This window comes from Vibrio tapetis subsp. tapetis (assembly GCF_900233005.1).
Taxonomy (GTDB): Bacteria; Pseudomonadota; Gammaproteobacteria; order Enterobacterales; family Vibrionaceae; genus Vibrio; species Vibrio tapetis.
Map to the genome: position 1 here is coordinate 1 of NZ_LT960613.1, position 57,671 is coordinate 57,671.

At 47.3% G+C, this 57,671-nt stretch carries 52 protein-coding genes and 2 pseudogenes; 46 read left to right on the top strand and 8 right to left on the bottom strand.

Translation table 11 applies throughout. The features are described 5' to 3' along the window. Positions 1-266 precede the first annotated feature (266 nt). A complete protein-coding gene (locus tag VTAP4600_RS25335; RefSeq protein WP_012396984.1) occupies positions 267-494 on the top strand; it encodes a hypothetical protein in 228 nt (75 codons plus the stop codon). 705 nt (positions 495-1,199) lie between these two features. On the opposite strand, the gene VTAP4600_RS25345 is transcribed toward VTAP4600_RS25335, so the two are convergent. Then, positions 1,200-1,595: a helix-turn-helix transcriptional regulator gene (locus VTAP4600_RS25345; RefSeq protein ID WP_102521425.1), complete on the bottom strand. Its 396-nt coding sequence runs from the start codon at positions 1,593-1,595 to the stop codon at positions 1,200-1,202. 120 nt (positions 1,596-1,715) lie between these two features. Between VTAP4600_RS25345 and VTAP4600_RS25350 the strand changes: the two genes are divergently transcribed. The 29 genes and pseudogenes from VTAP4600_RS25350 (at position 1,716) to VTAP4600_RS25495 (ending at position 27,371) form a co-directional block, all read left to right on the top strand. After that, a complete protein-coding gene (locus tag VTAP4600_RS25350) occupies positions 1,716-2,858 on the top strand; it encodes a phage/plasmid replication protein, II/X family (RefSeq protein ID WP_102521426.1) in 1,143 nt (380 codons plus the stop codon). A gap of 12 nt (positions 2,859-2,870) precedes the next feature. After that, a complete protein-coding gene (locus tag VTAP4600_RS25355) occupies positions 2,871-3,152 on the top strand; it encodes a single-stranded DNA-binding protein (RefSeq protein WP_012396988.1) in 282 nt (93 codons plus the stop codon). Next, on the top strand, positions 3,149-3,502 hold the full coding sequence (locus tag VTAP4600_RS25360; RefSeq protein ID WP_012396989.1) for a hypothetical protein: 354 nt from the start codon (positions 3,149-3,151) through the stop codon (positions 3,500-3,502). The genes VTAP4600_RS25355 and VTAP4600_RS25360 overlap by 4 nt, the downstream gene beginning before the upstream one ends. A gap of 69 nt (positions 3,503-3,571) precedes the next feature. Further along, a complete protein-coding gene (locus VTAP4600_RS25365; RefSeq protein ID WP_012396990.1) occupies positions 3,572-3,793 on the top strand; it encodes a hypothetical protein in 222 nt (73 codons plus the stop codon). A gap of 268 nt (positions 3,794-4,061) precedes the next feature. Then, on the top strand, positions 4,062-4,241 hold the full coding sequence (locus VTAP4600_RS25370; protein ID WP_012396991.1) for a TraY domain-containing protein: 180 nt from the start codon (positions 4,062-4,064) through the stop codon (positions 4,239-4,241). Between the two features lie 563 nt (positions 4,242-4,804). Continuing rightward, entirely contained in the window at positions 4,805-5,092 is a 288-nt protein-coding gene (gene traA / locus VTAP4600_RS25375; RefSeq protein WP_012396992.1) for a type IV conjugative transfer system pilin TraA, read from the top strand. A gap of 9 nt (positions 5,093-5,101) precedes the next feature. Beyond that, complete coding sequence (gene traL / locus VTAP4600_RS25380) at positions 5,102-5,404, top strand: type IV conjugative transfer system protein TraL (protein WP_012396993.1); 303 nt, start codon at positions 5,102-5,104, stop codon at positions 5,402-5,404. Between the two features lie 9 nt (positions 5,405-5,413). Further along, a complete protein-coding gene (gene traE, locus VTAP4600_RS25385; RefSeq protein ID WP_012396994.1) occupies positions 5,414-5,989 on the top strand; it encodes a type IV conjugative transfer system protein TraE in 576 nt (191 codons plus the stop codon). 85 nt (positions 5,990-6,074) lie between these two features. After that, a complete protein-coding gene (traK, locus tag VTAP4600_RS25390; RefSeq protein ID WP_012396995.1) occupies positions 6,075-6,767 on the top strand; it encodes a type-F conjugative transfer system secretin TraK in 693 nt (230 codons plus the stop codon). Then, positions 6,757-8,265 carry a TraB/TrbI/VirB10 family type IV secretion system protein gene (locus VTAP4600_RS25395; RefSeq protein ID WP_012396996.1) on the top strand — a complete coding sequence of 503 codons (1,509 nt, stop codon included), beginning with the start codon at positions 6,757-6,759 and terminating at the stop codon, positions 8,263-8,265. The genes traK and VTAP4600_RS25395 overlap by 11 nt, the downstream gene beginning before the upstream one ends. 3 nt (positions 8,266-8,268) lie before the next feature. Next, on the top strand, positions 8,269-8,649 hold the full coding sequence (gene traV / locus VTAP4600_RS25400) for a type IV conjugative transfer system lipoprotein TraV (RefSeq protein WP_012396997.1): 381 nt from the start codon (positions 8,269-8,271) through the stop codon (positions 8,647-8,649). Between the two features lie 13 nt (positions 8,650-8,662). After that, on the top strand, positions 8,663-9,025 hold the full coding sequence (locus VTAP4600_RS25405) for a hypothetical protein (RefSeq protein ID WP_012396998.1): 363 nt from the start codon (positions 8,663-8,665) through the stop codon (positions 9,023-9,025). A gap of 15 nt (positions 9,026-9,040) precedes the next feature. Continuing rightward, positions 9,041-11,589: pseudogene (gene traC, locus VTAP4600_RS25410) on the top strand (type IV secretion system protein TraC). Continuing rightward, positions 11,546-12,286, top strand: coding sequence for a type-F conjugative transfer system protein TraW (gene traW, locus VTAP4600_RS25415; RefSeq protein WP_102525547.1), 741 nt, complete (start codon positions 11,546-11,548; stop codon positions 12,284-12,286). Before traC ends, traW begins: the two are co-directional and overlap by 44 nt. 125 nt (positions 12,287-12,411) lie before the next feature. Continuing rightward, positions 12,412-13,422 (top strand): conjugal transfer pilus assembly protein TraU, encoded by a 1,011-nt coding sequence (traU, locus tag VTAP4600_RS25420; RefSeq protein ID WP_012397000.1) that lies wholly within the window; start codon positions 12,412-12,414, stop codon positions 13,420-13,422. Between the two features lie 327 nt (positions 13,423-13,749). Further along, entirely contained in the window at positions 13,750-13,974 is a 225-nt protein-coding gene (locus VTAP4600_RS25430; RefSeq protein WP_012397002.1) for a hypothetical protein, read from the top strand. A gap of 18 nt (positions 13,975-13,992) precedes the next feature. Continuing rightward, positions 13,993-14,700: a type-F conjugative transfer system pilin assembly protein TrbC gene (trbC, locus tag VTAP4600_RS25435; protein ID WP_012397003.1), complete on the top strand. Its 708-nt coding sequence runs from the start codon at positions 13,993-13,995 to the stop codon at positions 14,698-14,700. A 13-nt stretch (positions 14,701-14,713) separates the two neighbouring features. Beyond that, the gene (traN, locus tag VTAP4600_RS25440; protein ID WP_012397004.1) at positions 14,714-16,444 is read left to right on the top strand and encodes a type-F conjugative transfer system mating-pair stabilization protein TraN; all 1,731 of its coding nucleotides are present in this window, start codon (positions 14,714-14,716) and stop codon (positions 16,442-16,444) included. A gap of 47 nt (positions 16,445-16,491) precedes the next feature. Next, positions 16,492-17,277 carry a type-F conjugative transfer system pilin assembly protein TraF gene (gene traF / locus VTAP4600_RS25445; protein WP_102525548.1) on the top strand — a complete coding sequence of 262 codons (786 nt, stop codon included), beginning with the start codon at positions 16,492-16,494 and terminating at the stop codon, positions 17,275-17,277. Positions 17,278-17,366: 89 nt separating this feature from the next. Beyond that, positions 17,367-17,780: a conjugal transfer protein TraF gene (gene traF / locus VTAP4600_RS25450; RefSeq protein ID WP_012397006.1), complete on the top strand. Its 414-nt coding sequence runs from the start codon at positions 17,367-17,369 to the stop codon at positions 17,778-17,780. After that, a pseudogene (locus VTAP4600_RS25455) lies at positions 17,777-19,183 on the top strand (conjugal transfer protein TraH). The gene traF (VTAP4600_RS25450) and the pseudogene VTAP4600_RS25455 overlap by 4 nt, the downstream one beginning before the upstream one ends. Before the next feature lie 2 nt (positions 19,184-19,185). Next, positions 19,186-22,017: a conjugal transfer mating-pair stabilization protein TraG gene (gene traG, locus VTAP4600_RS25460; RefSeq protein ID WP_012397008.1), complete on the top strand. Its 2,832-nt coding sequence runs from the start codon at positions 19,186-19,188 to the stop codon at positions 22,015-22,017. 92 nt (positions 22,018-22,109) lie between these two features. Then, the gene (locus VTAP4600_RS25465) at positions 22,110-22,640 is read left to right on the top strand and encodes a hypothetical protein (RefSeq protein WP_012397009.1); all 531 of its coding nucleotides are present in this window, start codon (positions 22,110-22,112) and stop codon (positions 22,638-22,640) included. Positions 22,641-22,664: 24 nt separating this feature from the next. After that, complete coding sequence (locus VTAP4600_RS25470; RefSeq protein WP_012397010.1) at positions 22,665-22,892, top strand: hypothetical protein; 228 nt, start codon at positions 22,665-22,667, stop codon at positions 22,890-22,892. A gap of 556 nt (positions 22,893-23,448) precedes the next feature. Further along, on the top strand, positions 23,449-24,036 hold the full coding sequence (locus VTAP4600_RS25475; protein ID WP_012397011.1) for a hypothetical protein: 588 nt from the start codon (positions 23,449-23,451) through the stop codon (positions 24,034-24,036). Positions 24,037-24,059: 23 nt separating this feature from the next. Then, positions 24,060-24,452: a hypothetical protein gene (locus tag VTAP4600_RS25480; RefSeq protein WP_012397012.1), complete on the top strand. Its 393-nt coding sequence runs from the start codon at positions 24,060-24,062 to the stop codon at positions 24,450-24,452. A 110-nt stretch (positions 24,453-24,562) separates the two neighbouring features. Further along, on the top strand, positions 24,563-26,668 hold the full coding sequence (traD, locus tag VTAP4600_RS25485; RefSeq protein WP_012397013.1) for a type IV conjugative transfer system coupling protein TraD: 2,106 nt from the start codon (positions 24,563-24,565) through the stop codon (positions 26,666-26,668). A gap of 67 nt (positions 26,669-26,735) precedes the next feature. Beyond that, on the top strand, positions 26,736-26,915 hold the full coding sequence (locus VTAP4600_RS25490; RefSeq protein WP_012397014.1) for a hypothetical protein: 180 nt from the start codon (positions 26,736-26,738) through the stop codon (positions 26,913-26,915). Positions 26,916-27,143: 228 nt separating this feature from the next. Next, the gene (locus VTAP4600_RS25495) at positions 27,144-27,371 is read left to right on the top strand and encodes a hypothetical protein (RefSeq protein WP_102525549.1); all 228 of its coding nucleotides are present in this window, start codon (positions 27,144-27,146) and stop codon (positions 27,369-27,371) included. Here the strand turns inward: VTAP4600_RS25495 and VTAP4600_RS26060 are convergent, their stop codons facing one another. Beyond that, the gene (locus tag VTAP4600_RS26060) at positions 27,372-27,515 is read right to left on the bottom strand and encodes a hypothetical protein (RefSeq protein WP_172443237.1); all 144 of its coding nucleotides are present in this window, start codon (positions 27,513-27,515) and stop codon (positions 27,372-27,374) included. 44 nt (positions 27,516-27,559) lie between these two features. Here VTAP4600_RS26060 and VTAP4600_RS25500 point away from each other — a divergent pair, with 44 nt between their 5' ends. The 3 genes from VTAP4600_RS25500 (at position 27,560) to VTAP4600_RS25510 (ending at position 36,374) form a co-directional block, all read left to right on the top strand. Then, positions 27,560-29,083 carry a hypothetical protein gene (locus tag VTAP4600_RS25500; protein ID WP_012397017.1) on the top strand — a complete coding sequence of 508 codons (1,524 nt, stop codon included), beginning with the start codon at positions 27,560-27,562 and terminating at the stop codon, positions 29,081-29,083. Between the two features lie 90 nt (positions 29,084-29,173). Next, the gene (gene traI / locus VTAP4600_RS25505) at positions 29,174-34,951 is read left to right on the top strand and encodes a conjugative transfer relaxase/helicase TraI (RefSeq protein WP_012397018.1); all 5,778 of its coding nucleotides are present in this window, start codon (positions 29,174-29,176) and stop codon (positions 34,949-34,951) included. 100 nt (positions 34,952-35,051) lie between these two features. Beyond that, complete coding sequence (locus VTAP4600_RS25510) at positions 35,052-36,374, top strand: IS4 family transposase (protein ID WP_012397019.1); 1,323 nt, start codon at positions 35,052-35,054, stop codon at positions 36,372-36,374. A gap of 23 nt (positions 36,375-36,397) precedes the next feature. On the opposite strand, the gene VTAP4600_RS25515 is transcribed toward VTAP4600_RS25510, so the two are convergent. From VTAP4600_RS25515 to VTAP4600_RS25540, 6 genes are all read right to left on the bottom strand, one after another. Next, entirely contained in the window at positions 36,398-36,757 is a 360-nt protein-coding gene (locus tag VTAP4600_RS25515) for a hypothetical protein (protein WP_012397020.1), read from the bottom strand. A gap of 591 nt (positions 36,758-37,348) precedes the next feature. Next, a complete protein-coding gene (locus VTAP4600_RS25520; RefSeq protein ID WP_012397021.1) occupies positions 37,349-37,792 on the bottom strand; it encodes a lytic transglycosylase domain-containing protein in 444 nt (147 codons plus the stop codon). A 61-nt stretch (positions 37,793-37,853) separates the two neighbouring features. Beyond that, entirely contained in the window at positions 37,854-38,189 is a 336-nt protein-coding gene (locus VTAP4600_RS25525) for a hypothetical protein (protein ID WP_012397022.1), read from the bottom strand. Positions 38,190-38,273: 84 nt separating this feature from the next. After that, positions 38,274-38,660 (bottom strand): DUF7659 family protein, encoded by a 387-nt coding sequence (locus VTAP4600_RS25530; RefSeq protein WP_012397023.1) that lies wholly within the window; start codon positions 38,658-38,660, stop codon positions 38,274-38,276. Between the two features lie 23 nt (positions 38,661-38,683). After that, on the bottom strand, positions 38,684-39,028 hold the full coding sequence (locus VTAP4600_RS25535) for a hypothetical protein (RefSeq protein ID WP_012397024.1): 345 nt from the start codon (positions 39,026-39,028) through the stop codon (positions 38,684-38,686). Positions 39,029-39,711: 683 nt separating this feature from the next. Continuing rightward, positions 39,712-41,535 (bottom strand): ParB/RepB/Spo0J family partition protein, encoded by a 1,824-nt coding sequence (locus tag VTAP4600_RS25540; protein WP_102525550.1) that lies wholly within the window; start codon positions 41,533-41,535, stop codon positions 39,712-39,714. A gap of 880 nt (positions 41,536-42,415) precedes the next feature. On the opposite strand from VTAP4600_RS25540, the gene VTAP4600_RS25545 reads away from it, so the two are divergent. The 13 genes from VTAP4600_RS25545 to VTAP4600_RS25605 all read left to right on the top strand — a co-directional run bounded on the left by VTAP4600_RS25545 (position 42,416) and on the right by VTAP4600_RS25605 (position 57,591). Continuing rightward, positions 42,416-42,748 (top strand): type II toxin-antitoxin system RelE/ParE family toxin, encoded by a 333-nt coding sequence (locus VTAP4600_RS25545; protein ID WP_012397026.1) that lies wholly within the window; start codon positions 42,416-42,418, stop codon positions 42,746-42,748. Continuing rightward, positions 42,735-43,049 (top strand): helix-turn-helix domain-containing protein, encoded by a 315-nt coding sequence (locus VTAP4600_RS25550; protein WP_012397027.1) that lies wholly within the window; start codon positions 42,735-42,737, stop codon positions 43,047-43,049. Before VTAP4600_RS25545 ends, VTAP4600_RS25550 begins: the two co-directional genes overlap by 14 nt. Positions 43,050-43,464: 415 nt before the next feature. Beyond that, positions 43,465-43,956 (top strand): RDD family protein, encoded by a 492-nt coding sequence (locus VTAP4600_RS25555; protein WP_012397028.1) that lies wholly within the window; start codon positions 43,465-43,467, stop codon positions 43,954-43,956. 595 nt (positions 43,957-44,551) lie between these two features. After that, positions 44,552-46,084 carry an IS21 family transposase gene (gene istA / locus VTAP4600_RS25560; protein ID WP_102521770.1) on the top strand — a complete coding sequence of 511 codons (1,533 nt, stop codon included), beginning with the start codon at positions 44,552-44,554 and terminating at the stop codon, positions 46,082-46,084. Positions 46,085-46,093: 9 nt separating this feature from the next. Then, a complete protein-coding gene (gene istB / locus VTAP4600_RS25565; protein WP_012397030.1) occupies positions 46,094-46,834 on the top strand; it encodes an IS21-like element helper ATPase IstB in 741 nt (246 codons plus the stop codon). Between the two features lie 144 nt (positions 46,835-46,978). Beyond that, positions 46,979-47,446 carry a hypothetical protein gene (locus VTAP4600_RS25570; RefSeq protein WP_012397031.1) on the top strand — a complete coding sequence of 156 codons (468 nt, stop codon included), beginning with the start codon at positions 46,979-46,981 and terminating at the stop codon, positions 47,444-47,446. Between the two features lie 131 nt (positions 47,447-47,577). Then, on the top strand, positions 47,578-48,066 hold the full coding sequence (locus tag VTAP4600_RS25575) for a hypothetical protein (protein ID WP_131825470.1): 489 nt from the start codon (positions 47,578-47,580) through the stop codon (positions 48,064-48,066). A gap of 263 nt (positions 48,067-48,329) precedes the next feature. After that, positions 48,330-48,923 carry a tyrosine-type recombinase/integrase gene (locus tag VTAP4600_RS25580; RefSeq protein ID WP_012397033.1) on the top strand — a complete coding sequence of 198 codons (594 nt, stop codon included), beginning with the start codon at positions 48,330-48,332 and terminating at the stop codon, positions 48,921-48,923. Between the two features lie 187 nt (positions 48,924-49,110). Further along, positions 49,111-49,515: a DUF6088 family protein gene (locus VTAP4600_RS25585; protein ID WP_012397034.1), complete on the top strand. Its 405-nt coding sequence runs from the start codon at positions 49,111-49,113 to the stop codon at positions 49,513-49,515. 2 nt (positions 49,516-49,517) lie between these two features. Continuing rightward, positions 49,518-50,459 (top strand): nucleotidyl transferase AbiEii/AbiGii toxin family protein, encoded by a 942-nt coding sequence (locus tag VTAP4600_RS25590; RefSeq protein WP_012397035.1) that lies wholly within the window; start codon positions 49,518-49,520, stop codon positions 50,457-50,459. A 7-nt stretch (positions 50,460-50,466) separates the two neighbouring features. Continuing rightward, complete coding sequence (locus VTAP4600_RS25595; RefSeq protein ID WP_012397036.1) at positions 50,467-53,061, top strand: type I restriction-modification system subunit M; 2,595 nt, start codon at positions 50,467-50,469, stop codon at positions 53,059-53,061. Continuing rightward, positions 53,054-54,313: a restriction endonuclease subunit S gene (locus VTAP4600_RS25600; RefSeq protein WP_012397037.1), complete on the top strand. Its 1,260-nt coding sequence runs from the start codon at positions 53,054-53,056 to the stop codon at positions 54,311-54,313. Before VTAP4600_RS25595 ends, VTAP4600_RS25600 begins: the two co-directional genes overlap by 8 nt. A gap of 161 nt (positions 54,314-54,474) precedes the next feature. Then, the gene (locus VTAP4600_RS25605; protein WP_012397038.1) at positions 54,475-57,591 is read left to right on the top strand and encodes a type I restriction endonuclease subunit R, EcoR124 family; all 3,117 of its coding nucleotides are present in this window, start codon (positions 54,475-54,477) and stop codon (positions 57,589-57,591) included. Positions 57,592-57,671: the final 80 nt, after the last annotated feature.

A 57,671-nucleotide genomic window follows, 5' to 3' on the forward strand; every position in this document is an offset into this window, starting at 1 on the left:
TACGCCCTTGATTATCAAAAGCATAGAAATTAATCATTTTTAATCAACCACTTACATCGGTGCGCATTATGTGGTCAGATTTATGTTGAAAGCGTGGCGGGCAGTACCATTGCGCCAGCACTGGCCGCAGCCGCTAGGCTCTTTTAATATAAATCCTGTAATGCGCATTAATAAGCAACCATTTCTTTATTCCAATTTAGTCTATCCAACTCATTGATTTGTTGAAGTTTAACCTCTATATATGTGTTTTTATAGAGGTCTATTATATGTATACATTTATTGTTTTATCAGGTGAAGGCAGCGAAGATTGGTCACATGTTTTTTTGTCTGTAATTCCAGAACCTAATAGCATTCTGCTTTTTGAAGGCAACGAACGACATATTGAAAAAGTAGTTTTGACGAATATGCGAGAAAATATGGAGGCTAGGGGTATGAATAATACTGGGATATTACATTTAGAGCCACTTCCTGCGGATTTGGCTGATGTGTTATAAGGTTCTCTTGTCGTTATCCCAATAATGACATGTAACTAAGTCCGGTTTTTCCGGACTTTTTTGTTTTCGTGTGACATCGCGATAAACTTCCTTTCCTTCCGGTCAAGCGCTTTTGCCCCTATTTAACTCGACGCATGACGACGAGAAACGACGGCGAAGACTGAGCAAGGAGGTCGAGGAGGAGAAGGAGAGTACACTATCTTTAATAGTGTACTCTTGTGCGGATTTCGCATTTTCCCGCAGGGATAAGGGCACAACTCCACGTTGATATGGTCGCTCCGGCCAAACAGCCCGATACGCGCGAAGCGCTCCCAATCTATGACACCGCGATAAACTTCCTTTCTTTCTTGCTAGAACCACCCTTGCAGAGCATCACAGCACCAAAGGGCGTTTTGCAACTGCAACCCTTATATCTATCAGTTATCAAGACTCGACGACTGACGACTGACGACGAACAACGACGGCGAAAACTGAGCAAGGAGGGTGAGAAGGAAATAGGAGAGGCCATTTACATTTGGGAAGGGGCCCCGTTTCGACGGGGAAGGGCTCCAAATTAAATGGCGTTTACTTTTCTATCGATACTATTTTTTCCATTAAAAATGGCCTCAAAAGGCCATCTTCAAAATTGTCACTTGTAATCGAAATGTTATCAGAACAAGTTGGGGTTACTGTTACACCCCAACTAACTCCGGACATCCGGAATTATCACCGTTTTCCTAGCGCTCTCTCAATCTCTCCAACCTCACCAATTGCTTCATAGTATTGGCCTTCGCTTGTATGCTCTATTCTGTCAAAAAACACCTCGTGGTCTGGGATCATTTTCCACGTCATCATAGTCACTAATTCACTAGGCCATTTGTTGATTGCCGTTTCTACAATGAAGTCTTCTAAGCTCATTTTGGTTGTTCTTTTGCCAGAGCATATTTCGTTTGCTGTTAGTCCAAGGTTTTCTGCCAATAACTGGATTTGAGTTGCTTTGGGTTCAGTTTCGCCATTTTCCCATTTCAAGTAGGTTTGCTTTGCTACTTTCACCAATTTTGCTATTTGCTCTTGGGTATAACCACGTTCTACACGCGCAGACTTAATTACATCTTTCAACACCACAAACTCCTTATCGATACTCTTTTTTATAACTATAACACTGCTTTTTTGTACCTAGCGGTTGAAGTGTGCTTTTTTATTATGTATGTTATAAAAAAACGTACTTGACAGGGTTTTAACTTGTACTTCATTGATAAGCTTTTCATGCAACAACAGTATCCCCAAGGTGGTCTTCCACTTGTTGGGACGCATGTGATTGAAAGGCTAGAAATGGAGACAGGGGAAGCATTACCTCCATCGGTTAATCAAAAGCGTTTAGAAGGATCATTTAGTACAAAGCTGACTATTAGGTGTGATGGTTACAAAGTTCGTGTAGAAGGAAATCCCTCTCGTTGGCAGCGGATGGATAATCTATTTGGGCTAACAACATTTGAAGAATGTGTAGCAATTTACAATCATATATTGGCGAAATACAACTTACCGCCATTCACTAAAAATACTCGTTTATGTCCTCGTCAAACACCGGATGGTAAGCCAATAAGTTTTATAGGTAATGGCGCTGAAATTACAGCTGTTGATTGGACTCAAAACTTATCAGTAGGTCAGGGGATGGAGGCATCATTCATTCGTGGAATGTCTTCTATGCAAATAGGTAGAGGTAGGAAGCCAACACTTTACCCTAACGGTATGACTTGTAGCTGGGGCTATGGTTCCAATTGGCGAGCAGACATACTTTATGCCAAAGCATTTGAGCTTAGAGAGCACCTCAAAAAAGACAAAAGAAAGAAAATAGGCGTGACGGTTAAACAGCTAGAATATATAGAAAAATTAATCAGTTATTGTGAAGAGCAAGGTGTCGTCAGACAAGAGCATAAATTACAGCAAATATTATTGAAGAAGCATAATTTACATTACTACGGGCTAAAAACAGAAGCAGATTATTTACCACATTTGAATGAAATCGAGAATGCCATGAAGACAATACAAATTAATCATGATGAACATAAAAGCATTGCTGACCAATTATTAGATCTGGGGATTGTTAAGAGTCGCCAAGCCGCAAATTCTACTCAGAGTTATGCAACGATGTGGCAGCACGGTACTGATTTACGCCAGGTCTTAAAACAAAGTCAATTTTACGAACATAAATCTCGGCTCAAGAAAATAGGTATAGATATCGGTCAGGTTTTTGATGTTACTCGCCTGTGTCCAACCTTAAAACGCTCAGAGTTAATTGAAGTAAAACCGCTCGCTATTCCAAATTGGTATCACTTACCAGTAGTTGCTAAGTCTAATGTTATGCCGTTTAAGGCAATCGCTTAAAGAGAAACTAGTATGTTAAAAATTGAAGTTTTCAAAGAAGACGTTAAATCGACACCAAGAACCATGCAGGGTAAAGATGGGAAACCACCGCGCACAATTTACGAACAAGATGCGTATGTATTTTTAGAAGGTCGCTTCCCGACATTGACCAAGGTTCAATTGGAAGAAGGCCAGCCGCCATATCAAGCGGGGATTTATACGTTTCATTCCTCGTCATACATCGTCAATCACTTCAATACGGTTGAATTGAAAAAATACGGTAAAATGATTGTCCCAATGGAGCCTGAACTATGAGTATTCCAACCCCTGAACAAATCAAAAAAGACGCTAGATTGCCTGAAAATGCTAATTTTCATGGATGGTTAATTCATAACCCTGAGTGTGATGATTTTCTTCTTCAGTATAAAGAACGCGCAGGTGTAATCAGTAAAAAGTGGTGCGGATTACCAGACGCCGCGATGCGTTTCAATCGTTATACGAGAGCCCTTAAAGTCTTAAAAAATTTAGAATTAGATGACCGCGCTATTATTGTCGTGGCTTTTGACCTTGGTAGCCAGATTATCGTAATTGGCCCTGATGTATTTCAAGATCGAATGTCTTTACCATCCGACAATCCATTTAGAGCGGGTCACCTTAACCGCTAAATAGCAAAGCCCGTAGCTGCATGAACAGTTACGGGCTTTTTACCACAACCAACTTAACTGGAGTTGATTATGACCGTTAAAGAATACACGTTATCAGACGCAGAAGCTAAGCTTGATACAATAGCCAGCATCTCATTGTTTTTGAGTACAGGTAATTGTCCTAGAGAAATAGCCTTCAACTTACAAGATCATATGCAAGATGAAATCGAGAATCTTCAAGGTATTTTAGGTTTCATGCGGATATATCCCCAAATCAAAGCTCAAGAACTGGAGCACGCTAGCGATTCATAACCGGTGTACTGGCCACTTATGAAAGAGCCCATGATGGTATTCGTCAGGGGCTTTTTTATTGGCCGTCACTGGTGACAACACTCACGCCGTTCAAATCATACCGCTGAACGGTGATAACTTTGCTTCGCAAATGTTTCTCCGTGAAGTGGAATAACGCACGAACCATCCAAAATTCCTCAATCAATTCAGACAACTACCATACCTTAGTGCGCATTATGCACATACTGTTAAATAGACTCAAGAACATTCGAGGAAAGTGGCAAAAAATATGACCAAAAACCCCAATGGCACACACGTCAACGTCAAGCTCTCAGAAAAACACAATCGTGTTTTAGAGCAGTCGAAGACCCACAGCAAACGAACCAAACGCGCTGAAGCCCAAGCCCGACTTGAGCATCACCTCGATTTGTTTGGCGTGAATTGGGAAGTACCAAAAAACAACCGATGATTTTTTTTAGCCAAAAGGATCCCGAATAGGGATCGCTTTACTTTGTTTTTTAAAAACGATTTTTTGTTGAGATCGCTTTTAAAAAAGCAGAAATGCAACTGGAAGCGCTAAGAATGGCGCGGGCAGGTTACCCCAAGAAGGCCGAAACCCTTCCTTAATGAGACGTTGTCATAAGACGCCCCATCATTAAGAAATATGCGAAGCCGTGTGCTAGGCGATGACCGTTAGGGCCACCGACGGGAATGTAGCATCTGTTATTGCCAACACCACAGTAAGGGCAATCCGTGTCATTCGAGCGGTCATATCGAATAAGGTGCGGGGCGGTTAGACATCATGTTTTATCGCCCCCTTACCCTTCAAGCTCGCTTTTGACTGCGATAACGAGGCCACGCCTCTTGTCGAGACAAAAGGAGTACCGCGTCAGCGGAGCACTTCGCTCCATCGCAATAGAAAGGCCAGGTGAAAGGGGTCGCCTGCGCGGCGCTTTTCACATGGTATTCATACCCCTCTTTCACGCACACCCAAGCCTTAAGGCTTTTACTCATAAAAAAGGAAATCATCCCATGAAATGTAACTCACAACGCGCTCTGGCTGTTGGCGTGGCCGTCGGGCTTGGCGCCCTCTTGGTCACTCAACCCACGCTCGCCGCCGATTTGTTTGCCGGTGGCAAGCAAGCGGTCAAAGACACCGCCGGAAAAGGCTCTCTAGTCGAAACCGCCATGCTCGGCACTGGCCTACTTGGCGCCGTGGTCACCGGACTCATGACGCGTAACTGGTTCGCCGCCCTCGGCGGATTTGCCGGAGGCTCCATCTTATGGAACGTCGGCGCCCCAATGGTCGGACTCGGCTAAGGAGATCTCATGGAAGATCCTCATCAGTTTTTTGCGGTCCCCAAACACATGAACAAAGGACGCCGCCTCGTCGGCTTCCCCATGGATGAAGTGCTGCCAGCGTTTGTCACCTTTGGCCTCGCGTTTTGGCTTGGACACGAAATGATTGGCATGGTGATAGCCATGGCGTGGTTCGGGGGATTGCGCTACATCAAATCCCAATACGGGGATCACATCATCGCGCAAGCCAGCTATTGGTGGGGGGCTTCCTTTATGAAGCGCGTGTTATTCACGCGCACCCCCGCCGCCTCCAAACGCTACTGGATATATTAAAGGCCGTTTATGGACAGTTTCATCAAACAAGACAAACTGGCGATAAAAAGCCTGCTCAATCTTTTTTTGAGCCTCGGCTTTCTTGCCATGCTCCTCACCAATCTGGTGCTCGGTTTTTCGGTGTACCAAGCCCTCACCCATAAAAGCCGCACCCTTGTGCCCCCGGTGATATCAAAAGCCTTCTCTTTGTCGGACTCCCAAGTGGATGCGCCCTACTTAGAGCAAATGGCCGATTACTTTTTGTATCTCAAACTCAACGTCACCCCAGGCAACGTCGGTCGGCAATACGGCCAACTGCTGGAATACGTAGACGAAGGCAGTTGGGCCACCTTTCAACCCAATCTGCTACGAGAAGCGGGCGCCATCAAAAAGGGCAACATCAGCAGCCAGTTCGCTGCAAGCACGTTCACGATTAACCTTGATGAGTTGAAAGTGCACGTAAAAGGAACGCTAACCAAACACGTAGGCACGCGCACGCTGCCCGCGGAGAGTAAATGGTATCAAGTCAACCTGACCTACCACCATGGCGTACTCGCCCTTCAATCCATCCAAACTCTAGAGGCCACCGACCATGCATCGCCCTAATGTCTTTCCCCCAACGCGCACTCGGTTTTATCCCCCGTTTTACACACGGTTGTGCTTACTGCTCTTTCTCTTGAGCACTCCACTCATGGCGCAAGCCCAAAACGCAGAAAAAGTGACTTACCCCTTTAGTAATGGCGACACCATCCCTTTATCTCTGTCTTCCATTAACCTCAACCGGCTCGTGGTGGCCAATGACCGAATTTTATCCATCGTGTGCCCGCAAGGCTTTTGCACCTCATCGGGCAACCAAAAAGACGCCTCCGGCTCCATCACCTTAAAAATCAACATTGCTCTGCCCTTTACCGCGCATTTGACCACCGAAAAAGGGCGCTTGTTCGCGCTGTTCATCAGCCCCAAAGCCACCCCGGGCTTCGTGTCCGAATTTACGTGGGCGCAGTCTCATTTAGAGCAAGACAGTGTCATGCAAACCAGCGCCGATTACCCCAAGGGCCTGACACGACTCACCAAGGCCATGATGCGCTTTGTCCATGACAAAGCGCCGATTGAGGGATTTAGCCAGCACCCGGTAGATCCCGCCACGTTACCAGACGATGACGCAGCGCTGGCCGTCATCCCCACCACCGTGTTTGTCGGCCGCGATTACTCGGGCATCATTTACACCCTGCGCAACCAAACCCAAACCCTTATGACGCTCACCACCGCGCAATTTTACAGCGATTCCGCGCGCAGTGCGGCGCTTGAAGCTTACGAGCTGGCTCCTGGAGCCAGCACCACCTTATACCTCATCACCGGGGGAGGCGCCGCGCATGTTCGATAACACCAAAGACCGATTAAGCCGCGTGGGACGCACCTTCTTTAAAGACCGTGACGGGGACTTTGACCAAGGCGAGCGCATCAACCAAGCCACGCACTCCCGCAACCTCATCATCACTGTGGTTATCTTGGCGGCGCTCGCCTTAGCGGGCGCGCTGGTCTGGCAAATGACGCGAGAGGCCACCTCGGTTGAGCCCGTCACCCAAGTGGGCTTTGGCGCCGTGGTCGGTGACGACTTCACCGAAAAAGACAACCAATCCGCCCTCACCGCGCAGCAGCTTAAAATCAACCAGCTAGAGCAATCCCTGATTAAGTTTGAAAGTACGCTGGGGCGCTTTGGCGACAGTCTCACCGCAGAGCTTAAAAACATCGAGCAGGCGAGCGCGCGCAATCAAAGCTCGACCTTGAGTGAGCTTGAGCGAAAAATGCAAGACAAACTGGCGGAAATCGACGCCCTCAAAACGCAACTCACCACGCAGTGGCAAGAGGCGAAGAAACCGGCAGGCCAAGGCGCGTCAGCCGACGTCTATTCTGGCCGAAATTTTGGGGAGTATGCCCTGCCCCCTCGCCCGTCGGTTCGTGATGGGCAAAACAACTCGAACATGGCGGACTTTCAATACCAAGGCAAAGACAACGTCGCGTTTGCCGCGCAAGGCTTTGACAGTTTCGAGTTCACCTGGGCGGCCAGTGAGCAAGAACGCGCCCCTCGGCGCACCGTTGATAACTACGTGCCAACCAGCACCTTTGTGACCGCGGTGGTCACCGGGGGCGCGGATGCGAACGCCGGTGTCTTAGGCCAAGGCGATACGGCGCCGCTGGTTTTCCAAACCCTGAACGCCGGCATTTTGCCAAACGGTAAACCGTCAAAGCTACGCGACTGCACCGTCACCGCCTCCGTTTATGGGGAAATCTCATCCAGTCGCGGCATTGTTCGCACCCACCGTTTGAGCTGCATCCAGCCCAGCGGAGACATCTTAGACGTGCCCGTCAAGGCCACCGCGTTTAACTTTGGTCGCAACGGCATTCGAGGCACGACGATATTGAAAAACGGTCAAATCGTTAAAATGGCCGGGATATCAGGCATCCTTGAAGGATTAGGCGGCGCCGGGAAAGCCCTCTCTCAGACCACCACGCCGACCGCGTTAGGGCCAAGCAGCAGCGTCAGCACCGACAAAATCGGCCTGAACTTACTGGGCAGTGCCACCCAAAGCGTCGGCAGCAAACTGGCTGACTATTACATCCAATTGGCGGAGTTGTATCACCCCATCGTGGAAGTCAACCCGGGCGCCATCGTGAACCTGGTGTTCTTGGAAGGCTTCCCGCTTGACCCCGTCTTGGCCCAAGCCTACGAAACCGAACTGGAAGAAAAAGCGCACGCCGCTTCCAATACCAACCACATCATGGACGTCATCACCAATGCGCCGACGAGCGCCATCAACCCCCTCGCCGATAAGCTCACTCAACAAGGGCTGAACCAAACCGGCTTTGGACGACAGGAGTAACACATGAAGCGCATCATAATCAGCCTCACTTTGCTGACCTTATCCGGCTGCGCCGCCGGATTGGATGGCGACTACGGCTGCAAAAAAATAGGCGGCACATCGAGCTGTACCACCATGGACGACATTAGAAACAACCCTTACGGTCATGCCGGTCAAGAGCATGGCGACGCCATCTTGACCCCCACCGCGCCCGCCTCTTTTACGCTGCTGCCAAGGCGAGACCGACATGGCCAGCCGACACGAAGCCGTGAGCGGGTCAAAAAGGTGACCATTTTTCCTTTTAAAGACCAAGATAACGACTACGTTGACACCATGGATGTGTATTTCGTGCTCGATGACAGCCAATGGTCAGGGCGCCCCGCGCCGGCCATTTGGCAAGATTAATCAGGAGACCGAAATGAAAACATCATTTAAAAAAGGGGTCATGGGACTGTTTGTCTTAACGGCCATGCTACTTAGTGCCGCACTCGCCCAAGTGGCGCAGTACGTGACCAGCACGAACTCGGCAAGAGCCCACGCCTATACGGTTTATCTTGAGCATCAACCGTGGTCTCATCAACGCCGCATTGACGCCTTACACGAGCTAAAGCGGTGCGAACTTGGAGAGCCTATCCGCGAAGACGCCACACACCCAATCATCAAACCCGTTAACCTCTACGAGTGCCTCAACAAAAAAGGCTTCAATGAACTCTCGGCCGCCATTAAGCGCTCCGATGAGGCCATGATGCCCGTCAGTTGGCCCTTATCCCTTTTCTGGTAACCCCACGGAGTCTCCATGTTTTCTCAATCCACCTCCGGCTTATCCCGCCTCTTTACCGAGGCCAAAAAAGCGCAAAACCACCTACACCATGAACTGCCGTATCGAGAGCATGACGCCATTGACCGCGTTTTTCGCAATCAACATGCTCAAGGATTTGGCTTTCGCCTCAGCATTCTGGGCGGCGCCAATGACACCCTCATTCAATCGCTCAACAAATTGGTGGCCGATTTACCGCAAGGCGACAAATGGGACTATCAATTGCAACTGTTTGGCCACAATCGAGTGGCGCATTATCTGGAAAGCAACGAAGCCTTACTCAGTAAACGCGGCGGCGTGTGCGCGAAAATGGCAAGAGATGACGCGATTTACGCGAATTACGCTGCCCAAGCCGGCTTTTTTCATCGACAAAAAAACAGCCATTTCGATTTACGCGATTATGATGCGTTTATGTTTGTCTCAACCTGCGAAGACGAACCCCAAGCCCTGCTGGATGCGCGCATCACGTTGGAGACCGGGTTAATGCAATTGGGGTTTGATTTGCAACCGCTGACCCCGGAGGCGCTGCTCACTCATGTGGGCGATGTGCTTAATTTTGATCCCAATCAAGACCGGCCACAGCTCAAGTCTTATCACCCTTTGGAGTCACTGCACCGCCAAGCGCTCGCCCCTGACACGGAAATGATGACGCACCGTGAGTACATTGATACGCGCCACACCAACGACAAGGGCGAAGAAACTCGCGGACGCATTGTGAACATGGGCTTATCCAAACTGCCCGGAGACTATCGTCTGTATGCGCTGCCAGAGTGTTTTTCGTCGTTAAGAAACGTCTCCCGCTCCATCAAATGCCCCCATATGCTGACGCTCAACTTTCGTCATGAGCCCACCGGGAAACAAAACGCCAGTAATGATGCCAAAATCAAAGATTTGACCAAAACGGTGGAGTCAAAAATGGCGCTATTAGCGCCCACCGCTAAAGACGAGCTGGCCGAGCGCAAAGCCATTCAAGCGGGATTGCTGGGTAAATCCTTTACCATCGCCAGCATGGTCTTGACCGTCACGCTGTTCACCAACCGCAAGGAAGGAAAACAGCACACCCAAGCGGCCAGAGAAGCGTTCAGTAACGCCGGTCTCGATATCGCCCCCCTCAAAATGCTCCAGCCTCAAGCCTTGCTCAGCATCCTGCCCTTCATGATGAGCGAAGGGCTTTGGGAGGATTGCAAGCGAGTCGGCCGCACTCGCACCGTGAAAAGCTCCAACCTGGTGAATTTTTTTCCGCTGGTGCTGGACTTTCGCCAGCTCAAAGGCGGCATGCTGCTTCCGACCATGCGACAGCAGATCTCATTTTTTAACCCCTTTACCTGTGGCAGTGATAACCAGAACATTGCCCTGACGGGCGGCTCAGGGGCGGGCAAAAGCTTCTTTGTCCAAGAGATGGCCGAGAACGTGTACGCCATGGGGGGCAAAGTGTGGATCCTCGATAAAGGCGCCAGCTACAAAAAGCTCACCTTGAGTTTGGGCGGCACTTACATGACCCACAACAACATTTACTTAAACCCGTTCACTCACTTAGGGAAAATGGCCGACGCCCAATTTGAGTTTGTGGACGACGACGGCACCGCGGTGGATCCGATGATGGAAGCGCTGGACAACATCACGGCTTTATTCGCCACCATCGCCTCGCCTTATGCGCCCCTGTCCACGTTCCAACAAAGCGTTTTGGGCGACGCCATTGTCCAAGCGTGGGAAGCCAAAGGCGTAGACACCTTGGTGGATGATGTCAGGGATGCCCTCATCGACATTGCCGGCGAAGAGCAAGACCGCCGCATCAAAGACATTGCGGTGCAACTGAAAAAGTATGGCACCGATGGCACGTATAGTGATGTGTTTAACAAGCCGTCCATGCTCGATCCTAAAGTGGAATTCACCACCTTGGAGCTCGATGGCTTTCCGCCTGCGGTGTTAAGACCGGTGATTTTCGCGCTCATGGTGTCGATTAATCAGCAAATGTACTTATCCGGCTCTCGCTCTACCCCGAAGCTGTGCATCATTGAAGAAGCGTGGAGCTTGTTGAGTGGCGCCAACGAGCAGGCGCGCGAGTTCATTAACACCGGCTATCGCACCGCTCGAAAATTCGGTGGCGCGTTTTGCACCGTCACGCAAGGCATTGAGGATTTCTTTAGTAGCGAAGAAGCCAAGGCAAGCTACAACAATTCCGACATTCATATCTTATTACGACAAGGAGCCGGCTTTGATAACTACCTCACCGACAACCCCAACGTGTTCTCCTCCTTTGACCAAGCCATCATCAAGGGGTTTGAGAAATCCAGCGAAGCGGGCTACAGCTGCGCGCGCATCAAAGCGGGTGGACACGTTACCTACCACCGCTTTTCGCCTCCCCCGTCAAACGCGCCATGCTCTCCACGGAGCCTCACGAGTTTGAGTATTGTGAAAACTTGGTGCAAGCAGGCCACGCTTTGGAGTCGGCCATTGAGCAAACGTCCATGCACTTTTACGGCGATGAAATCCACGCCTTCCAGCAAGCCATACAGCAAGCGCCGTAACGCTTGCCTTTTGGCCGCGCTTTGGGTCAGTTTGTTGTGGGCAGGGGCAACCACTCACAGTCAGGCCAAGGATTTTGGCCGGGTTGCCCCCGCCTTTCCCATTGGGGAAATCGACATGCTGGACTGGATAGAGCACCGATTAAAACAATTTGAGGCCAACGGGAAAATGGCCGACCTACAAGACACGTTCACCCAACGGGTCAAAGCCAGCATCCAAACCCCCACGCCCGTCCAAGGGCTGTTAACCACCACCTCGCCGCGCACCTTTTATGTGGATCCCAGCGTGACGTTAACCAAAGACTTACTCGTTCCCAATACGGGCCAGCGCATTGCCAAGGCGGGCACGCGCATCAACCCGTTCGATCCGACAACGTGGCCAGCCATTGAGGGTCAATCGGTCTTACCCAATTTTGAACTCAGTAAAGTCTTGGTGTTCTTTGATGCCCGCGATGCCAAGCAGCGGCGGTTTGCCAGTCAATACACCCACACCAAACCGATAAAATGGGTGCTCACTGGGGGCAGCCCTAACGCCATGGCCGCCTTAACCGGTCAGCAATACTATTTTGCGCAACAAGGGTTTCTCACCAAGCAATTGCACATCACTCACCTTCCCGCGATAGCCTATCAAGAGGGCACGCGCTGGCGCATCGACGAAGTGGATGTCTCTGGCTTGATGCCTTTGGAGAAGACGCCTTGATCATGCTTCCATTGCGACCCTTTTTTTCTATCAACTAAGCTCGCTTTTGGCTGCGACAATGAGGCAACGCCTCTTGTTGAGACAAAAGGAGCACCACGCGTAGCGTGGATACTAAGGACACGCCTATGCACCGCTTACTGTTGCGCTCAACACTTGCCCTCCTACTCGTGTTAAGCGCCCCCTCTACGCTCGCCGCCGGCCCCGCCTGCAAGAGTCGTTTTATCAACCCCATTACCGATATTTGCTGGGACTGCTTGTTTCCGATGACGATTGGCGCCGCCACCGTATTGCCTTCCAAATACCCCGACACCCGCAACCCGTCTTTTCCGATTTCCTTTTGCCCCAAGCCGCCGCCGATATTCATGCAAGTGGGCATCAACATCGGTTATTGGGAGCCTTATGCGTTAACGGACATCACGCGCGTCCCTTATTGCATGGTCAACATGGGCATTGAAATGGGGGGCGCCAATAAGCAAAAAATAGGAGGACGCATCACCGCGCGCGAAAGCGACAGCAGCGATGGCGGTTTTTATCACGCCCATTGGTACAAATACCCGCTCATTTACTGGTTACAACTGATGCAATCGGCCGCGTGCATGGCGACCGATAGTTTTGATGTGGCTTATCTCACTGAAATTGACCCCATTTGGGACGACGATGAGCTGGCCCTGGTGCTCAACCCTGAAGCGTTATTGTTTGGTAATGTGGTGGCGCAGCTTGCGTGCGTGCCAGAGGCCATGCTCACCTCGACCAATTCATCCTTGCCCATTGATGCCCTGTTTTGGTGTTTGGGCTCCCAAGGCAGTGCCTATCCGTTAACGGGCACAACGAACTATCGAGACACGCCCATCCAAGCGGCCACCCTGCTGATGGAAAGGCTCAATTATAAATTGCATCGCCAGGGCATGGTGTGGGAAACGCGCGGCGAAAGCGGGGCGATTTGCTACCAATATCCAGATCCACTGCTGCCCAAGTCTCGATACCGCTACCAAATGTCCGCGCCCATTGCAGACGCACAATGGTGTCACCCCTACACGACCACCACCACGCTGTGGGAGGCCGGTCATGATAACCCCGTCACCGGGGATAATTTTGGCTTTGTGCAATGGCGAAAACGCAATTGTGTCTTTTTATAATCGCCCCATGCCGGAAGCCAATAAATCTCAACACTTTTTTGATTAATGATCCAAACTTTGAACAGAGGAAAGAATGGCAAATTTAACCCTATATAGCCTTCACCCTGAGCCGAACGAGGCGGTTTGTATAGGGTGTGGGTGCAGTGATACCAATGCTTGCATTGAAAACTACCCGGCATGTTTCTGGTTGAAAGTAGACAGGCAAAATGAACAAGGCATTTGCTCATCGTGTCCTGAGTGTTTAGCTCAATGGAATAACGGACTGGTTAAAACTTTCAAACAAGTCGTTTTCACCCCCCCCAAAAAAGACAAAAGAGGGAACACAACATGAGCACCACCGGTATTGACGAGCGCACCTTATTCATCGCCAGTAACGTCGCTTCGCTGGATGATTTTTTAAAAACCGCGCTGTCAGAGCAAAAGCACGTGTATTGCAACTTTGCCTCAACGGAATTCCATTACATGTTGCGTCGAGCGCTCATGGCACGAGGAATATTGTCCATCAGCTTCCAGGATGCTCGCACGTTTTATCCACCTTTCACCACGAATTAATTGCATCAGGAGACACTCATGCGCCCTCGACTCTTACGCAAAGCCTGTTGCTTTGCGCTGTGGGCCTGCGCGCTCACAAGCCCGCTCACCCACGCGTACACAAAAGAAGAACTCCAAGCCTTTCAGGACATCGAAAGGCGCCTAGCGGAGCGCCCCGACGCCGCCATCATGGCGCAATCCAAAACATTCCATGACCAAGCCCGCGCGCATCGAAGCGAGGCGCAACAAGCCAGTAAGGCCGCGGGGCTCAAGCTTAACCCGCAATCGCTCTCCCCCTTACTGGATACCCCATCCGCTCAGACCAATCCAGAGCAAGCGCCCAAAGGCGTGATGGTGTTTGTGTCATTAACCATGCCAGACACCGCCCTCACTCAATTGCTCAAACAAAGCGAGCGCACGGGCATCCCCTTGGTGATACGCGGCGTCCTGCCGCAAGGCTTTACCGCGACCGTAACGCGCATTCAAACCCTCATCAATCAAGGCAACCGCCCAGCCATTCGCAGCGGTTTCTCCATCAGCCCAGATTGGTTTCGGCAATTTGATATCCAGCAAGTGCCCACGTTCGTGTCCATCAAACCCGGACAATGCCAACCCAAACAATCTTGCCTGCCCACCGATTATGATGTGGTCACGGGCAATATTTCGTTGTATCAAGCCTTAGAGACGCTAGCGCAAGGCGACACCCAACAGGAGGTGGCGACGCTGCTGCGCGCACTCGAGCATTAAAAAAGGAGCGCTCATGCGCACATTCTTGCCCCGCTTCATCACACTATTATGCCTTTGCTCTCCCATGCTCACTCACGCCAATCAAGCGCACACCTATAACGACAGCGCCCAATGGGCGAAACACACGGCCAACCAAACGCTCACCCCAAGCACCCTGCCCTTAAACGCCAAAGACTATTGCAAGGACGCCGCCTGTAAAAGCGGCGTGGATAACCCCAAAGAGTCCCAACTCGATGACAGCACTATCAATAGCCAAAAGGCGCACGCCTTTGCCACCAATGACACCGCGCAAGACATCACCCACAACTTTAACCAAGGTCGGCCTGACATTAAAAATGACCCCGCCATGAGATTTGCGCTGCTTGGCCAAGAGAACGCCTTTGAGGTGACGCACGGCATCTCCAATGCCTATGTGGATTGCAAGAGCGGCGCTCAATGCGTCATCGACCCTGTCCCAAGGCAATGCAATCAACCCACACGAAAACAGGTTCCTTGCGAGAAAGTCCCCATTGCCTCTGTGACCGTGAGTCCCGTCATTTTCATTTGCCCTCAAGGTTGGACGAATCAAGGACGAGACTGCACGAGGCAAATCACACAATGTCGTTATGACGCCCGCAACTCTGTCTCCGCTAGCGGAGGCAACTGCGGGCGACTTGGGGGCGAATGGATGATATGGGATGGGCGTCGCGTTCAGAGCGGAAAATGGAAAGGGAAAGAAAAATCGGATCGAAACTATGATTGTCGAGGAGGCCGACACAGCGGCTGGTCAACCACTTGGGAGATTTGTGGGCTCATTAATGAAACCATGCCCGCCACGCTCACCTGCCAAACAGGCTTCTCTCTTTCAGGCGGTAATTGCATCAAAAACACCTTCAGTTGGTCACCGCAATGCACGTTAATTAAAGCCTGCAAGCCCATCAGTGAAACCTGCATTGAGGGAGAAGAAACCCGGATAGTCAATGGTATCCCTACCACGTTGCCTTGTTGGAAATACCAAATTAACCATGAATGCAACACGACAGATACTTGCAAGCCACTGCCCAACGACTGCACAACCACAGAGAAACGATGCAGCTTGAAGCAAAATGGCGTTTGTGTCGAAGAGGAAGTGCAAAAAAGCTGCCCTGAAAAAACCTGCCATACCACGGCACTCGAATGCGGTGAGCAGTCTTTTTGCTTGGATGGGGATTGCTACCAAGAAACGCCGAAGCTTAATGGCAACTTCGATAAATCCGTGGCCGCGCTCGCAGGCCTTGCCGAAGCGGTCAAAGACGTGGGCTCACCGCCCAAAATCTTCACAGGAAAACCGATGCAATGTGAAAAGAAAATCGCCGGCTTTAATGATTGCTGCAGCGATTCAGGTTGGGGGCAAGGCTTAGGCGCGAAATGCAGTGAGCAAGAGAAAGCCTTGGGCAAAGCCAAAGGAAAAGGCCTCACGCTGTATGTCGGCGAGTTTTGCGCCAAAAAAATCCTCGGCGCTTGCTTTCGACACAAACGCAGTTACTGCGTTTACGACAGTAAGCTGGCCAAAATCATCCAACAACAAGGGGCCATGAGTCAGCTTGGCAAAGGGTTAGGCTCTTCAGAGCGCCCCACTTGCGCGCCATTAACCCCCGAAGAGCTCGGTCAAATCAATTTTGAACACATTGACTTTGCGGATTTTTATCCAGAGATGAAAGCCAACACCAACCTACCCAACTTTGATGAAATCAAACACCGGCTTCAAAGTGCCACGGGCGGATAAACCGCCCTTCCATCCACCCCATGCTCCCATCCGTTAAACCAAGGTCTATGATGATGAAAAAAATCCTGAGGGCAATCATTACCCTAACGCTGCTTGTTCATGGCCAGCCCGCTCTCGCCAATGACGCCCCGTTAGGGTGGCGATGGTACAACGAGCCCAAGTCCATGCCTGACACGCCCAAACCCAAGCCACTGCCAAGCAATACCCAAACCACGGTGTCACCGCCGAGCCCCCTCTCAGCCACGCAGCAAATGGACTGGTTTCATTCTATGCACGATGAAGCCAAAAACGACGCGTTCATTCACCCAAAGGACAAAGAGAAACGGGCGCACTTCTTAGCCCTGAACCGTTTCATCACCGCTCAAACCGATGAGATTGGCATGACCTTTAAAGCGGTCCTACTTGACAAGCCTGAGCTGTCTTACACCAAAGACCACCCAACAGAGCAAGCGGCCAGACAGCCCTATCTTGCCCTTGAAACACAAAAAAAGACGGACGCCGTCAAGCAAATGCAACAGGAGGGATGGGGTTTCTTCTTTGTCTACGAAGGCCGCGATGCCCTTACCCAAAAATTAGCGCCCTCCATTCAAGCCTTTGCCGACGAGCATCACTTCGATTTGCTGGGCATAAGCACCGACCAGACCTTCATCACCAACCTAAAAGAAAACCGGCACAACCAAGGAAAAGTGACCGTGCCCTTTACGCCGGCGTTGATTTTGGTGCACCCGGAGACGGGGGAGATGAAGCCATTGGCCTATGGCTGGATAAGCCAAACCGACCTTCTTGGGCGGTTTTACAACGTGGCCACCGACTTTAAAGCCTCCGACTTTTAACAACGAGAATGTTTAATCCACCAAAAGCCACCACAAAAAAACACTGTCCATTTTAAATCCCTTTTGTTTATTTTCATCTTGGAGTATTCATGAATGTTATTCGCCCTGTCTTGCTGGCGCTCCTGCTGAGCGTCAATAGCGTGCACGCCGCCATGCAAAACCCATACGCCCTGGTGTTCTTTTTTGACAGCACCTGCGCCTACTGCCATCAACTAGCCCCCAAAGTTCAACAAGCCAGCCTCGACTTTGCGCTGCCAATCTACGCTTTTTCCGTGAACGGCCAAGGCATTCCAGGCTTTGAGGTACCCATTCCCGTCACGCATGACATCGCCACCACCTTTTTCCCGCAAACCACCAAGCCGGTAATGCCCGCGACGTTCTTACTCAACGTCAACAGTCGTAAGTTCGCCAAACTCAGCATTGGCGATGTCGCTCAACGTCAGCTCAATCAAAGCATACAGCAAGTGCTCAGCGATCCCACCATTCAAAAGGCCCTACAATGATGCGCTCATTTACTCACCGCTTATGCACATTTTATGTGCATAAGCGCCTCTTTTCTTTATTATTCTTAAGCTTAGCTGCCCCCGTTACTTGGGCCGACACCAATAACGCGTTGGCGCGCTTTTTTGATGACACCAGTTATCAAGCCAACGTCAGCAACCCCACCGCGTATCAAGGCCAAGCGGCAAACTACTACAGTGGGGGCAGTCTTTTCGTGCGCACGAAGATTGTCGATGCGCAATTGGTCAGCGTCACCGTGCCCGCCATCAGTGCCGGTTGCTCAGGCATTGACATGTTCATGGGCGGGTTTTCTCACATCAAATCCGACCAATTGGTGAAGCTGGGCAAAGCCATCATTCACAACGCCCCGCCTTTTGTCGTGAATTTGGCCCTGCAAACCTGGGCGCCGCAGCTCAAGCAAAACCTTGACCAGTTGCAAGCGACCCTCGACAAATACCTCAACCAATCGGTGAACTCCTGCCAAGCCGCGCAAGCGGCCATTGGGGGACTGGCGGCGTTTGCCGCGCCCGCCACAAAAAAACACGTCTGCGCCACCTTAGGCACGCAAAACAACGCCTTTTCAGACTGGGTGGAAGCGCAGCACCAATGCGGCGCCGGAGGACAAGCGGCGGGGCAACTGGCGAGCGCCAAAGGCGATGCCAGCTTAAAAGACATGACCAAAACCAATCACAACGTGATTTGGTCCGCCATCATGACCAACCCCTTCTTAGCCGCAGACACAAAACTGGCCGAATTCATGATGAGCCTGTCGGGCACTTACGTGTACGACAAAAACGGCAAGCCCCACTACTACCCAAGCTTGCTCACGGACAACAACCTCATTCAAACGCTGCTAGAGGGCGGAAAAGGCGACATTTACCAATGCAAGAACACGGGCAAAGACGCTTGCGTCACTCTGACCAAGACAACCGCCCTCACCATCAGTAAAAACAACGGCATTGAACGTCGCATTCGCGCGATATTAGAAGGGCTGCTGCGCACCATTAACACCGACCAAGCCTTGACGAGCCAGCAAAAAGGCTTTTTGGAGTTCACCCAAACCCCGGTGCTGAAATTTTTCATTGATGCGACCGCCACCCAACAAACCCCGGATTTAGGTCACTACGCGCGCATGATGTCGGTCGAGCTGTTAAACCAATACTTAACCAACATGCTCGCCATTGCCCGGCAATCGCTTCAAAACACCAACAATGACTTAAAAGACATCGAACGCATCACCCAAGACATCGACAACGCCAAGCGCTTCACCGATGGGCTGGCGGACAAAGCCATTCACGCCTTACTGAACAAGAACGCGCTCATTGCCTAAGAAAAAGAGACGCCGAAAGAAACGCGAAAAGCAATTCAAAAGCAGACCCCACCCACATCAACCTATGGACAATAGCCATGAGAACCTTGGAATATTACACCTACACCGGCTCTGAGGTCGTGGCCAAGGCGCTGAACGCCTTAGCCACGTTTTTTACCACCGCCACTTTTGGCAGCTTCTTACAAATCTGCTTGGGGCTGGGGCTCATCAGTAGCTTGTTCATGTTCATGCTCAGCCGTAACCCCAAAGATTTGATTAAATGGGGCGCGGTGTTTTTTCTGGTGCCGTTATTGCTCATCAACATGAAAGCGCGGGTCCTGGTGATAGACAAAACCGAGCCGGGTAAGTTTTTCACCGTGGATAACGTGCCTTATCTGGTTGCGCTGCCCACCTATTTCTTTTCTACCGTCATGGTGGGCATGGCGGAAGGGGTCGAGGCGATTTTCACCACCTCCGATGATGAGCGTTATGGCCGCACGGGCATGATGTTTGGCTCTGAGCTGTATCAGCTTTCCAGACAATCGAGCGTACAAGAAGTGGCGTTAAAGAAAATCTGGAACGACTACTTTGATAACTGCATGATTGGCGATGTGCAAATCAACAACAAGTACAGTTGGGATACCCTCTTTTCCAGTCCCGACATTTTTGCGATGTTAGACACCGTGAGGCAAAGCCCCCTACGGGCGGTCTTTTTAGACGAAGGCGCGGGTAAGATGAGCTTTAAAACCTGCGCGCAAGTCTACCCCATCGTCAAAAAACGCTTCACCGACGCCGCCGGTGACAACCTCACGGCGCTGGCGCACCACCTATTAGGGAAAAATGCCGCCAAATACAAACCTCAAATCGCGCTGTCGCTTAAACGCAGCTACGATAAATACGTCAACATCTCCGCCTCAGCGTCCAACAACATCAAACAAAACATGGTGATGAACGAAATTCGCTACAACCTTGACCGCCTTGATCCCACTCAAAGCGCGCTCAACTACGCCTACACCCAAAACAAACTGCAAACCACGTCCATGTGGGCCTCGCTTGGCCTCATGGCCCGCGAGTACTTGCCTATGCTGCACACCTTGATTTTCATGCTGTTTGCCTGCTTGGGTTTCTTTATTGCGGGCGCGGCGGTCATCCCCGGACTGACCGCGCTGGTCTTAAAGAATTACGTATCCACCTTCGCGTACTTATCCACGTGGCCGACCTTGTTTGCCATCATTAATGCGCTGCAATTGTGGGGATTGGAATCCTTGTCCACCGATGTGTCTGGGCGCTTTGGGGGGCTGGTGCTCTCCAACGCGAACGCCATGGATGAGCTTCACAGCCGCTTTGCTTGGATGACGGGCATTCTCATGATAAGCGTCCCGGCCATTGCGGGCGGCCTTCTCAAAGGAGGTCAAGCGGTCATGTCCAGCATGAACTACCAACTGGCGGGCATGATCAACTCAACCAACGCCCGCGCAAGCGCCGCGGCGGCCAGTGGCAATTTGGATTTTGGTAACATGCAGATGGACAACCACAGCATGAACAACACCAACGCCAACAAATTTGATGACAACACCTTAACCAACACCGGGCACACCTACACGCAAAAAGGCGATGGCTCCGTGAGTACCCAACACGCCGATGGCCGCATGACCTATGACAGCAGCCAAACAACCAGCCGGGGCAACATCAGCGCCAACACCCAAGCCATGGTGCAAGAAACGGTGCAAAACGCGCGCAGCAGTACGCAACAATCGCTAGACCAAACTACCACGCAGCTCGGCCAAACTCTGAATGCGGGCATGGCGCTCAATGAGCGCTGGAATGACAGCGTCAGCAAAAACCTCTCTTACGGTGAGGGCGGCTCGACCGGCGTGAACTCACAAGTGAGCGAGGGCGTAAACAACATGCAATCGGCCATTGATAACGTCAGCCAAAACACCGGCTGGAGCAAAGACCAATCGCAGTCGTACTTACAAAGCGTTCACGGCGGCGCGGATGCGGGCTTTGGCCTGGGCGGAAAAAGCGGCGCTGGCGGCCCTTCCCCGTTCAGTTTCGGCGTCAGTGGCGGGGTGAAATTCTCAGACGAAGAGCGGACCGCCTACTCAAACATGAGCGCAGAGCAGCAACAGCAACTTGAGCAAGCCACGCAGCAATACAGTGAAGGCGCCACCACGGTTGCTAACGCCGCCTCGCAAATCGACCATAAAGACACGCGCAGCGATGTGGAGCAATACGCGCACGACTTTGCCTTAAACATGCAAAACACCCAATCCTTAACAACCAGCGCCATGAACAGTCAATCGCAATTGGAGGCCTTATCAGAAACCCAAACGCGCTTAGATTCTGGCTCGTCCAGCTTCTCCGCCAACTCCATCCAAGGATTCCAGAATTACTTAGAGGCCACTGCACCAAACCAAGAAGACGTCAAACGCCTCATGACCGCCTTCCAGCCGGAAGACATCGCCGAGGCGAAAGAAAAATGGCAAAACTACACCCGCACCGAAGCCTTTGCCTCAATCGCGGGCTTTGAGGGCGATAACAGCGCCAAAATCAAACGCATGGAGAGTGACTACCAAGCGGGGGCAACCCAAGAAGGAGAGAAACCTGCATTAAGCCGTGGCCAACGCGGGTTAATGGATAAAGAGGGGGAACGCGTGCAATCGGCATTTGAGGCCACCACTGAGGCGGTGCTTAGCGCCAAACAAACCGGCGCCTTGTACAACGATGAGTATTTTGAGGGCACAAAAGAGAGCGTTTATAACCAGCAAGCGCGGGCGCAACAAGACATCGCGCCGCCTGAGTCGATGATTGATATCCGCATCAAACCCCAAGTCGAGGCAGAGCTTAACCCCGAAAGGACAGAGTACGTCAGCTCAGACCAAGCGTATCCGGCGGCGCCGGCTTACACCAAAAACCCAACACAATAATAGTGATCGAGGTGCATAAAAATAGCTTTATGCACCGCTTAAGTACTGGTATTATGATCAGGTATTGAGTCTCACAATTAAAGGACATCGCCATGAAACATTTTCTTGCGTTACTGCTGCTTACTTGTGCGAGTGCGCAAGCTCAAACGCACTCCCCGGAGTTAGATCAGTTACTTGAAGAGCTTCATCATCAATATGAAAACCCCACGCTTGCGGGGGCACAGCGAGACATGGCCGACGTAGGCAAACTCCCTTACTTCTTGATGCACATTGATGAGACGGACACCGTTGAGAGCATGAGGCTGAACGCGTATTTAGACGGGCTTCAAGCGGCGTATCTGGGCAGCGTCAATCGTCAAAACGACTTAGGGGGCAACCACTGGTTTTGCATGCGTGACACCATGGCCATGCACCCCAAACGCAACCCTGAGTTTGTGAAAGAAATGATTTGGACGGTTCTAGAGAAAACGGCCAAGAATGATCCTGAACGATTTACTCGATATAACTATGCGACGGCATTTTCAATGTCAACAGCGGGCATTTTTGAATACGGATTACAAACTGAATACCCTTGTTACTCGCCCATTCCAAAATCATTGCATTTTATGGGCTGGAAATACTAACCTCAAGAAAGCAAAGAGCACAACATGGATACGAATTGGCAAGAAAAACTCAAGCTCGATACAAGCAGTGTGGCGTTAGTTGAGTCTCGATTTGTCCGCACGACACAGTCTCAAACCGACGTAGCAAAGTGGATGCTGGATGAATGGATGCCGATGGATTCAGTGGTGGCCATAACGGGTTTACCGCTTGAAACCGTGGTGTTGATTGAACTGGAGATGACATTCGGCATAGGGACTCATGGCTTGCACTGACCACACAACATCAAGGGAGCACGCCCCTTAACCTCATCGGCGTCTTTCTTGCAAAAAAAGCCCCACGCATGAAGTGGGGCTTTGGTTTTCAATCATAAGGTTACACAAAAGTCACATAGAGCATTAATGTTGACTTATTTCGCTTGCCCGAAACAAACGAGTCAACACCTTACTCAAAATCTCGCCATTTGCCAATAAAAAAACGATGACGTAGAGGTCAATCACTCACACCCTTTGGCGATGGTGTGCTGCTTGATGAAGGCGAAAAAGGTATATCAGCTCCTATCGCCTTCCACGCCTTATCCTTAAGGACAACCTCCGTGTCTCGTGACACCAAGCAGCCTAAAAAGCATATCGCAAAAATCCGTTGATTTCACGCATAAAAATGCACTCATCAAGGAGGGCATTTCGTTTACCTATGCGATAAAACCCCCAAACGATAAAACCATGAGTTAGCAAGGCATGTCTAAGGCTGCTGACTCTTTTATCGCCTGAGCCTAACTAAACTACCACACTCCCTGATTGTTTTTCAACCGCCCCAATAAGGTGTCTCTCCATGATGAATAAAATCCTTACATGGTTATCCATGGCCAAAAGCGACGAACCCAATGTCGATAAAGCCACCGGTGACAACCTCAATGCGTTTTTAATGCAATGTCAAAAACAACACGTTCATTTGGTTTTACCTGCAGACAAAAGTAAAACGCATCCGTTAACCACGCTCATCCAACCTCTCAACCTTTCTCAAAACCAAGCCAAGCGCCTATTAAAAGCGCACTTATCGCCATTGACTCGCTTTCACCTCGGTCCTGCGGCCTTTTTCACGGCCATGAACCACCCTGAGCAACAAGCCTTTCCTTGTCAGGTGTGTGATAACTGCGCGCCTGGGTTATTTAAACACGATGGCTACCTGGTTGCCGATACCTCATGGTGCAGTCAGTGTCACGAAAAAGGAGCGTGCATCGACGTGGCATTAATTGAGCACTACCGAAAATTCGGCATCGATGATGACACGATATGGATAGCACTACCAAGAACTCGATGGGGTTCAAGAAATGGGCCTTCTACTTATCAATCACTTGAAGATATTGAAATGCGTTATCAAGCGGTGTTTGAGGGCGCAAAAAACAAATCACTCCTGTAATCAAGTTTAAAGAGCTTATTATCATGACCATACCGCTACTCACCTTAGTGTGTTTGACACTTCAACTCACGTTGGTTTTGAAAATCATTACCTTAGCTTGGGGTTCACTGAAACAGACACGTAAAGCCGCTCAAAGCATAAAAATAGCATTAATACTGACATCCATAATTTGTCTTTTCTACAGCTTACCTATTGGGTCGAACATTAGCATTATCTTCACACACCCGATCCTTTCATTTGTTACTTTTTCTTTTTTAACCCTATCACTTCAAAATACTGAAAGCCCTAGCCAAGAAAGAACGCTCTCGTATATCAAAAGCCTGATGATTATTGATTTCTCCATCGTCTATTGCTTTGTCGGCTTGTTAGCCTTCGATGCAATGACAAGTAAACATCACTCTTATCCATTCTTCTGATTGCTCAACACTAAAAGGACAAAAACACCACCAACAAACACACTTCGCACTCCCTCTTACTGCACACATCAGAAAAACACGTTCACGCTCACTCGTTATAGGAAACCATTATGCCTAGACCCACGCGCGCCAAAGGGAATCACTTTACCCGTGGCGGACAAATCACCTTTCACTCCATTCGGATGTTCTTTCAAGTCAACAACACCTTAGTCACCGCCGCCATTTGGTCAGTGATTGCCTTAACCGGCTTGATGACCTGGTTCAGAGCGCCGGATAACGCCTTTTGGTCCATCTTCTATTACTGGCGTAATCGGCTTTATGCCAGTTTAGGCCACGACCTCAACAGCGAAGTCACCACCCTATGGAGTGGGAAGCGCTACGTCGGCACGCTTGCCTCTCAATTGAACAACACCCAACTCATTAACCTGTATGATGAGGTTATCCAGCAAATACAAATCAACTTCTTGCTCACCATCGGACTGATTGTTGTGCTCTGGATGCTGGCCATGCGCTTTTTCAGACGACAAGGGGAAAAGCAAAGTGAAGACTTTCATGTTCGGGGCTATCAATACGCGGAGCCTAAACGACTGACCCAAGATTTAAAATCGCGGGCCAAAAAGCTGAAAAAGCAAGGCGTCGGTAACGGGCGTATCTCGGATTTTAAGATCGATGGGCTTGCGTTGTTTAAACACGAATTTGAGGTGCAGCACCTACTCGCCGATGGTACTACGGGGGCCGGTAAATCCGTGTTGCTGAGAAAGCTTTTAACCTGGATACGCAAGCGTGGGGATAAGGCCATTGTTTACGATAAAGGCTGCACCTTCACCAGTAAGTTCTTTGACCCAAGCCAAGACACACTGCTTAACCCGTTTGATGAACGTTGTGCCAACTGGGATGTGTGGTGTGACGCGAAGGATGCCCCTGATTTTGAGAACATCGCCAACGCGCTCATTCCCCAACACGGCGAAGGCGACCCGTTCTGGGTGGATTCCGCGCGCACCATCTTCTCCAGCGCCGCGTATCAAATGAGCCAAGACGACAAACCGTGCTCAACTGCCCGATTACTCAGCCTCATTTTAACCTCTGAGCTTGAAACGCTGGGCAATTTCTTACAAGGAACCGAATCGGCCTCACTGGTCTCCAAGGACATCAAAAAGACCGCCATCTCCATCAAGTCGGTGCTGGCCACCTACATAAAAAGTCTGCGTTTTTTAGATGGATTGGATGACAAAGACGCCAAAGGCAAACACAAACGCAAACCGTTTTCTATTACCGACTGGGTACAAGATGACAAACAAAAAGGCTTTTTGTTCTTATCCAGTAATGCGCAGCAACACGCCTCATTGCGCCCGCTCATCTCGACATGGCTTGCTATCGCTTCTAATGCTATTTTGGGCTTGAAGGCCGATGACAACCGGCGTATTTGGGTCATCATGGATGAGATGCCCAGTTTACATAAACTGCCAGAGCTGGATAACATCATCTCAGAGGTGCGTAAATTTGGGGGGTGCTATGTGATTGGCCTCCAGTCTTACGCTCAATTGGTTAAGACTTACGGCAAAAACACCGCGGATGTGATTTTTGATTTGCTCAACACCCGCTTCTATTTTCGCGCGCCGTCGGCACAAATGGCGCAGATTTCATCCAAAGATTTAGGGGAGCAAGAAGTGGACGTATCGAGAGAAAACATCTCTTATGGTGCAAACGCCTTGCGTGACGGGGTCTCCATTGGCCATCAGACCGTGACTCGCCCGGTGGTGTCGAGCAGTGAAATACAAGCCATGGACGATTTACAATGTTACTTACGCGTCCCCGGTAGCAGTTTCATCACTCAACTGGATTTACACTTTGATAAGAGACGCGATGTGACGCCCGCGTTCATCAAGCGGGATTATACGCTCTCACCTGCCATGATACGAGCGTATCAAGAAGCGGTGTATTGTGAATGTGTGGCGCCTGGACTGTTTCTTAGTGAAGAAGACCGGGATGTACTGGCGAAAAGGCAATCGGAGCAGTTTGATACCCCCGAAGAGATGACGCTTGAGACCGACCAAATCAAAGCGGCCACTCAAAGTGACGCAGTCAAACACCTCGCAAGCGAAGAAGCCGCTAAGCTCAACGTCGAGAGTGACTATCAAGAGCGCGCGCAGCAAGAGCTTGAAGAGTCTGCGATATCTCAAGATATCGAGATGGAAACAGGAGAAATGATTGAGTGAACCATGATGACGTCGTACTTAATAACAAGTCCTCTTTTTTAACTGAGATCAATACAAGGAAGTTCACATGGTAAAACAGCCCTTACAAGATCATCAACGCATCACCATTAAATCCAAATCAGACCACAGTGAGTCTCCCATCAAACCCTTATCAGAAGGAAAAAAAAGTGAACACAAAGTGCGGCGGCGCATTGAGGATTTACTGGACGAGCAAGCTTTTCACCAATTATGGGACACACTAGAATAAGCATTGACACCCTAAATGACAATAATTACTATTTGCAAACAATTTGACGCAACATTGCTCACATTGCTCACATTGCTCACATTGCTTCCAGTGTAATTTTGGGGTGGCTGAACATAACGCCCTAACTTTGTTTCATTTAACGACGCCACTTGGCGTCGTTTTTTTCTACTCCACATCGCGTATCCTATCCCTTGTCTTTTTTCATTCCTGTTTTGCATGGGAGGCCACATGAAGCCAAGAAAACACCACAAACACCAACAAAAAATCCAAAGACAACATCAGCCCCGTCCGGCATCATCTCAAAAAGAGAGCCAAGCAAAAGCGTTATTCGTGCTTGATATGCTCGATGGCAATGACTGGCGACACCTGACATTGACGCATGAAGCCGCATTAAAGCTCATTCGACGAACCAACCACAGAGGGTATACCTTGACCCCTTGCACGCCCGCCGATTAATCACTCCAACACCAAGCCTTGCCATCGCAAGGCTTTTTTACGCCACGCAGCCAAAACGCGCCATTTCACATATTTACCGACCGACTCACCGCTCAGCTTTGCGGCTAGCGGCGATTTGCGTTGAACAAAATACAACCCTGTCATTCAAAGACACACTCGCACCCTACTCACGGAAAAAGGATAAAAAGATGAGCCATAACACCACCATCAAACCAGAGCACCTCCCCGTACTTCAAACACAATTACTCACCATCCGCCACCAACTCATCAGCACGGAAATTCTGCCTAACCCCTTCATTGGAAAAATCGCATGGTTGTCGATTTGCGCTCAAGCGATAGGGTATCTCGATTGGGACGACTTAACAGCACAAACCCAAATGCCCCCCATATCGACCAATAGCATTGTGTTTGACCCCGCATCCATTATCCCTTTCATACAAAGCGTGAGAGTCGGGGTAGGTGAGCACATCGACAACATTGAAGGGCTGTCCAGTGTCATTTTGAGAAACTTAACTGGCGAAGAGTTAAGTTCGATGGATGGCAATGAAGAGGATCGCCCTCCATTACCCACGCCACCCACTTCTTATGTCATCGAGTTAGGACCCAACACCCTGTATGCGTCCGACCTTTTAAATTGGCTCTGGCCTATGACCCAACATCATTCCGTTCATCGTATCGAACATCACTATTTAGAACACATGAAAAAAAGGCGAGCCGGATTGAGTCAGTCACAAGCGAAAGAGCGCGCCTTGGATGTTTATCCACACTCAGGCGTGTTAGTCAGCGATATTTTAACCTCACTCATGTCTGGGGGGTATCTAGAGATTAACGGCAAGCAAACGTCCGTGTCTTTTACACAAAAAGGACTTAACTATGTAAACCATCAAATGACCAACGAATATGACGCAAAATGGAAAGCCTGGTTTAAGGAGTTCGCAGCTCATGTCAAAACAATCCCATACCGATACATCAAGCACGATTGGACACGCTACATCTCTTTATATGCCAGTGGGATCACCGCGATGGCCGCCGCAAAAAGTGTTGAGTGGTCAGAATGCTACACCCAAGCGCATTCTGAGATCCAATCCGCCATTAAACACCAACTCGACATTGACTTACCTCTTTATCCAAAAGAACGATATCTGCAATTTACGCCGAGAATACTGCTGACACCAGCGCTGACCAGCAACAAGATCAGTGACATTCATTTTGAATTTATCGGGCCAGACTGGGCAAAGCCAAACGGCAAGTTAAAAACAAAACGCTTCTGGCCAAACAAACGTTATGTGTCGGTGTACTTAGGCGATCGCACTAAAAGTCGAGGTTGGTACGCCACAATCCCTAGCCATATTGACTCTTTTAACGTGATCTATAAATGGACAAGCCCGTCCCATTCTTTTGCAAGCGTCACACACCACATGACTTATCAATTAGAAACCAATATGGAGTGCGCTCAAGATTGGCTGTACGGCAACGAGTGCATGAAACATTCCGATGCTTCGATACCAGCAATGGCAACCGATGAATACAGCTTTAACAGTCTAGATTGCTTGACGCATGGCAAGCACTTAACCGAAGACGACATTGTAGAATTAGATCGATTTAAAGCCGGCATTACATCCATTCAGATTGATGAACATGGCGTCACCATTCACGAAGAACGAACGTTGACCGCCAGCAATTCATTTGCCTGTGTTGGGATCATTTTGTAACCACACCTCTTTTAATTCCACTTCCCCTTAACCTACTCACCGCTCAGTTTTGCTGCTAGCGACGATTTGCGTTGCACAAGGAAAATACTCATGCTTTCTATTAGCCCATTAAAATCCGCCTCTGGCGCCGCCAAATATTACCTTAGCGAAGAAAACCCAAAAGACTCACCGGATCTCTCGTTAGAAAAAGACGCCGGTGACAATTACTACCTCAAAGAAAAAGACCAAGAGGAGAACACCTTTTGGCATGGCAAGCTCGCCATCGAAGCGGGACTGGCAGGCAAAGCCGTAGACCAACCGACCTTAGAATCGGTACTCTCAGGCAACCTAGGCGATGAAACCATTAAAGGGAAACGGGAAAATCACAAATCAGGCTTCGATCTGACCTTTTCGGCTCCTAAAACCATCAGCGTTCTTGCGCTTGTTGGAGGAGATGCCCGTCTCATTGAAGCGCATAACAACGCCGTCAAATTTGCTTTAACAGAGCTTGAAAAAGACGTGGCACAAGTCAAAGTCACTCATGAAAAAGGGATCCAAGAATACGAAAATACGGATTCGATGCTATTTGCGGTCGTGCGCCATAAGACCAGCCGTGAAAATGACCCACAAGTCCACTCTCACGCTCTAGCGGCAAACATGACGCGAGACCAAGAAGGTGATTTACGGGCTTTATCAACCAGCCTAAAACAAAAAGGCGGTGTCATTAACGGCACAGGCGAACGCATTTACAACTTCCAAAAATACTACGGTATCTTATACCAAAGCCAGCTTGCTAAAGACGTACAAGCCCTTGGTTATTCCACGCGAGGCGTCGGTAACGGTCAGTTCGAAGTCAGCGGTGTCCCTCAACCCATTATTGAAGCCTCATCGACTCGCAAACAGCAAATTGACCAACGCACCCTAGACTTAGGCTTTGATTCACGCGCGGCAAAAGACGTCGCCAACCTCGATACACGTAAAAGCAAAACCTACCAGAGTCATGAAAGCCTCAATAATCAATGGCAAACTAAAGTACGCTCGCAAGGCTATGAGCCGTCTGAGTTAGTGGGAATGGCGCAGCAAGCCAAGACATCACAAGATGGGATTACGCCAGATGATACGAAAGCTGCCATTCATAGAGCCATTGACCATTTGGGTCAATACAGCACCGCATTACACCTAGAAAAAATCATTGAACTTGCCGCGTCTGATTTTACCAAAGGAGGCGTTCAAGCCAATGCGATTGAGCTTAAAACCATCCTAGACCAACAGATAAAAGAGGGCGCGCTTATTCCTTTAGCCGATAAAGGGCAATACACCACCCAAACCCTGATTGATAATGAGCACTCACTCATGAAAAGCACCCAAGGACGGGCGCACCACATGCGCACCCACGTTGACCCCTCGCTCTTACATCGCCTTGATATTCCAGCCAACCAGCAACAAAAGCTCACCGACCTATTTCAGTCCACCAAGCAGTTTCATGTCGTCAATGTGCATGGCTCATCACAAGGCATCGCGCAGCAACTGCTTAATGTCGGCAACCACAGCGGCAAACGGGTTCAGTTCGTCTCCCAAACCGCCAAAGCCAAATCAGAAGGCGTGGAAAATATTCAGCGCCACAGCCACACCTTAGGCGCCTGGATAGCCCATCATTTTTCATCGGAGCAGCGCCACACTACCCAAAGCTTGCTCCAGGGCGCAACGCCGTTCACCAACAAAGACATCTTGCTCATCGACGACGCCAATAAGATGAGCGCTAAGGAGCTGATGAGTCTCACCAACCAAGCCAAGCAATCCAACACCAAGGTGGTGATGCTGAACCGCGTCTCCAGTCGTCAAGGCTTTAAAGCCAACAACGCCATTGAACTGTACCGCAAAGGCAACGTAGAGCGTCATACGTGGGTGGGTGGGAAAAGCGCCCCCACCGACATCAAACTGCATGACAACGACACCGATAGAATAGCAAGGGTCTACGCTGACTTACCGGACAAAGCCAACACTCAAGTGATTGCCACCTCCGGCGTCGAGCAGCGGCGGTTAACCGAAGCGATACGAGGGCAGTTAAAAAACACCGGCGCCCTCTCTCGTCATGAAACCACCCTATTCACTCAAACCCCTCACTCTCTCTCCAAAGCGCAGCAACCACTTGTCCAACACTACAAACCCGGCATGACCCTCACCCATTGGGAGAAAAACAAACCCCAAAGTTTTGTCATTGCCAGTATCGACAAAGAGAGCAACACCATGACCGCACTCAGCAAACGCGATGGACAGTCACACCGCTTTGACCCGTCCAGTCGCGCCTTTAAGAAGATGAAGATGCAAATCAATAAACCGCAAAGTCTCAACATCGCCCAAGGCGAACGCCTTCGCACGCTGGGTAAGCACTTTCCTTCTGGCTTAGAGGGCAACCAAAGTTACCTTGTCACACACATTAACAAAGAAAGCCTCATGCTTGAGAGCAAAGGTAAAACGCAGCGCCTAAGTTTAGAGAGTCTAAAAGACGCACCATTGCAATACGATTACGTTCACGGCGCCAACCATATTGAGCAAAAAGCCCATACCTTGTTATCAGGAAAAACCTTTACTCTGTCTAAACCGCTGATAAACGACCTGACCGAAAAAACAGCGCGCCTGGATGTCTTCACCGACAAGCCAAACAAAGCCCAAAGCGCCCTAGAAAAAGAGCAGGTCTCCCCGTCAGCCATTGAGCGCGTCTTGCACACGCAAAACGTCAACGACCGCTACCTAAGCGGCGCCACCCAAGCCTTGTTAACGCAAGACGTCAGTCAGGCGCTTTCGACCCTGGCAAAAGCGCAAAACGCCCCACTGATTGAAAAAGCGGTCAGCTTTGCCTTAAACCATTTATCTGAGCGTGAAGCGGGGTTTAGCCAAAAAGCGTTAGTGGTGGAGGCGGTACGTTACGCCTTTGAAGAAGCCGGCGGCGCTATTACCAAAGACCAGATTGACACGGAGCTTGCCAAGCGCCGTGACACCCTTTCCGCGGAGTACAGTGACGGCACACGCTGGACAACACACGCGGCGCTGGAGACTGAAAAACGCATCTTGCAAAACATCACTGATGGCAAGGGCCAACATCCGCCTTTTGCGATAACCAAGCAGGTGCAAGCCTTTCTTGAGACCCAGCCTCGCCTCACTCAAGGACAACAAGGCAGCCTTACCCTGATTTCAACCACCCAAGACAGCTTTGTCGCCATTCAAGGCTTAGCCGGTACAGGGAAATCCACCATGCTTGAATCCAACATTGAACTTATCCAATTAGCGAAACAAGTCAGCCAACAACCCGAGCAAAACGTCATTGGCCTTGCGCCCACCCACGCCGCCGTTTCTGAGCTGGAAAGCAAGGGCGTGAAAGCGCAAACCCTAGAGAGCCTACTCAGTGACATCCGACAAGGCAACCGCCAAGCCAGCGACTATCAAGGCACTTTGTTCTTTCTCGATGAAAGCTCCATGGTCAGTAACAAACAAGCCGATGAATTCACCACGCTGGTCAATGCCAGTCAATCCAAAGCCGTGTTGTTAGGGGATAAAGAGCAGTTGTTATCTTTAAGCGCCGGTAAACCCTTTGAGCTGGCCATGCGTCAAGGTCGCCTCGATACCGCTTACATGACCGACATCATTCGTCAGCAAAACGACCCCCTACTCAATGCCGCGCAAAACACCATTGATAAGCAGCCCGAAAGCGCCTTGGACAAACTCCAACGCCAATCGCCTGACGCGCAAGGCAATCACCAACATGTCATCTCCACGCTGGATGAAAACAATCAAGACCGACGCCAAGCGCAGTTAGAAGCCACTGAAAAGCTGCCCTACCTGGTAGCAAAGGATTACCTAGAACGCACACCTGAAACCCGCGAAAACACGCTTATCATCGCCTACACCAACCAAGAGCGTGATGACATCACGGCCTACGTTCGTGTTGGCTTAATGAAAAACGAGGAAATCGGCAAAGAGAACATTGTCGCCACGAGATTGCGCTCCATCGGCGCCACCGGTGAAGAGCTCACCACCATGATGCCGTATCAAAAAGGCTTAGTGCTGAGCACCAAGCCCGGTGAGTACGCCACCATTACCCACGTGGATTCGGAGCACGGTGTGGTGACGCTTGAAGACGCCAGCACAGGCAAGACAAAGCCGTTCTTACCGCGTAACCGTGACCATCGTTTCACGACGCTTTTCTCTGTATCAGAAAAACCACTCTCAACAGGCGATAAGATTGTCACTCGCTTTACCGATAAAAGCCGCGACATCAAAGCCAATGTGGAGTACCGCATCACCCAAGCAAGCCCGGATAGCATCATGGCGCAATCAAAAAGTGGCCAAACGCTCACCATCAACCCGAATGAGTTAACAGACAGTCATTGGGATTACGCTTACAGCCGAACCGCGGACATGGCGCAAGGGGCCACGTACCCGCACGTCATTACGGCCATCAAAAGCAAAGGCGCATTAACCAACCTAAGACGTGCCGGCATTGATGTCACCCGCGCCAGCCAGCACGTGAGGCTCTATACCGATAACACCACACACCTGCTCAAAAGCTGGTTATCCAAAGAAAGCCATAAAGCTAGCGCGATAGAAACCGCCAACCAAACCCCACCCCAAGACACCACTTACTTTAACCGCAACGCCCTGCCCCATGAGGACGTTCGCTTCCAAAATAAAAGCGGTGACTTTGACTACAACACCTTTAAGGAGCACATCAATACACAACTCCCGAAATACACCGAAAGCCTAGCCATGCACTTATTAGGCAAGCCCAACCAGTCCAAATCCGACCGCGACTATTTAACCTTTGGCATTGGCAAATCCGCCATTAAAGTGACCTTAACAGGCGAGCATCGTGGTTATTTTAAAGACTACACCACGGGCGAGAAAGGCTCGCTGATTAACCTCATCATGAGCCACAAAGACATGGGCTATAAAGAGGCCATGACGGAAGCCAATAACCTGTTAAATGAGCCAGATAAATATCAACTGGAGGAAAACAGCAAACATGACAAATTACTCAACACCACGCCAAAGCATATTGCGCAATTTGAAGAAAGAGCCAAAGAATACATCAGTCAAAGTAAACCGATAGAGAACACACTGGCCCAAACTTACTTAAACAAGCTAGGGGTAAATCACACCCACAATGACCAAGTTAAATTCCACCCGGCAGTCTACTCGTCCGAAGACAAACTCTTCCATCCGGCCATGGTTACCAATATTCACAACAAACAAGGCGAAACCAAAGCCGTTGAAGTGACCTACCTTGACCATCAGGGAAATAAAGACGATGCCTTAGACATTAACCCAAGGACGCTGGGGACAAAATCCAAACAATTAACGACCTTCCATCAAGGGGAGCATGTAAACACCACCCTCATCAGCACGTCGATTGAAAACTCGTTTTTAATACGCGAGCACACTCAAGGCCAAATGGACATTATTAACGTCAACCACAAGAACGACATTCAAAATATACCCACGGATGAATTAAGACAGAATGTCATTATTGTCTTAAACCAAGGCAACCACGATGTAAACCCGAACAACATCGAGAAGATTGTTGAGAATTTTAATGGTCGAGACGTTCAATTCATGTCAGACGATCATTTAAAGGAGGACATTAAAACCTGCATAGATAAATTAGACCGCGATAACCGCGCGCATGATATCGAATTAAGCGAACCCCATCCCACTCATCAAGAAAGAGAATTAGACACACTGAACATGGATGAGAAAAAAGAACGGGACAGTCAATCCCTTGAACACTTTGAAACCAAAGCGCCGTCACCTCAACACGAGATGGATTTTAATCATCCAGAGAAAGAGAGCGATTGGGAAAACAGAGAAATAGACAGAGAGTTAGAGAGATAATAAAGGGTAGCCATAGGGCTTAATGCCGATCGTTTAGCTACTTGAACGATCCTCCAGAGGCCTCATAATCGGTCGTAACGTAAGTTACGGCCGATTTTTTATGTCTGAGTTTTCAAAAGAGTTACAGGTTACCGCAGAGTTTTGCCACGAACGTCCAATCGATGTGTTTAATAAACACATTCCTTGGGAATGGGTTGAAGAAGCTGTTCAACAAACTGGACGAGTATCGCTCAGAAAGCGACGCCTCCCCGCAGAGCAAGCTGTTTGGTTAGTATTAGGGATTGGGCTCCAACGTAATCGCTCCATTCAAGATGTCTGCGACAAGTTGGAGTTAGCATTCCCTGATGTAGATGGTGAACTCACACCTATGGCAACAAGCAGTATTATCAAGGGGAAAGAACGCCTCGGCGATAAACCTATGCGTTACTTATTTAAAACTACAGCCCAACAGTGGGAGCAACAATCAGACTTTGACGAAGTTTGTGGCTTAAAGCTTCTTAGTGTCGATGGAACGTATTTCAAAACTCACAATACCGAAGAAAATCAGCATTTTGGGTTTGCTCAAAAAGGTGCATCATTTCCAAGCGTGTTGGCAGTAACATTAATGTCTACACGTAGCCACCTTGTGTCCGATGCTGCTTTTGGACCAGTAACAAACAGTGAAATATCATATGCCCAACAACTTGTGGGGTCAGCACCAGATGACTCATTAACACTTTTTGATAGAGGGTTCACTTCTGCGGAGTTATTTACCAGCTGGCAGGGTGCTAGCAGTAACAGCCACTGGTTAACACCAATCAAAACCAAAATGCGCTATGACATAATCGAGAGTTATACTGATTATGATCATCTCATTGAGATGCCTGTTTCACCACAAGCTCAAAAGCAGACTCCCTATCTTGGCAAGAGATGGCAAGCACGCCTTATTCTAATTCCAACCCCTAAAGGTGAAATCAAAGGCTTCATTACTTCGTGCTTATGCCCTGAGCGCTATCTGTTTGATGACTTAGTTAAAGTGTATTGGGAGCGTTGGGAAATCGAACGCAGTTACGGCGAACTAAAGCAGTATCAGTTACAAAACAAACCAACATTACGAAGTAAGAAAAAAGTCGGGATATATCAGGAGCTATGGGGAATATTAACCAGCTATAACATCGTGAGGCTGGAAATGGCTGAGATGGCTAAACAACATGAAGTTGAGCCTCTACGGATCAGCTTCATTAATGCCTTATTTTTGATTATGGATGAGATGATTTGGGCGAGCGACACTCGAAGTCCAGGAGCGATACCAAAAAACTTAAAAGCTCTCAGGGACAATGGGAAGCGGCTTATTCTCCCCAAGAAACGGAAAAGGAAACCATACCCCAGAGCGGTTTTAAAAAAGCCAGCCCGATACCCCAATAAACATGCCACTCGCTCTTAAGCGAGTGGCATTAAGCCATAGGGCTACCCTTTTTTTTCGCCTGCAAGATAATCCTCGACACTTTTATCAACCAAGGCCGTATTGGATTTTCTTTGCTCAATGGAATCGGCTTTATTTTTGTAATACCTCTCACCATCAAAGCTATGCGCTAAATTTAAATTTAATACCCCTTGAACTTGCCTAACTCTGCGATACGTATCTTCCATCAACTCACGGTTTGATGGACGATCGTCATCGCTATCATTAAGTTTGATCCGCAACGCCAACGTCAAAAGCTGGCGAGCGGCTTCTGCATCACTCAACTTCTCTCTCTTTTTAAACTTAACGAAATCTTGCTCTAACTTCCCATTAAGGGAAGTTTGTAAAGGGTAAGAACGCGACATAATTTACCTTTTTTCCGTCAATGAATGTCAATGAACGCTTACTTTTAGCCTCAATGAACCCCAATTAAATCACAATGAAAATGCATTGTACATGACCATTATCATTCACTCTAGACCCACAGCACAAAAGGGATAAATATCAATCCAATCAAATATCATTGATATTACATTGAAATCGCTCCCAAGCCTTTACCCAAAAGGTATCAATTAGAATTCATTCTATCTGCATGTTTTTTAATTGGGATTTCAGCGGCTAATTAGTTGAGATTTTGAAAATTTTTCCCATCTAAATACACGCACCACAAATCTAATTAAGCCTTTGTTTTTAATGCTTTTATATTTTTACAGACAACCATTTAAATCGTTTTCCGATTTAGCGTGGTGTGTGGGAACTTTCAGAGAAAGTAAAAAGTCGGGGCGGCTTCATCAGCTTGAGTGGGTAGAACTTGAGGAAATAAAACCAGGCCGAAGAAAAAAGACGAACCCATGGCGACTGAATCGGGGATGCAGAAAGGGACGAACAGGCAAGAGCAAAGAGGAATGAGAACGTTGGACGGCAAGACGCATTGCACCAGAGTGGTGCAATGCGGGTTATTTTACGTTTTGCGAATAATAAACAGATTGGACTTTTTGGATGTATATTTTTCTGGCGGTTTCGGTACGTTTGGAAAACCCTGCGTTATATGCCCCCACGCTGTTCCAGTTATAACCGTGACTGGCAAAGTTCGCGCTTAATACCCATGCACCTAATGACACGTTAAAACACGGATCATAAACATTCTGATCATTCACATTAAAATCCGAAAGCTTGTCGAACCAGATTGAGTTAATTTGCATTAGGCCATAATCGCTACTCACGACCTCACCGACGTTATTTTTATTTTCATTGATAGCATTAGGGTTTAAGTTACTTTCAACGGTTGCAATGGCTCTGAGTAAGTCTGATGATACATTATAATGATTGCCAGCCTCATCAAAACAAAAAGCGAACACGGGAAAAGGAAACCATAGCATCAATACGGACAGTTTATTCATTTTACCCCTCTATTAACCATCCAGCCCGAAGGCTGGATGATAACACGATAGACAACCGACATTAATATTCGAACGGGAATAATACGGTGGTCACACTTCGATCGCCTTCGGTAATAACCCAAATCCTTTGATTGCAAATTTGATAACCTGACATGATACGAGCGCCTATTTTTGTCGCTTCATCATTGGCAATTTTATCTTCTATTGGCATATCCCCCCAATCGCCGTTTTGATGACGCATTAAGTAAATACGCAAATTGGCTCCGATGTTGTCACTCAATAACATTTTTACGCCTTGAGTCATCACCACCGCTCCTAAATCAAAAGGTTGGGCGCTGCACACATACTGCTCTGCTTCCGTTTTTTTGTTTTCTATTGTAAACTCTAGTTCACTCATTATTGGGTTGTCCTTTATCTCTATATAATGGGTAGCGCCTTGATATTTATTGACGTCGATATCAAGGCGTTTTTTATTGGCTGATTAACACACGTTTTCGGTCTGGCAAATGTGGCGATAGACTTGGTGAACATCATCAAAGCAATAGCCGTACTCGGTGAGGTTTTCGACGCAATCCATAATGTCCCCGCTATAAAAGCATTCGTAGTTAAATAGCTCACGGCGAATAATGGCGTCTTTCCCATTTTCTTCGATGTCTTGCTTAATTCCTTCTTGGTTAATGGTGGCGAGACGGTTAATTAATTGTTTGGCTCTGTCGGTAGGACAAATTAATCCAGCCCCTATTGAGACGTATTCAATGCCTTGTTTTTTTGCTTTGGCAAACTGCTGATTAGAAAAAGCAAAAAAAGCCCCTGCGTCATTAAACGCTTGCGTTTGTTTATCTTGGATGTAATGGGATAACGATTTCATGGTTTTACTATTCCTTGTCTTAATTAAAACGGGCAACGGTCAAATGAATAAAGGGTTTCAAAAGGCGTAGACACATCCAGCACAACAAAACAGTCCCTTAACGTCCCGATTTGAAATTGGCGCATGATAAGGGCGCGTACCTCTGCCAGCGTGAACGGGAAGTACTGAGCCTCACGCTGAACAAACCCTGCGGCCTTGAGTTCTTCTGCTGTAATGTCACTCCACGGCGCAATCGCAAATCCTTGTTGTTCGCTCTTGCTTTGCTCTAAAGAGACATCATGTTTTGGTGAGCTTTCGTGCTCCAGCGGCGAGACGCTGGTCGCTGTTTGGCATGTAGAGAGAGTTAGGGTTGAGTTTTGTTGCGCCATGGGGAGTTTCCTTTTTGTTTGAGTATCACCTTTCGGAGCCGCTTAGCTGTCCATCGGGCTTTCATGGTTCTCAATAACAAGGGCGCGAAGCGTTCATATACCCTTGTTATTGAGGTTCTGAAAGGTCATGGTTAACAGCTTGCGAGTCCGTAAGGGGATACGAGTAGAAAGGAAAATCGGCGCATAAAAAACTCGGCCCTTACTCTGCCTTAATGACAGGCAGTGAAAGACAACGAGGAAGAATGACGAGGCGTAGCGAACGCAGTGAGCGGAGGCGTTGGGTGATTGTTCGCAGGAACGCAATGGCACATCGAGCTTTGCTCGATATTCGTGTCATGCGTTATCGCGGGAGGAGCGAAGCGACGGAATGAACGGAGCGAAGCGAGAACGCCCAAGAAAACGGAAAGCTCAGCACAAGAAGTCACCTCCACATGCCTCACCGATACTTAAGTATTCTCACCCTAAACCTAAACCAGCATGCGTTGAGTTCACGCCTTGCCCATAAACAAAAACCGGCCAATCAAAACAGGCCCTGGGACAGCGCTTGCTCGTGTTAACGAGCCTTTCTTTTTGCTTTTTCCTGAACTTATCCTGGTAATGGGGAGCACGCCTTTTTCGTAGACGAAGAAAGAAGCACACACGGTTAGGGATATGCAGTCCGTCAGGACTGCATATTGAGGACATTAAAAGCCCACGGGCATCCACTGAGCGAAATGCGCCCTTTGTGGCTCTGTCAGTGAGTTATCTCCCCCATTAAGCCAGACAGTTAATTGCTTCACCAAATCACTCTTCTTGAGCGTTTGGGCGCTCTGTAACCACGTTTCTGACATCACGGGACGGGCAATATCAATCAGCGCCTCTTTGTTGATGCGTTTGATGAAGCTGTCCGTGGTTGGTCGCCAGTAATCGGGGGCGTCAAAGGCCAGCGCTTGATAGAGGAAATTATGAGTGGAGCGGTTATCCCCAACCAGACAAGGCACGAGCATTAATGACGTGGCGAACGCCACTTGCTTGTGTTTTTCTTCACTATCGAGGGCAACGAACGCTTGAAAGCGTTCGTGCTCACCGCTTGCCTCATACCACGTCATGTCCAAGCTTTGCTTGTGTTGCTCGATACGCTCAAGTGCTTTGTTCTCATTAAAATCCCCTTGCTTTGGCTCAACAGCGCTGTGATGTAGGGTGACATTAATGGGCGCACTCAAGTATTGATTTTGGGCTTTCAGGCACAAAGAGAAGTGAAGCGCATCGAGCGCAAGTGACGTATTTTGCATCAAGGCATGTTTTGCGATAACAAGGCGGTGCGCGTTCAAATCGTCAGTAAGTGCGCCGGAATAGGTTGGCTCTGACGCGACAACGTCACTTAAACCCTCTCCTCGTTCGACATCCTTTTCACGGTTTGCTTTCTTGGCATATTCGGCTTGCAAGGCTTTGAGCGCTTTACGTTCGGATTTCGCCACCAAACCTTTAATGATACAGATATCCCCGTTGTGACCTAACGCGAGAATGCACCCTGCTAACGCTTTCTCGGCTTTCTTATATTTACCTTGATTGGCCGTCAGTTCAACATAGCCACGCGATTCATCGTGAGTGCGTGTGAGCAGTATTTCGGTCCATTTCCAGCCCTGCGCGCTCAGTTTATCCGCTTCAAGTTGTATCTTAGCCCTCGCAAGCGATTCCATTAAGGCGCGGTCTTCAAAATAGATTTTGTCAGAAAACAAATCCGTGGTGACCATTCCCCCTGCTTGTTCGTAAGACGCTTGACCAACAAACGTGACGAGTCCGCTTGACGCTTCCAATGCAGATCCTTTGAGCATGTGGCGTACTTGATGTTCAGAATACCAAGATTTCTCTTTCACTTGTTCCCACACGTCTCGTTGACGCTCTGGACTGGCAAAGGTGAATAACATGACACGCTCAAGAGAGACGTTGCCCTCGCGGTATGCTTCAAGGATAGCCGACTCGACCGCCGCTAATTTCATGCGCTGATGCACGTAACGTTGTGTTTTACCAAAGCGTTGCGCGACTTCGGCCACGGTTGCGCCGTCTTCGACTCTTTTTGAGTACGCCTCAAACTCATCGACTGGGTGCATCGAGGCGCGTGTGACGTTTTCAGTCAATGAGATTTCAGTGGCATCGTGCGACACGGTGGACGCATTCAAGATTTTAACGGGCACAAGGTATTCAGGCGGGATGTTATTTAATTCAACCAGCGCTTGAAGTTGAGTTAAACGACGACCCCCACTGATAACAGGATACCGACCTGACTCACAAGGCAGCGCGACCAAGTTTTGAATGACGCCATGCGCCAAGATGGACGCTTGTAGAGATTCATCATCGGCTTTACTGGCTTTGCTCTTTCGCACGTTTAAATCCGACACCACCAATTGATTAACAGGCAGCATCACAATAGAGGCATCATTTTGTGCAGTTGCCTGAGTGTCCAGCGGCGATACGCTGGTCGCGTCTTGACGGTTAGAGGGCGCTGAGATTGGGTTGATTGCGTTCATAGCGGTTTTCCTTTTTGGTTCGTTGAGTATCACTTCGCTTATTGCCTGGTTTCATCGACTCAACTTGAAAGACCGCTTTGACAAGGGCGCGAAGCGGCGCAGCCTCCCTTGCAAAGAGGGCGAACGTTGAGAGATTAAGAAATCAGCGCGGGTAAGCAAGTGAGCTCAAATCAAAAAGTAAAACAAAATGAACGAAGCACCGAAGCGATGACGCCCTCTTAGCGTAAAGGCGTGAAATAGAGCGGAGTGCGTCGCTTCAGACGCCTAACGACGCGTTTGCGTGAGGGATTGTCTATCTGGAACTTAGAAGCGCATTGAGCTTGCTCAATATGGGCTTCAAGTTAGCGATAGGAGGAGGAACGACGAAAAGCCCGACCGCTTGCGGTCACGCCCTAACGGGAACGGCTGCAGGAAGAGCATAAAGTGTGTTCATTTTGAGCATCAATTGAACCGTTAGAGAGCGATCACAACAGTTAGACCTTTAACTCTAAGAAGGTTTTGCCCCAAAATCGTTCAGAGCTAAAGCTCTACACATTTTAGGGAACGTGCGTTTTCCCTACCAAATCTAATCGATGAAAGAGGGTAAGAGCATGCTCATTTTAGTTTGAGCAGGCGAAAAATCATATTGCTCAGACACCGCTGGAATTATACGGAAATTTTCGGCAATTTCTGAAGTTCATATCTTAGACGCTAGGCAGAACAGGCTTTCGATTGAGCGTGAGTATAATTAGAGTTGACTGATGATTGGTTGCATATAATTAAAGAATAAATCCGTTTAATAAGCGTCATAGCTCAAGTCAGACTTACTGCTCCAAAAATTATAGCCACGTTAATCACGTATAGTTTTGCTATCTGTACGTTACTTGCGTATACTTTGCGTATGAGAAGTATATTTGTCGAATCGACCATATTTGAAAAGTACCGTTATGAATATCTCAGCGATGATGAGTTTAGGCTTTTTCAAGCTGAGTTAATGTCTAACCCGAACCAAGGTGACGTGATTCAAGGTACAGGTGGTTTGCGAAAGATTCGAGTTGCAAGTAAAGGTAAGGGCAAGCGAGGTGGCTCTCGCGTTATCTATTACTTCCTCGATGAGAAACGTCGTTTCTACTTGCTGACGATTTACGGCAAGAATGAAATGTCCGACTTAACCGCAGACCAAAAGAAACAACTAAAGGCTTTTATGGAGGCGTGGCGTAATGAGCAATCGTGATCTATTTGCGGAGCTAAGTTCAGCACTTGTTGAGGCTAAAGAGCATTCAGAGGGCAAGCTTACCCTTAAAAATCATCAATTTAACGACATCAGTGAGTTAAATATCTCACCTGATGAAATCATGAGAATTCGAGAGCATTTTAATATGTCTCGTGGTGTTTTTGCTCGTTTGTTGCACACATCATCTCGTACGTTAGAGAACTGGGAACAAGGGCGTAGCGCACCAAATGGACAAGCAGTAACCCTTCTAAAATTGGTTCAGCGCCACCCAGAAACTCTGTCGCACATCGCTCAGCTATAAAGTTTGTTAGCTTTTCCTCTGTCAGTCCACTTGGCAGAGGTGATGCGAACCGACTATAGCAAACACGCTTTGCCCCATTCCTTCTCAGCGCGAATATCTACTCAAAATCTTAGACTGTACGTTTGCCTTATCTGTAGTTATTCGATGAAGTGCCGAATTAAGCTTTTTAAAAATTATGCGTCATTTGGCGGTCTAATACTCAACACATCTCATTAACTTATTGATTGTTAATTGAACTTTGATTGGAAAGGCTGCATTATAGGACGATAAAAGACGACCAAAAGTCGTATAGAAAGCGTTATGTTAATTGTCGCTCAATATTGAGGTGAATTTCAATAGGTTGAGTATTAACTTGAGAAAGAAATTACATTGCGTATCATATGTTTGCGTCGGTTTTATAAACTAGGTAAATAATATGAAAGATAATGTTCCTGCTAAAATGAGCGATTTGTACGAATACTCAGGCTTTTGGCCTCGAGTTGGTGCTAGTCTAATCGATACTGTGATAATTTGTGTCCTTACATACCCGATTCTAGTAGCAGTTTATGGCTGGGCATATTTTGACAATGATGCATTAGTGCAAGGTTTCGCTGACCTGATTTTAAGCTGGATTTTTCCATTGGTAGCGATCATCGGTTTCTGGCTTTATCGTCAAGCGACTCCAGGCAAAATGGCTATATCAGCTAAAATTGTAGACGCTAAGACTGGCGATAAACCTACCCTTCAACAGTATATTATAAGATACCTTGGGTATATCCTAGCGACAATCCCTCTTGGTCTAGGTATATTTTGGGTTGCGTGGGATAAGCGTAAACAGGGGTGGCACGACAAACTCGCCAATACTGTAGTTATATGCGAAAAAGATCGCAATATACCTCAAGAAGTTGAGTTCTCGTCAAAAAATTAACATAACAAGATAATTGGACTCCCCACCTACTCAGTCTATTCTGAACCGTGAAGTGTTTAAGGGAGTCTAATTATGAAAAACTGATCTGCTCCAATCAGACTGGGCATTCACTAAGCGACTTTCCCATACCTGACGTTATCTGTATTTCCCTAATTTAAGCAATTGCTCTAAGTAATTTTTGCCCCAAAATCATTTAGTGCAAAAGATCATACACATCCTATTAATACGTATTTTCCCTACCAACATTTATCCGAAAGGGGTGTGCTACGAGCATGGAAAGAAATTATGCCTCATGTCGAATCTAACCATCACTTCGTCATGCTAACTTATTGATTGTCAATTAACTGCTGAATGAAAGACGGCATCTGCGTATTTCGGAGCATTGCGATCACCTATTTCGGCATTATCCGATCACCTGTTTCGGTTTAAACCGATCGCTCATTCCGCAATAATCCGATCACTTTAGCCCAAACTCCGAAATGGGCGATCGGAATAGCGAAATCACTGATCGGATACTCCGAAACCCTCCCTTTTTCTCTTTTAAATCAACCAGTCGCTATCCTTGTTAGTAGTCGTATACAACTAGGAAGTGATGATGCCAAAAAAGAGAACACCAATGACAAAAATCAAAGAGGTTTTACGCCTTAAATTCGAGTGCGGATTGTCACACAGAAATATCGCTTCCTGTCTGAAAATTGGTTGTGCGACCGTATCTGAAATCATCAGTCGTTTTAATCAAAGCCAAATAGGTTGGCCGCTCCCTGATAGTTGTTCAGATACAGAGTTAACCAATGCGCTTTATCACCCAAAAGGAGCGAATAAAGCCAAAGCGATGCCAAACTTCGCTAACTGTTGTACGGAACTAAAAAGAAAAGGCATGACGAAACTGCTGTTGTGGGAAGAATATTACGAGCAATATCAGGAGCGAGCCTACGCTTATACTCAGTTCTGTGAACATTACATGCGTTGGTTAAAGAAGCAGAAGCGTAGCATGCGACAGACCCACATCGCAGGTGACAAGCTGTTCATTGATTACTGTGGCCCAACGATCCCAGTCGTTAACCCTGACACGGGAGAGATCCGTCATGCCCAGGTTTTTGTTGCCACTCTTGGTGCATCCAATTATACCTACGTGGAAGCAAGTGAGAGTCAAAAACTAGAACACTGGCTGGAAGCCCATGCCAATGCCTTCGAACACTTCGGCGGGGTTCCAAGGTTGTTAGTCCCTGATAACCTGCGTTCGGCTGTCACTAAACATGACCGCTATGAACCTCAGCTCAACGATAGTTACCAGAAACTATCTAACCATTACCAGACGGCTGTCATGCCTGCTCGACCATACAAACCTAAAGACAAAGCAAAAGCTGAAAATGCAGTGCTCATTGTTGAGCGTTGGATAATGATGCGACTACGACACAATACCTTCCACACGTTCAAAGAGTTAAACCTAGCCATCCGTGAGCTAATGAATGATTTGAACCAAAGGGAAATGAAACAGCTAGGAGCCAGCCGTCAGGCACTGTTCGAGCAGTTAGATAAACCAGCATTGAGACCACTTCCAATCCAACGCTACATCTATACCGAAACTAAGCGGGCGAAAGTTGGGCCTGACTACCACATAGAGTACAGAAAACATTACTACTCTGTGCCTCACCAGTTAGTGGGACAACATGTTGAACTTGAAGCCACTTCCCGCTTGATACGCATTTATTATCAAGGAAACCTAGTCTCACAACATCCATGTAGCCCAAAAGAACGAGGGATAAGCACTTACCCCGAACACATGCCCAGCAACCATCGGTATCAGAAATGGTCTCCTGAACGATTATTGCGCTGGGGAGAACATATTGGCGCTGCAACTCGTGAAATGGTGAATGTTCAATTGATGAAAAAGGCACACCCTGAACAAGCTTATCGTAGCTGTCTTGGCTTATTGAACCTGAGTAAAAAATACGGTGATGTTCGTCTAGAGCAAGCCTGTAAGGATGCGCTTCTAATCAATAAACCCTATCTTAAGTTCGTCAAAAACTTGTTAGTAAACCATCGGGAAGGCCAACTCTCATCAGAAACTCAAACCACACCCAACATAGAGCACAGCAATGTTCGTGGCCCTGACTTTTACCACTAGGAGTACGTAATGAACCAGATAAATGAACAACTAAAAGCACTTCGCCTTGGTCATGCAGCACAAGCTTTAGAGCAGCAACGTGAGCAGCTATCCACTTACGCAGAGCTAGCGTTCGAAGAAAGGTTAAGCTTACTTCTAGAGAGTGAGTTGCTTAACCGAAACCAAACTAAGATCCAAAGGCTCAAGCGACAAGCCAAGCTCAGAGTAGATGCGCAGGCAAGCCAAATTATTTACAAAGAAGGGCGAGGTCTAATGCGGAGTCAGATGAGTGAACTTCTGACAGGAATCTATCTGCACAAACATCAAAATATCTTGATCACTGGCCCTACAGGAGCAGGAAAAACCTATATCGCTTGCGCTTTATCGGCTCAGGCTTGCGAGCAGCAACATAGCGTTCGATATTACCGTTTGAGTCGCTTACTGGATGATCTAAGTTCAGGCCGTCTTGACGGCACATATCAAAAACAGCTACTGGCACTATCGAAAAAAGGCTTACTCGTCCTAGATGACTGGGGAATGGAAAAGCTCACTCAGGATCATGCAGGTCATTTACTGGAGTTACTTGAAGACAGATATCAGGTCAGCAGCACGATGATGATAAGCCAACTTCCTGTAAAAGAATGGTACAACATGATAGGTAACGCCACGGTTGCTGATGCTGTTTTAGACCGATTAATCCATAACAGCCACCGATTAGAACTAGGAGGGGAATCAATGAGAAAACTGGCGCAATCCGATCAGTTAGAGTAAAACTAGAGGTAGAGAAAAACGGCAGGGTCAGGTGATCGGATTAAACCGAAACGCCCGATCGGAATCGCCGAAATACGCAGGCATCATAGCAATATAGAAAACGGCTGGCAGCCGTATAGAAAGCGTGATGAGTTAGAGGTAATTATGGAATCTTCAGCAAAGCAAGGATTTAGATTTGCTCGCTTTATGAGGCTACTTCCCGTAGGCGAAGATAAGGTCTTAGTTGTCCTTAAAGGGCATTTATTAATCGAAGAACTTTTGAGTGATATTTTAACCCTCCACCTGAGCTTAGATAATCCTCTAGGTATAAAGATCACTAATAATATGATGTTCGCCAAAAAATTAGAGTTATGTTGGGCCCTATCGAAATCTACAGAGTTACCCGATGAGTTCTGGGTTGCAATAAAAAAGCTGAATACGATTCGAAACAAATATTCGCACAACATTTCACCTTCAGGGATTGATGTAACAATACAAGACTTCACTTGTGAAGTTGAGCGACTTGACCCCTTTGGTTATATAAAAGATGGTGGAGACTCTAAGTTTGAAATTTCAATCAGTTGCTTATACATTATGCTAAATGAGCAATTAGGTGCTTTGCGAAACTCATAACAAGAGCTAAGGCAGATTCCCAACCCTTGGCATTCTCAGTTCAAGGTTGGGTTTTGGGTTAAGGTGCAATAGGTTAGGTGGTGGCGTTGCAACTTAACGCGACTAGCCTTCTTAAGGAGTATATAAATCAAATGTCAGTTCAAAAAATGCATGGTGGGGCGACCCATACAGCTGAAGAGTTTGTGTTAGCGGGTTTAGAGGCCTCAAAGAGTGTTGAAAATAATCGTTTAGTAGCTCCTGTTATGGTCTGTTTTGCTTTTGCATCAGAGTTATTCCTTAAGGGGGAGTTAGCAAATCAAGGAATTGACCCTTGTAAGGAACATAGCCTTTGGAGCTTGTATAAACTACTTCCAGAAGATAGGAAAAACTGGGTAAGACGAATGTATGTTCACCTAGTTGGTGATATTGAAAAAGCTAGTTTTGAAAGAGAAATACAGCGTTGGTCTAAATCATTTATAGAGATTAGGTACTGGCATGATCAAACATCAAAAGAGCAGGCATATTTTGATTTTTCTAACTTCATACCAAATCTCGCGATCAGTTTATATAACGCTTACTCACACATAGACGAATTTCCAATATTTGAGTTTCCGCAACTTCGAGGAAAACATATCAAATAACAGAATGCTAACAAGCGTTTAGATTTTCAAGATACTTTTCCTAATCAATTGAAGTAATTTTGTCCAATGTCACTAAATTACTTCTGTCCAGAGACGTGCCAGCACGATCACTGCTAGAACGTTTATGCCCCAAAATCAGCTAGATCAAATACTCTAACGCACTTAAGCCTGCAATCTTTCTCAGCTTCCTCACTGCATAACCATTCAATTTATCTCCTCTAAACTTAATAAGGCCACTTCTAAAGTCATACTGGAGGTCAATTATGTGGACAAAGAAAGGTCATTTAACAGGGCAGAAAAAACCCTTCAAACTTGAAGATATCTGGCGAATTCGCACTAGACTCGAAATCGAAGGAAACATCATGGAACTGGCCTTGCTCAATCTCGCCATAGACTGTAAGTTACGTTCTTGTGACTTGCTTAGAATGAAAGTGAGGGATATCTCTTCTGGTGGTGTGATTCAAGATCGCGTGCTTTACAGCCAGAGTAAAACTGGTAGAGAGGTCCAGTTTGAGATCACATCTCGTACTGCACAGTCATTGGCTCAATGGATAATGAAGAGCCAAATATCCGCATCAGATTACTTGTTCCCTAGCCCTCGCAAGCAGGGTAAGCCCATGAGTTATAGTCGTTACGCAACCATCATTCGTCGTTGGGCCACTGAACTCTGTTACGACCCATACCTTTACGGCACACATTCAATGCGTCGAACGAAAGCGACATTAATCTATGCTCGCACCAAAAATATCCGTGCAGTTCAATTACTACTTGGTCACGTAAAGCTCGACAATACCATTCGTTATCTAGGTGTCGAAATTGAAGATGCGCTCAATATTTCAGAGGGGATAGACTCTTAATGTAGGTCAAAGCTTCCTTTTCTTTATGGTGCCACGGATGAGGTGTTGGTTTATTTTAACTTATAACAATCACTTATGTTTTTTGATCTTATTTTAATACCGCTTTCTTTCAACGCACAGTGCCGTATTTATTCCTTGTTAAAATAAGTTGAGTTATACTGTTTTGAATTAAAGTTAGGAGGTTCAAATGACTGCGGCAGATCGTATTTATCAGAATATAAAGCGTTCAAGACGCTATGTCTTTGAACGCAAAGACTTTGATGGGTTTGCCAGTTATGATCAAGTAGGTAGAGCATTGAGGCAATTAGTAAAGCAAGGTGAACTAATGAAGCTTGGCTATGGTTTGTATACCAAAGCAAGGGTTAATAGCCTTACAGGAAGACCCATGCCTACCAACCCTGGTGGTAGCGATGCCCTTATCCGGGAAATATTAAAAATGAAGGGCGTTGACTTTGAGATGGATAGTTTGTCTCTACAGAGCTTTTCAGGTGAAAGCACACAAGTACCATCATCCGTTCATTATTCATGGAATCCTAAGCAGTTTAATCGCAAGCTGGTAGTAGGTAATCGAGTACTGAATTCTCCGAGTTAACGATGAAAAAACTAAAACAACAATTCCTTGAGGTTTCCGATGCTTTAGCGCTAGGAAACCCAGCCATTATTGAAAAAGATTACTGGGTTGTTGCTCTGCTTGCTGAGCTAGAAAAACTTACCTTTGAAACTCACCAATTGGTTTTTGCAGGTGGTACGGCATTAGCCAAATCTAATGTCAAAATCCTACGGATGTCAGAAGACGTTGATATTAAACTGATCCCAAGTAAAGAGTTTGATGCGTTGAGTCGTGGTAAAAAGAAAACCGCACGTAAAATGCTTATCGAGCAAATAGAGCAGGTGATTGCGCGATCTCAGCAATTTACAGTTGAAAGCCGACTTGTTCGTGATGAATACCGTTATGTGGAGTATGAACTTAAATATCCTCAACAATTCAACCAAGCTCCATGCTTGCGACCAATCATCAAATTAGAGCTGATGGAAACTATTCCGCTTCTAGAAGTAGAAGACCGAGGAATTCAATCGTTAGTTGCAGAGCTTTATAAGCAACCACAAGAGGTCAGCGCATTCGCTTGTGTTTCTGTTTACGCAACATTAGTGGAGAAAGTACTTTCTATGTTACGTCGTACTATGTTGGTTAAGCGTGACACCGAACGTAAAGATGATGTCACGTTGGTCCGTCATATCTACGACGTTCATTGCATTGATACAGCGCAGACGCTAGATATTGAGTCACTAACCTCATTATTTCTCACAGTATTGAAAGAAGATATCGACCGCTTTGGTAACCAGCATGCTGAGTTTGTCGCTGCCCCTATTAAGGAGCTACGCCTTGGCTTACAAGAGCTAGAAGACAACCCGATTTTCCGCCAACGCTTTCAAGACTTTGTTACGCCAATGGTGTTTAACACCGAACCCCATGATTTTGATACCTGCTTTGCCTCATTTAAACGCATCGCTGAATCATTGATTAAAACAATTTGAGTAGATAATGAATAAACAACAACTTGCCGCCAAAATTTGGGAATCGGCAAACCAAATGCGTTCTAAAATTGAAGCGAACGACTACAAAGATTACATCTTGGGTTTTATCTTTTATAAGTTCTTGTCAGATAAGCAAGTTCAGTTTCTGATCAATAACGAATTTGATGAACAATCAATCAAAGAACTCAACGAGCAAGACGAAGACACCCTGAATTATGTACGAAATGAGATTGGCTATTTCATCGCCTACGACAATCTGTTTTCTACTTGGGTAGAAGACGGACAAGATTTCGACATTGCCTACGTCCGTGATGCATTATCAGCGTTTGGTCGCTTGATTAACCCTGCCCATAAAGATCTGTTTGAGGGCATCTTTAACACGCTAGAGACTGGCCTTAGTAAGTTAGGGGAAAATGCCGCATCACAAACTAAAGCGGCGAGAAGCTTGATCCACTTGATCAACGACATCCCAATGAAAGGCAAGCAAGACTATGATGTACTCGGCTTTATCTACGAATACTTAATCAGCCAATTTGCTGCTAACGCGGGGAAAAAAGCCGGCGAATTTTATACGCCTCACGAAGTCTCGGTACTGATGTCAGAGATCATGGCTGACCACCTTAAGGACCGAGAAAAAATTCAAATTTACGATCCAACCAGTGGCTCAGGCTCGTTGCTGATCAACATCGGTCAATCGGTAGAAAATCGTCTAGGTGGTGAGAATAACATTCGTTATTTTGCCCAAGAGCTCAAGAAAAACACCTACAACTTAACCCGTATGAACCTATTTATGCGTGGGATTTTGCCTAACGACATCATCACCCGCAATGCAGATACGCTAGAAGATGACTGGCCAATTGATAGCAATAAAACCCATGAGCCGCTGCGAGTGGATGCCGTCGTTTCAAACCCGCCTTATTCACAAAAGTGGGACCCGGAGTTTAAAGATAAAGATCCGCGTTATTCGCCATTTGGCCTTGCGCCAAAAACCAAAGCGGATTACGCCTTCTTGCTGCATGACCTATACCACATAAAACCCGATGGCATCATGACCATTGTATTGCCTCATGGGGTACTGTTCCGTGGGGGGGATGAAGGTAAAATTCGTGAAAACCTAATAGAAAAGAACCACATTGACGCCATTATCGGGCTGCCTGCCAATGTTTTCTTTGGTACGGGTATTCCCACTATTGTTTTGGTGCTCAAGCAAACCCGAAACAACGATGACGTACTCATCATTGATGCCTCAAAAGGCTTCGTTAAAGAAGGAAAAAACAACAAGCTACGTGCCTGCGACATCAAGCGCATTGTGGATACCGTGGTTAGCCGCCAATCTCAGCTAAAATTTTCTGCACTGGTCAACCGACAGACGATCCGAGAGAACGGTTACAATCTGAACATTCCACGTTATGTCGACTCATCTGATGAGGCTGAAAGCTGGGATATCTACGCATCCATGTTCGGGGATATCCCCAACAGCGAACTTGCGGCGTTAAGCCCCTATTGGCAGGCAATGCCAAGCCTTAAAGCGAGCTTGTTTACTGCAACCTCTAGCGAATACTCCGCACTAAGCGTGGAAGATGTGAAAGCCGCCATCACCGCCCATGAGGACACCCAACGGTTTAACGGCCAATATAAACAGGCGTTCGGCGACTTTGAAGCCTACCTAAAGCAAAGTTTGATCACCGAGTTATTACAGGTAAAACGTTCGCGACAGCGAGGTATTATCAGTGATGAGATCTTCCGCCGTTTGCAAGGCATTGCCTTGATTGACAAATACGACGCCTATCAAATGCTGGATGCCAAATGGCAGCAGCTTGGGGCAGATTTAGAGATGATCCAAACCGAAGGCATGGACACCTGTAAAAAGGTGGAGCCTAAGATGGTTACCAAAAAACAGAAAGGCAAAGAGGTACAAGTACAAGAAGGCTGGCTTGGTCATATCTTTCCTTTTGAGTTAGTTGAGAAAACCTACTTTAAGGAAGAGTTAAAACACATTCAAACCATCAGCGAACGTCTGCAAACCATTAATACCGAGATTGAAGAACTCTTTAATGGCTTGAGTGAAGACGATAAAGAGTCCGCTTGCGTCAATGAAGATAAAACGGCTTTTGTGAATGTTGAACTAAACAAAGAAGTGAAGCAAATCAAAGCTGATAAAAAGCGTGGTGAAACCTTTGCTAAAGACGGCTTTGAGAACACATTGTTAGCCGTTTCAAAGCTGCAAAGTGAAGAAAAAACGCTGAAAAAGAGCCTTAAAACTGCAGATGAAACCTTGCTAGAAGCGACTAAGAAAAAGATCACTGAATTGACTAAATCAGAAATCGAGCACCTACTGCTACTTAAATGGGTGCAACCCATCGTACAGTCATTAGCACAGTTGCCACAACAGCTCATCCAACGCTTAACTAATAAACTGCAAGCGTTAGCAGACAAATACGCCCAAACCTATGGCGATATAGCCAATGAAACCCAGCAAGTCGAGCAGCAACTAGCTGAAATGATGGGTGAGCTACAAGGGAGTGATTTCGATATGCTGGGCATCAAAGCGTTAAAAGGCTTCCTGCAAGGTAAAGCATTAGCAGGTGGACAGCATGAGTAAAGGAAAACTCGCTTTACCTACTATACGTTTTGAAGGATTTGAAGATGAGTGGGAAGAAAAGCCACTTGGAGACGTTTTATCATTGGCAAATGGCTATGCGTTTAAAAGTGAGTATTTCTGTAAAGATAAAACTGGTTATGAAGTATTGACACCGGGAAGTGTGCATATTGGTGGGGGTTTTCAATATGGGAAAGGTCAAAATTATAAACTAGAAGGGAAAACACCCCAAAAGTTTATATTTGCAGCTGGTGATGTTTTCATCACGATGACAGACCTAACTCCAACTGCACAAATGTTAGGGCTTCCCGCTATTGTCCCTGATGATGGAACGACTTACTTACACAATCAGCGTTTGGGTAAGTTAATTCAATACAAAGGTGACTATGGATTTCTTTTTTATCTTTTAAGTACGGACACATATCGAAACCAAATAGTTGCAACATCCTCTGGCACGACTGTTAAGCATTCTTCACCAGATAAAGTAAAAAGTAGCAAGTTTTTTTTTCCAAACAAAGTTGAGCAAACATCCCTAGGTTATTATTTTCAAAATGTCGACAAGCAACTAAAGCTACACCAAGACAAGTTCGCCAAGCTGCAACAGCTAAAGAAAGCCATGCTGGGTAAAATGTTCCCTAAAGCTGGACAGACGGTGCCTGAACTGCGTTTTGCTGGGTTTAGTGAGAAATGGGAAGTTGAGCCTTTGGGAACAAATGCCAGCTTTAACAAAGGAAAGGGGTTTACAAAAGGCGACTTGAATACGTTTGGAGTCCCTATCGTGCTGTATGGTCGTTTATATACCAATTATCAAACAATCATCACAGAGGTCGATACATTTGTTAGCTCTGAGAGCAAAGGTATTATGAGTAAAGGAAGAGAGGTCATCGTACCTGCGTCAGGGGAAAGTGCGGAAGATATTGCTCGTGCTTCAGCGGTTTTACAACCTAATGTAATACTGGGTGGAGACTTAAATATAATTTATCCAAATAATAAAATTCTACCTAGCTTTTTGGCACTCATCATAACTTATAGTTGTTGTCAGGCTGAGCTAGCGAAAAAAGCTCAAGGAAAATCAGTTGTTCATGTTAGAAATAGTGACATAAAAGATTTACTTGTTCCTATGCCTACTATAAAAGAACAAACCAAAATCGCTGAGTATTTCCAAAACCTTGACCGTTTGATCAACCTACAACAGCAGCAGATAGATAAGCTGAAAAATCTGAAACAGACGTATCTGGCAAAGATGTTTGTGTGATGATTTTCATCCATTAAGTTTAATCGCTTGAATCTCAGCGCCCTCACATCAAATCTGGTGTAAGCGCACAAACAGACCAGCATAAAATATATATTTAGCCCCTCGCGTCAACCTCTGCAAATAGACGGCGGATTGCGAGCCAACGTCAGCAAGGACAGGTTGTGACCTACACCAAAGAAGCTTTATTCGAACAGGATGTAATTACCGAACTTTGTAAAAAAGGCTGGGAAGATACTGTTCTAAAAAACCTCACTGAAGCGGATTTACTGCAAAACTGGGCAGATATTCTCTTTCAAAATAACAATAGCATTGATCGCCTCAATAACGCACCGCTAACCGGCAGCGAGATGCAGCAGATTGTTGAACAGATAACCTCGCTTAAAACGCCTTTAAAACTCAATGGCTTTATTAACGGTAAAACCGTATCCATAAAGCGAGATAACCCCGACGATGCGCTGCATTATGGCAAAGAGATCAGCCTGCATATCTACGACCGCCAAGAGATCGCGGCGGGTAAGAGCCGGTATCAAATTGTTCAGCAGCCAAGATTTAACCGCAAAAGTGCCGTGCAGCATGACCGCAGAGGCGATCTGCTATTGCTGATTAACGGCATGCCTGTCATCCATCTGGAGCTAAAACGTTCCGGTGTACCCGTGATCGAAGCGTGCAACCAAATAGAGAAATACACTCATGAAGGCCACTTTAGCGCAGGCATTATTGCACTGGTGCAAGTATTTGTGGCGATGACCCCAGACCACAGCCTCTATTTTGCCAATCCCGGCAAAGATGGCCGCTTTAATCACGATTACTACTTCCAATGGGCAGATTTTTCTAACGAGCCGGTGAACCATTGGCATAAAGTGATTACTGATCTGCTTTCTATCCCTATGGCACACCAGTTAATAGGTTTTTACACTGTGGCCGACAATGCTGATGGCGTATTAAAGGTGATGCGCAGCTATCAGTACTATGCCACTAACGCCATTTCCAGCAAGATAAGTGGCCTTGACTGGTCGGTGAAAAACAAAGGTGGTTATATCTGGCACACCACAGGCTCTGGTAAAACCATGACCAGCTTTAAATCCGCGCAGCTTATCGCTAACTCAGGGGATGCCGATAAAGTCGTATTTCTGATGGATCGTATTGAGCTGGGCACTCAGTCGTTGGAAGAGTATCGCAGTTTTGCCGATGCCACGGATGAAGTTCAGGGCACGGAAAATACCCATGTATTAATCACCAAGCTAAAAAGCACCAAGCCTGGCGATTGCCTCATTGTTACCTCTATCCAAAAAATGAGTAACATTCAGGATGAAGGTCAGTTAAAAACCGCCGATATTGAGAAAATTAACCAAAAGCGTATTGCCTTTATTGTTGACGAAGCGCACCGCTCTACCTTTGGCGATATGCTAACTGACATTAAAAAAACATTCCCTAATGCGGTGTTTTTTGGCTTTACTGGCACCCCGATTCAGGAAGAAAACCAAAAGAAAGACAGCACGACCAGTACGATTTTTGGCGATGAACTACACCGTTATAGCATTCGCGATGGCATTCGTGACGGCAACGTGCTGGGATTTGATCCCTATAAGGTGATGACCTACAAAGATAGCGATTTACGGAGCGCTGTTGCCCTCGAAAAGGCCAAAGTGAATACACATGCGGAAGTGTTTGGCGATCCAGTAAAAGAAAAAGCTTACGATAAGTACATGGACAGTGCACGAGTGCCCATGGCTACGTCCGAGATTAACGGCAAAACCGTGCGTGGCATTGAGGCATTGCTGCCAGCCAGTCAATATGACCGCATCGAGCATAAGCAAAAAGTGATGGATGACATACTGGGTAACTGGACACGATTCAGCCGCGCCAACAAGTTTCATGGTATTTTTGCCACCCATAACATTCCCGAAGCGCTGGAATATTATCGCCTATTTAAGCAACAAGCCCCTCATTTGAAGGTTACAGCTCTGTTTGACCCGAATATTGACAATAAAGGCGGCGCGATAGCAAAAGAGGCCGGCTTAACCGAGATTATTGAAGATTACAATAACACCTACAACACCACTTATACCCTGCCAACCCATGCGCAGTTTAAAAAGGATATCGCGGCACGACTCGCCCATAAAAAGCCTTACCAACACGCAGAGCAGCAACCAGATCAACAATTGCACCTGTTGATTGTCGTTGACCAAATGCTGACGGGGTACGATTCAAAATGGGTGAATACCCTCTATCTGGATAAGACGCTGGAATACGCCAATATCATTCAGGCGTTTTCACGCACTAACCGTCTGTTCGGTTTGGATAAACCTTTCGGGAATATCCGTTATTACCGTAAACCACATACCATGGAGCAGAACATCAATAAAGCGCTCAAGCTTTACTCTGGGGATCGTCCTTTTGGTGTCTTCGTCGATAAGCTGGAAGATAATCTTAATCACCTCAATGAGGTGTTCGCAGACATTGAAGTGCTGTTTAACAATGAGCAAATCACGTACTTTGGGCAGCTGCCGAAAGACGAGGCTGTTCAAGCTAAGTTTGCGAGCTTATTCAATGAGTTCAATAAGTATTTAGAAGCGGCCAAAGTGCAAGGATTCGACTGGCAGGAAAGCAGCTATCAGTTTGAGGATACGGGCAGTGCGGTAGATGTGGCCTTTACCGAATCGCAGCATCAAACCCTATTGCAGCGCTATAAAGAGCTATCATCTGGTGGTGACGGTGGGGGGAATGAGCCCGCCGTACCTTACGCCATTTGGGGTTATTTGACAGAGCAAAACACGGGGCGAATTGATCATAACTATATGAATGCACAGTTTTCTAAGTTTCTAAAACAGCTTAGCCAACCCAATGTTACGCCTGAGCAGATGCAGCAAACACGAGATGAGCTACACAAATCTTTTGCGAGTTTAAGTCAAGATGAGCAAAAGCAAGCCCATAAACTGCTTATTGATGTACAAGCAGGTAACTTGATTATCGAATCCGGGAAAACATTGCAGGACTACATTACTAGGGCGCAAGTAGAAGAAGAAAATGAAGCTTTGCAAATTATTGTCGATGCGTTGGGGCTAGATGGGCAACTGCTAAAATCACTGAAAACAGGTCAGGTTACTGCTGCAAACCTGAATAACTTCGGACGCTTTGACACACTGAAAGCCAGTGTCGATAAAGCCAAGGCAAAGGCTTATTTGGAAGCAAAGTTAGATAAAACGTTACCGCCACCTAAGGTGAACATCGAGCTGGATAAGCTTCTAAGAGAGTTTGTTTTACAAAAAGAAGATTAAAGTACAATTCCATATAATTTTTATGCAAAAAACAGCCTATAAAATCACATGTACTTGTTGGCGGAAAAATAAAGCCCGAG

Excerpts from the sequence above, each read along its gene's own strand:
- VTAP4600_RS25335 (WP_012396984.1), top strand. The coding sequence starts at position 267 with ATGTATACATTTATTGTTTTATCAGGTGAAGGCAGCGAAGATTGGTCA.
- VTAP4600_RS25355 (WP_012396988.1), top strand. The coding sequence starts at position 2,871 with ATGTTAAAAATTGAAGTTTTCAAAGAAGACGTTAAATCGACACCAAGA.
- VTAP4600_RS25360 (WP_012396989.1), top strand. The coding sequence starts at position 3,149 with ATGAGTATTCCAACCCCTGAACAAATCAAAAAAGACGCTAGATTGCCT.
- VTAP4600_RS25365 (WP_012396990.1), top strand. The coding sequence starts at position 3,572 with ATGACCGTTAAAGAATACACGTTATCAGACGCAGAAGCTAAGCTTGAT.
- VTAP4600_RS25370 (WP_012396991.1), top strand. The coding sequence starts at position 4,062 with ATGACCAAAAACCCCAATGGCACACACGTCAACGTCAAGCTCTCAGAA.
- traA (WP_012396992.1), top strand. The coding sequence starts at position 4,805 with ATGAAATGTAACTCACAACGCGCTCTGGCTGTTGGCGTGGCCGTCGGG.
- traL (WP_012396993.1), top strand. The coding sequence starts at position 5,102 with ATGGAAGATCCTCATCAGTTTTTTGCGGTCCCCAAACACATGAACAAA.
- traE (WP_012396994.1), top strand. The coding sequence starts at position 5,414 with ATGGACAGTTTCATCAAACAAGACAAACTGGCGATAAAAAGCCTGCTC.
- traK (WP_012396995.1), top strand. The coding sequence starts at position 6,075 with ATGGCGCAAGCCCAAAACGCAGAAAAAGTGACTTACCCCTTTAGTAAT.
- VTAP4600_RS25395 (WP_012396996.1), top strand. The coding sequence starts at position 6,757 with ATGTTCGATAACACCAAAGACCGATTAAGCCGCGTGGGACGCACCTTC.
- traV (WP_012396997.1), top strand. The coding sequence starts at position 8,269 with ATGAAGCGCATCATAATCAGCCTCACTTTGCTGACCTTATCCGGCTGC.
- VTAP4600_RS25405 (WP_012396998.1), top strand. The coding sequence starts at position 8,663 with ATGAAAACATCATTTAAAAAAGGGGTCATGGGACTGTTTGTCTTAACG.
- traW (WP_102525547.1), top strand. The coding sequence starts at position 11,546 with ATGAAATCCACGCCTTCCAGCAAGCCATACAGCAAGCGCCGTAACGCT.
- traU (WP_012397000.1), top strand. The coding sequence starts at position 12,412 with ATGCACCGCTTACTGTTGCGCTCAACACTTGCCCTCCTACTCGTGTTA.
- VTAP4600_RS25430 (WP_012397002.1), top strand. The coding sequence starts at position 13,750 with ATGAGCACCACCGGTATTGACGAGCGCACCTTATTCATCGCCAGTAAC.
- trbC (WP_012397003.1), top strand. The coding sequence starts at position 13,993 with ATGCGCCCTCGACTCTTACGCAAAGCCTGTTGCTTTGCGCTGTGGGCC.
- traN (WP_012397004.1), top strand. The coding sequence starts at position 14,714 with ATGCGCACATTCTTGCCCCGCTTCATCACACTATTATGCCTTTGCTCT.
- traF (WP_102525548.1), top strand. The coding sequence starts at position 16,492 with ATGATGATGAAAAAAATCCTGAGGGCAATCATTACCCTAACGCTGCTT.
- traF (WP_012397006.1), top strand. The coding sequence starts at position 17,367 with ATGAATGTTATTCGCCCTGTCTTGCTGGCGCTCCTGCTGAGCGTCAAT.
- traG (WP_012397008.1), top strand. The coding sequence starts at position 19,186 with ATGAGAACCTTGGAATATTACACCTACACCGGCTCTGAGGTCGTGGCC.
- VTAP4600_RS25465 (WP_012397009.1), top strand. The coding sequence starts at position 22,110 with ATGAAACATTTTCTTGCGTTACTGCTGCTTACTTGTGCGAGTGCGCAA.
- VTAP4600_RS25470 (WP_012397010.1), top strand. The coding sequence starts at position 22,665 with ATGGATACGAATTGGCAAGAAAAACTCAAGCTCGATACAAGCAGTGTG.
- VTAP4600_RS25475 (WP_012397011.1), top strand. The coding sequence starts at position 23,449 with ATGATGAATAAAATCCTTACATGGTTATCCATGGCCAAAAGCGACGAA.
- VTAP4600_RS25480 (WP_012397012.1), top strand. The coding sequence starts at position 24,060 with ATGACCATACCGCTACTCACCTTAGTGTGTTTGACACTTCAACTCACG.
- traD (WP_012397013.1), top strand. The coding sequence starts at position 24,563 with ATGCCTAGACCCACGCGCGCCAAAGGGAATCACTTTACCCGTGGCGGA.
- VTAP4600_RS25490 (WP_012397014.1), top strand. The coding sequence starts at position 26,736 with ATGGTAAAACAGCCCTTACAAGATCATCAACGCATCACCATTAAATCC.
- VTAP4600_RS25495 (WP_102525549.1), top strand. The coding sequence starts at position 27,144 with ATGAAGCCAAGAAAACACCACAAACACCAACAAAAAATCCAAAGACAA.
- VTAP4600_RS26060 (WP_172443237.1), bottom strand. The coding sequence starts at position 27,515 with ATGACAGGGTTGTATTTTGTTCAACGCAAATCGCCGCTAGCCGCAAAG.
- VTAP4600_RS25500 (WP_012397017.1), top strand. The coding sequence starts at position 27,560 with ATGAGCCATAACACCACCATCAAACCAGAGCACCTCCCCGTACTTCAA.
- traI (WP_012397018.1), top strand. The coding sequence starts at position 29,174 with ATGCTTTCTATTAGCCCATTAAAATCCGCCTCTGGCGCCGCCAAATAT.
- VTAP4600_RS25510 (WP_012397019.1), top strand. The coding sequence starts at position 35,052 with ATGTCTGAGTTTTCAAAAGAGTTACAGGTTACCGCAGAGTTTTGCCAC.
- VTAP4600_RS25515 (WP_012397020.1), bottom strand. The coding sequence starts at position 36,757 with ATGTCGCGTTCTTACCCTTTACAAACTTCCCTTAATGGGAAGTTAGAG.
- VTAP4600_RS25520 (WP_012397021.1), bottom strand. The coding sequence starts at position 37,792 with ATGAATAAACTGTCCGTATTGATGCTATGGTTTCCTTTTCCCGTGTTC.
- VTAP4600_RS25525 (WP_012397022.1), bottom strand. The coding sequence starts at position 38,189 with ATGAGTGAACTAGAGTTTACAATAGAAAACAAAAAAACGGAAGCAGAG.
- VTAP4600_RS25530 (WP_012397023.1), bottom strand. The coding sequence starts at position 38,660 with ATGAAATCGTTATCCCATTACATCCAAGATAAACAAACGCAAGCGTTT.
- VTAP4600_RS25535 (WP_012397024.1), bottom strand. The coding sequence starts at position 39,028 with ATGGCGCAACAAAACTCAACCCTAACTCTCTCTACATGCCAAACAGCG.
- VTAP4600_RS25540 (WP_102525550.1), bottom strand. The coding sequence starts at position 41,535 with ATGAACGCAATCAACCCAATCTCAGCGCCCTCTAACCGTCAAGACGCG.
- VTAP4600_RS25545 (WP_012397026.1), top strand. The coding sequence starts at position 42,416 with ATGAGAAGTATATTTGTCGAATCGACCATATTTGAAAAGTACCGTTAT.
- VTAP4600_RS25550 (WP_012397027.1), top strand. The coding sequence starts at position 42,735 with ATGAGCAATCGTGATCTATTTGCGGAGCTAAGTTCAGCACTTGTTGAG.
- VTAP4600_RS25555 (WP_012397028.1), top strand. The coding sequence starts at position 43,465 with ATGAAAGATAATGTTCCTGCTAAAATGAGCGATTTGTACGAATACTCA.
- istA (WP_102521770.1), top strand. The coding sequence starts at position 44,552 with ATGCCAAAAAAGAGAACACCAATGACAAAAATCAAAGAGGTTTTACGC.
- istB (WP_012397030.1), top strand. The coding sequence starts at position 46,094 with ATGAACCAGATAAATGAACAACTAAAAGCACTTCGCCTTGGTCATGCA.
- VTAP4600_RS25570 (WP_012397031.1), top strand. The coding sequence starts at position 46,979 with ATGGAATCTTCAGCAAAGCAAGGATTTAGATTTGCTCGCTTTATGAGG.
- VTAP4600_RS25575 (WP_131825470.1), top strand. The coding sequence starts at position 47,578 with ATGTCAGTTCAAAAAATGCATGGTGGGGCGACCCATACAGCTGAAGAG.
- VTAP4600_RS25580 (WP_012397033.1), top strand. The coding sequence starts at position 48,330 with ATGTGGACAAAGAAAGGTCATTTAACAGGGCAGAAAAAACCCTTCAAA.
- VTAP4600_RS25585 (WP_012397034.1), top strand. The coding sequence starts at position 49,111 with ATGACTGCGGCAGATCGTATTTATCAGAATATAAAGCGTTCAAGACGC.
- VTAP4600_RS25590 (WP_012397035.1), top strand. The coding sequence starts at position 49,518 with ATGAAAAAACTAAAACAACAATTCCTTGAGGTTTCCGATGCTTTAGCG.
- VTAP4600_RS25595 (WP_012397036.1), top strand. The coding sequence starts at position 50,467 with ATGAATAAACAACAACTTGCCGCCAAAATTTGGGAATCGGCAAACCAA.
- VTAP4600_RS25600 (WP_012397037.1), top strand. The coding sequence starts at position 53,054 with ATGAGTAAAGGAAAACTCGCTTTACCTACTATACGTTTTGAAGGATTT.